Annotated in this window: 50 protein-coding genes (2 of these 50 cut by a window edge); 18 read left to right on the top strand and 32 right to left on the bottom strand. The window is 63.6% G+C overall.

The window, feature by feature from the left end:
* The 3 genes from BLU15_RS07455 to BLU15_RS07465 all read right to left on the bottom strand — a co-directional run.
* A protein-coding gene (locus BLU15_RS07455; protein ID WP_051659571.1) for a LuxR family transcriptional regulator crosses the window boundary here: on the bottom strand, positions 1 to 728 show its 5' portion. It extends 46 nt beyond the left edge of the window; only the first 728 of its 774 coding nucleotides appear in the window; its start codon is at positions 726 to 728; the stop codon falls past the left edge of the window.
* Positions 729 to 870: 142 nt separating this feature from the next.
* A complete protein-coding gene (locus BLU15_RS07460; protein ID WP_090294858.1) occupies positions 871 to 1,611 on the bottom strand; it encodes a LuxR family transcriptional regulator in 741 nt (246 codons plus the stop codon).
* Between the two features lie 195 nt (positions 1,612 to 1,806).
* On the bottom strand, positions 1,807 to 2,625 hold the full coding sequence (locus tag BLU15_RS07465) for an IclR family transcriptional regulator (protein ID WP_176960276.1): 819 nt from the start codon (positions 2,623 to 2,625) through the stop codon (positions 1,807 to 1,809).
* Positions 2,626 to 2,779: 154 nt separating this feature from the next.
* Here BLU15_RS07465 and BLU15_RS07470 point away from each other — a divergent pair, with 154 nt between their 5' ends.
* The 5 genes from BLU15_RS07470 (at position 2,780) to BLU15_RS07490 (ending at position 7,823) form a co-directional block, all read left to right on the top strand.
* Positions 2,780 to 3,550 carry an SDR family NAD(P)-dependent oxidoreductase gene (locus tag BLU15_RS07470; protein WP_090294861.1) on the top strand — a complete coding sequence of 257 codons (771 nt, stop codon included), beginning with the start codon at positions 2,780 to 2,782 and terminating at the stop codon, positions 3,548 to 3,550.
* A complete protein-coding gene (locus BLU15_RS07475) occupies positions 3,547 to 4,467 on the top strand; it encodes a 2-dehydro-3-deoxygalactonokinase (protein ID WP_176960277.1) in 921 nt (306 codons plus the stop codon). The genes BLU15_RS07470 and BLU15_RS07475 overlap by 4 nt, the downstream gene beginning before the upstream one ends.
* Before the next feature lie 15 nt (positions 4,468 to 4,482).
* On the top strand, positions 4,483 to 5,118 hold the full coding sequence (locus tag BLU15_RS07480) for a 2-dehydro-3-deoxy-6-phosphogalactonate aldolase (RefSeq protein ID WP_060602126.1): 636 nt from the start codon (positions 4,483 to 4,485) through the stop codon (positions 5,116 to 5,118).
* A complete protein-coding gene (locus BLU15_RS07485) occupies positions 5,118 to 6,002 on the top strand; it encodes an SMP-30/gluconolactonase/LRE family protein (RefSeq protein WP_090294864.1) in 885 nt (294 codons plus the stop codon). Before BLU15_RS07480 ends, BLU15_RS07485 begins: the two co-directional genes overlap by 1 nt.
* Before the next feature lie 96 nt (positions 6,003 to 6,098).
* Entirely contained in the window at positions 6,099 to 7,823 is a 1,725-nt protein-coding gene (locus BLU15_RS07490; protein WP_090294865.1) for an IlvD/Edd family dehydratase, read from the top strand.
* 64 nt (positions 7,824 to 7,887) lie between these two features.
* Here BLU15_RS07490 and BLU15_RS07495 read toward each other — a convergent pair whose 3' ends face one another.
* Entirely contained in the window at positions 7,888 to 8,982 is a 1,095-nt protein-coding gene (locus BLU15_RS07495) for a YfhO family protein (protein WP_143034206.1), read from the bottom strand.
* 357 nt (positions 8,983 to 9,339) lie between these two features.
* Here BLU15_RS07495 and BLU15_RS07500 point away from each other — a divergent pair, with 357 nt between their 5' ends.
* Positions 9,340 to 9,978 carry a PRC-barrel domain-containing protein gene (locus tag BLU15_RS07500; RefSeq protein ID WP_060516403.1) on the top strand — a complete coding sequence of 213 codons (639 nt, stop codon included), beginning with the start codon at positions 9,340 to 9,342 and terminating at the stop codon, positions 9,976 to 9,978.
* Between the two features lie 75 nt (positions 9,979 to 10,053).
* Here the strand turns inward: BLU15_RS07500 and BLU15_RS07505 are convergent, their stop codons facing one another.
* On the bottom strand, positions 10,054 to 10,605 hold the full coding sequence (locus BLU15_RS07505) for a hypothetical protein (protein WP_060602107.1): 552 nt from the start codon (positions 10,603 to 10,605) through the stop codon (positions 10,054 to 10,056).
* Between the two features lie 97 nt (positions 10,606 to 10,702).
* Positions 10,703 to 12,253: a trimethylamine methyltransferase family protein gene (locus BLU15_RS07510; RefSeq protein WP_090295113.1), complete on the bottom strand. Its 1,551-nt coding sequence runs from the start codon at positions 12,251 to 12,253 to the stop codon at positions 10,703 to 10,705.
* 92 nt (positions 12,254 to 12,345) lie between these two features.
* Here BLU15_RS07510 and BLU15_RS07515 point away from each other — a divergent pair, with 92 nt between their 5' ends.
* A complete protein-coding gene (locus BLU15_RS07515) occupies positions 12,346 to 13,284 on the top strand; it encodes a LysR substrate-binding domain-containing protein (protein WP_060584079.1) in 939 nt (312 codons plus the stop codon).
* Between the two features lie 6 nt (positions 13,285 to 13,290).
* Here the strand turns inward: BLU15_RS07515 and BLU15_RS07520 are convergent, their stop codons facing one another.
* Both BLU15_RS07520 and BLU15_RS07525 read right to left on the bottom strand, forming a co-directional pair.
* Positions 13,291 to 14,637: a putative bifunctional diguanylate cyclase/phosphodiesterase gene (locus BLU15_RS07520; RefSeq protein ID WP_051659581.1), complete on the bottom strand. Its 1,347-nt coding sequence runs from the start codon at positions 14,635 to 14,637 to the stop codon at positions 13,291 to 13,293.
* A gap of 263 nt (positions 14,638 to 14,900) precedes the next feature.
* On the bottom strand, positions 14,901 to 16,619 hold the full coding sequence (locus tag BLU15_RS07525; RefSeq protein ID WP_090294869.1) for a response regulator: 1,719 nt from the start codon (positions 16,617 to 16,619) through the stop codon (positions 14,901 to 14,903).
* A gap of 381 nt (positions 16,620 to 17,000) precedes the next feature.
* Here BLU15_RS07525 and mutL point away from each other — a divergent pair, with 381 nt between their 5' ends.
* Entirely contained in the window at positions 17,001 to 18,818 is a 1,818-nt protein-coding gene (mutL, locus tag BLU15_RS07530; protein WP_090294870.1) for a DNA mismatch repair endonuclease MutL, read from the top strand.
* A 90-nt stretch (positions 18,819 to 18,908) separates the two neighbouring features.
* Positions 18,909 to 19,142, top strand: coding sequence for a DUF2093 domain-containing protein (locus BLU15_RS07535; protein ID WP_034801006.1), 234 nt, complete (start codon positions 18,909 to 18,911; stop codon positions 19,140 to 19,142).
* 53 nt (positions 19,143 to 19,195) lie between these two features.
* Here the strand turns inward: BLU15_RS07535 and lpxK are convergent, their stop codons facing one another.
* From lpxK to BLU15_RS07565, 6 genes are all read right to left on the bottom strand, one after another.
* Positions 19,196 to 20,236 carry a tetraacyldisaccharide 4'-kinase gene (gene lpxK, locus BLU15_RS07540; RefSeq protein ID WP_090294872.1) on the bottom strand — a complete coding sequence of 347 codons (1,041 nt, stop codon included), beginning with the start codon at positions 20,234 to 20,236 and terminating at the stop codon, positions 19,196 to 19,198.
* A 214-nt stretch (positions 20,237 to 20,450) separates the two neighbouring features.
* Entirely contained in the window at positions 20,451 to 21,155 is a 705-nt protein-coding gene (locus BLU15_RS07545; RefSeq protein ID WP_090294873.1) for an HAD family hydrolase, read from the bottom strand.
* Between the two features lie 24 nt (positions 21,156 to 21,179).
* Positions 21,180 to 22,493 carry a lipid IV(A) 3-deoxy-D-manno-octulosonic acid transferase gene (gene waaA, locus BLU15_RS07550; protein WP_090294875.1) on the bottom strand — a complete coding sequence of 438 codons (1,314 nt, stop codon included), beginning with the start codon at positions 22,491 to 22,493 and terminating at the stop codon, positions 21,180 to 21,182.
* Between the two features lie 91 nt (positions 22,494 to 22,584).
* On the bottom strand, positions 22,585 to 22,821 hold the full coding sequence (locus BLU15_RS07555; RefSeq protein WP_043620984.1) for a DUF4170 domain-containing protein: 237 nt from the start codon (positions 22,819 to 22,821) through the stop codon (positions 22,585 to 22,587).
* A 60-nt stretch (positions 22,822 to 22,881) separates the two neighbouring features.
* On the bottom strand, positions 22,882 to 23,697 hold the full coding sequence (locus BLU15_RS07560) for a 3'(2'),5'-bisphosphate nucleotidase CysQ (RefSeq protein WP_034800994.1): 816 nt from the start codon (positions 23,695 to 23,697) through the stop codon (positions 22,882 to 22,884).
* 84 nt (positions 23,698 to 23,781) lie between these two features.
* Positions 23,782 to 25,128: a TldD/PmbA family protein gene (locus BLU15_RS07565; protein WP_034800992.1), complete on the bottom strand. Its 1,347-nt coding sequence runs from the start codon at positions 25,126 to 25,128 to the stop codon at positions 23,782 to 23,784.
* Between the two features lie 147 nt (positions 25,129 to 25,275).
* Here BLU15_RS07565 and BLU15_RS07570 point away from each other — a divergent pair, with 147 nt between their 5' ends.
* A complete protein-coding gene (locus BLU15_RS07570) occupies positions 25,276 to 27,111 on the top strand; it encodes a monovalent cation:proton antiporter-2 (CPA2) family protein (RefSeq protein ID WP_090294877.1) in 1,836 nt (611 codons plus the stop codon).
* Between the two features lie 70 nt (positions 27,112 to 27,181).
* Here BLU15_RS07570 and BLU15_RS07575 read toward each other — a convergent pair whose 3' ends face one another.
* The 3 genes from BLU15_RS07575 to BLU15_RS07585 all read right to left on the bottom strand — a co-directional run bounded on the left by BLU15_RS07575 (position 27,182) and on the right by BLU15_RS07585 (position 30,789).
* A complete protein-coding gene (locus tag BLU15_RS07575; protein WP_090295114.1) occupies positions 27,182 to 28,063 on the bottom strand; it encodes a patatin-like phospholipase family protein in 882 nt (293 codons plus the stop codon).
* Positions 28,064 to 28,146: 83 nt separating this feature from the next.
* On the bottom strand, positions 28,147 to 28,707 hold the full coding sequence (rsmD, locus tag BLU15_RS07580; RefSeq protein WP_090294880.1) for a 16S rRNA (guanine(966)-N(2))-methyltransferase RsmD: 561 nt from the start codon (positions 28,705 to 28,707) through the stop codon (positions 28,147 to 28,149).
* A 6-nt stretch (positions 28,708 to 28,713) separates the two neighbouring features.
* Positions 28,714 to 30,789, bottom strand: a complete 2,076-nt coding sequence (locus BLU15_RS07585) for a pseudouridine synthase (protein WP_090294882.1) — start codon at positions 30,787 to 30,789, stop codon at positions 28,714 to 28,716.
* A 73-nt stretch (positions 30,790 to 30,862) separates the two neighbouring features.
* Here BLU15_RS07585 and BLU15_RS07590 point away from each other — a divergent pair, with 73 nt between their 5' ends.
* Positions 30,863 to 31,312, top strand: a complete 450-nt coding sequence (locus BLU15_RS07590) for a nucleoside deaminase (protein WP_089044722.1) — start codon at positions 30,863 to 30,865, stop codon at positions 31,310 to 31,312.
* 15 nt (positions 31,313 to 31,327) lie between these two features.
* Here the strand turns inward: BLU15_RS07590 and BLU15_RS07595 are convergent, their stop codons facing one another.
* The 5 genes from BLU15_RS07595 to BLU15_RS07615 form a co-directional block, all read right to left on the bottom strand.
* The gene (locus BLU15_RS07595; RefSeq protein ID WP_090294884.1) at positions 31,328 to 31,807 is read right to left on the bottom strand and encodes a GNAT family N-acetyltransferase; all 480 of its coding nucleotides are present in this window, start codon (positions 31,805 to 31,807) and stop codon (positions 31,328 to 31,330) included.
* A gap of 115 nt (positions 31,808 to 31,922) precedes the next feature.
* The gene (locus tag BLU15_RS07600) at positions 31,923 to 32,543 is read right to left on the bottom strand and encodes a hypothetical protein (protein ID WP_060516427.1); all 621 of its coding nucleotides are present in this window, start codon (positions 32,541 to 32,543) and stop codon (positions 31,923 to 31,925) included.
* Positions 32,544 to 32,670: 127 nt separating this feature from the next.
* On the bottom strand, positions 32,671 to 35,580 hold the full coding sequence (gene ileS / locus BLU15_RS07605; protein WP_090295116.1) for an isoleucine--tRNA ligase: 2,910 nt from the start codon (positions 35,578 to 35,580) through the stop codon (positions 32,671 to 32,673).
* A 244-nt stretch (positions 35,581 to 35,824) separates the two neighbouring features.
* On the bottom strand, positions 35,825 to 36,811 hold the full coding sequence (locus tag BLU15_RS07610) for a bifunctional riboflavin kinase/FAD synthetase (protein WP_034800973.1): 987 nt from the start codon (positions 36,809 to 36,811) through the stop codon (positions 35,825 to 35,827).
* 13 nt (positions 36,812 to 36,824) lie between these two features.
* Positions 36,825 to 37,673: a TIGR01459 family HAD-type hydrolase gene (locus tag BLU15_RS07615; protein ID WP_034800971.1), complete on the bottom strand. Its 849-nt coding sequence runs from the start codon at positions 37,671 to 37,673 to the stop codon at positions 36,825 to 36,827.
* Positions 37,674 to 38,106: 433 nt separating this feature from the next.
* On the opposite strand from BLU15_RS07615, the gene groES reads away from it, so the two are divergent.
* The 3 genes from groES (at position 38,107) to BLU15_RS07630 (ending at position 41,186) form a co-directional block, all read left to right on the top strand.
* Complete coding sequence (gene groES / locus BLU15_RS07620; protein ID WP_004675403.1) at positions 38,107 to 38,403, top strand: co-chaperone GroES; 297 nt, start codon at positions 38,107 to 38,109, stop codon at positions 38,401 to 38,403.
* A 62-nt stretch (positions 38,404 to 38,465) separates the two neighbouring features.
* On the top strand, positions 38,466 to 40,106 hold the full coding sequence (groL, locus tag BLU15_RS07625; RefSeq protein ID WP_034800965.1) for a chaperonin GroEL: 1,641 nt from the start codon (positions 38,466 to 38,468) through the stop codon (positions 40,104 to 40,106).
* A gap of 630 nt (positions 40,107 to 40,736) precedes the next feature.
* Positions 40,737 to 41,186 (top strand): hypothetical protein, encoded by a 450-nt coding sequence (locus BLU15_RS07630; protein ID WP_034800963.1) that lies wholly within the window; start codon positions 40,737 to 40,739, stop codon positions 41,184 to 41,186.
* Positions 41,187 to 41,304: 118 nt separating this feature from the next.
* On the opposite strand, the gene BLU15_RS07635 is transcribed toward BLU15_RS07630, so the two are convergent.
* From BLU15_RS07635 to hisS, 6 genes are all read right to left on the bottom strand, one after another.
* Positions 41,305 to 44,103, bottom strand: coding sequence for a bifunctional diguanylate cyclase/phosphodiesterase (locus BLU15_RS07635; protein WP_090294885.1), 2,799 nt, complete (start codon positions 44,101 to 44,103; stop codon positions 41,305 to 41,307).
* A 216-nt stretch (positions 44,104 to 44,319) separates the two neighbouring features.
* The gene (locus tag BLU15_RS07640; RefSeq protein ID WP_090295118.1) at positions 44,320 to 45,543 is read right to left on the bottom strand and encodes an NAD(P)/FAD-dependent oxidoreductase; all 1,224 of its coding nucleotides are present in this window, start codon (positions 45,541 to 45,543) and stop codon (positions 44,320 to 44,322) included.
* Positions 45,544 to 45,630: 87 nt separating this feature from the next.
* Complete coding sequence (locus BLU15_RS07645) at positions 45,631 to 46,338, bottom strand: glutathione binding-like protein (protein WP_060584061.1); 708 nt, start codon at positions 46,336 to 46,338, stop codon at positions 45,631 to 45,633.
* Between the two features lie 146 nt (positions 46,339 to 46,484).
* Entirely contained in the window at positions 46,485 to 47,180 is a 696-nt protein-coding gene (hisG, locus tag BLU15_RS07650) for an ATP phosphoribosyltransferase (protein WP_043618363.1), read from the bottom strand.
* Complete coding sequence (locus BLU15_RS07655) at positions 47,177 to 48,319, bottom strand: ATP phosphoribosyltransferase regulatory subunit (RefSeq protein ID WP_060602074.1); 1,143 nt, start codon at positions 48,317 to 48,319, stop codon at positions 47,177 to 47,179. Before BLU15_RS07655 ends, hisG begins: the two co-directional genes overlap by 4 nt.
* A 5-nt stretch (positions 48,320 to 48,324) precedes the next feature.
* Positions 48,325 to 49,836, bottom strand: a complete 1,512-nt coding sequence (gene hisS, locus BLU15_RS07660) for a histidine--tRNA ligase (RefSeq protein ID WP_034800953.1) — start codon at positions 49,834 to 49,836, stop codon at positions 48,325 to 48,327.
* A gap of 440 nt (positions 49,837 to 50,276) precedes the next feature.
* On the opposite strand from hisS, the gene BLU15_RS07665 reads away from it, so the two are divergent.
* Both BLU15_RS07665 and BLU15_RS07670 read left to right on the top strand, forming a co-directional pair.
* A complete protein-coding gene (locus BLU15_RS07665) occupies positions 50,277 to 50,705 on the top strand; it encodes a hypothetical protein (RefSeq protein ID WP_034801425.1) in 429 nt (142 codons plus the stop codon).
* Between the two features lie 108 nt (positions 50,706 to 50,813).
* Positions 50,814 to 51,200, top strand: coding sequence for a CopM family metallochaperone (locus BLU15_RS07670; protein WP_090294887.1), 387 nt, complete (start codon positions 50,814 to 50,816; stop codon positions 51,198 to 51,200).
* 60 nt (positions 51,201 to 51,260) lie between these two features.
* Here the strand turns inward: BLU15_RS07670 and BLU15_RS07675 are convergent, their stop codons facing one another.
* Positions 51,261 to 51,905: a DNA-3-methyladenine glycosylase I gene (locus BLU15_RS07675; protein WP_090294889.1), complete on the bottom strand. Its 645-nt coding sequence runs from the start codon at positions 51,903 to 51,905 to the stop codon at positions 51,261 to 51,263.
* Between the two features lie 256 nt (positions 51,906 to 52,161).
* On the opposite strand from BLU15_RS07675, the gene BLU15_RS07680 reads away from it, so the two are divergent.
* Both BLU15_RS07680 and BLU15_RS07685 read left to right on the top strand, forming a co-directional pair.
* Complete coding sequence (locus BLU15_RS07680) at positions 52,162 to 52,935, top strand: L,D-transpeptidase (protein WP_090294891.1); 774 nt, start codon at positions 52,162 to 52,164, stop codon at positions 52,933 to 52,935.
* Positions 52,936 to 53,126: 191 nt separating this feature from the next.
* On the top strand, positions 53,127 to 53,822 hold the full coding sequence (locus BLU15_RS07685; RefSeq protein ID WP_034800943.1) for a L,D-transpeptidase: 696 nt from the start codon (positions 53,127 to 53,129) through the stop codon (positions 53,820 to 53,822).
* A gap of 66 nt (positions 53,823 to 53,888) precedes the next feature.
* On the opposite strand, the gene glcF is transcribed toward BLU15_RS07685, so the two are convergent.
* The 3 genes from glcF to glcE form a co-directional block, all read right to left on the bottom strand.
* The gene (glcF, locus tag BLU15_RS07690) at positions 53,889 to 55,184 is read right to left on the bottom strand and encodes a glycolate oxidase subunit GlcF (protein ID WP_090294893.1); all 1,296 of its coding nucleotides are present in this window, start codon (positions 55,182 to 55,184) and stop codon (positions 53,889 to 53,891) included.
* Positions 55,185 to 55,295: 111 nt separating this feature from the next.
* On the bottom strand, positions 55,296 to 55,676 hold the full coding sequence (locus tag BLU15_RS07695) for a DUF4870 family protein (RefSeq protein WP_034800937.1): 381 nt from the start codon (positions 55,674 to 55,676) through the stop codon (positions 55,296 to 55,298).
* 31 nt (positions 55,677 to 55,707) lie between these two features.
* Positions 55,708 to 56,684, bottom strand: partial view of a glycolate oxidase subunit GlcE gene (gene glcE, locus BLU15_RS07700; protein WP_089044717.1) — the 3' portion only. 235 nt of this gene lie beyond the right edge of the window; 977 of the gene's 1,212 nt are visible here — the last part of the coding sequence; its start codon lies off the right edge, out of view; its stop codon occupies positions 55,708 to 55,710.

The following is a 56,684-nucleotide window of genomic DNA, read 5'->3' on the forward strand; positions in this document are numbered from 1 at the left end:
CGGTTGACGGCGTCGAGCTTCTTGGTCACGTGGTTGAGGTAGTGGTTGACCGTATGCTCGGAGAGCCCGAGGATGCCGGCGATCTCGGCGCTGGTCTTTCCGGCAGCCGTCCAGCTCAAACACTGGATCTCGCGCTCCGAAAGTGCTGCGCCGCTGCTCTTCCACACGGAGCCTATTTCGGCGAGGCGGTTATAGACATGGATTGCAATCATCTGCAGTTCCATGGTGACGGTCATCGGCAGCTCGACCAGCGGGCCCATCAGGATGACCGCGCCGCGGCCGCCCTCGGCGTCATGAACCGGGAAGTAGCTTGCCTGGAAGATACCGTTTTCGCGCAGCATCTCGATGTATTCGGCCGCCGATTCCGGTTTGCCGCCCTCTCCCTCCCAGGCTGCAAGCGTCACCTGGAACGGCGTCGTCGTCTCGCGCAGGCGGCGCACGCCGGTACTGAAGCGCAGCATCGACAGGCTGTCATACTTATTCAGCAGCTCGGCCGGCATGTTGGAGATGACGGTGCTCGCGGCGAGGCGCTCCACGTCGATCGAGGGGATCGAGCAGATCAGAAACGTCTTGAAGCCAAAAACCTGCGTGATCCGCCGCATATAGCGGATGATATCGAACTGGGTCTCAAGCTTTGCGATCTCGGACGCGAAATCGCCGCCCCGGGGCAGATCTGCGTCAGTCATCCCGGTCGTCATCGTATCCTGCATTCGCGCGTTCCATGGCATTCATCACGTATCAAATAGACCGAGCCGCCTGCCAATGCCAACAGATGATCGAAAATCCCTGCCGCTTCGACCCAAAAGTCTGTGTATTTCCCCTCGTGAAGGCCGATATTGCCATCAGCTCGCGCACGACGCGTGCCGGCGATCAGTTGATCAACCCGGCGCGCACGGCCTTTGCAACGGTCTGAACGCGATTGACCGAATCCAGCTTGCGCGTTGCCCGGTTGAGGTAGTGGTTGACGGTATATTCGGACAGCGCCAGAATTTTCGCCATTTCACTGGTGGTCTTGCCGGCGGCCGCCCAGCGCAGGCACTCGACCTCGCGGCGTGAAAGGCTTCCCGCACCGCGCTTGTCGCGATCGCGCACCTCCGTGTATTTGCTGTAGAGCACGCCGGCCCAAAGGTTGAGCTCCTGAAGCTCGTCATTTGAAACCACGGGGCGGTCGCCGCCAAAGGCGATCGCGGCGCGGTGGCCGCTCGCATCGTGCACCGGCAGATAGAGGCCGCGCGGCATGTTCGCCTGCTCGAAGACGCAGACCGCCGCATCGCCCTTGCCGTCGGCTCGGCGGCGCGCAAGCTGGTGCGCGTCGTAGGTAAAGGGGATGGTGCTGCGCCGAAGCCGCTGGATCACCGGGCTGCCATTGATCAAGCCGGCACTGTCATAGCCTTTGAGAAAGGCGGCCGGGTAGTTCGTCATCAAGGCGTTGACGGACAGGCTGTTGCTTTCCGTTTCCGGAATGGCAAGCACCAGGAAACCACGGAAACCGTAGGAATCCGCAACCTGGGCGATCACGCGCCTGATATCCTCTTCGCAACAAATCGGCCCACGGATGGTTCGCCCATCAGGAAGCGCCAACGCTGACAAATTCGCGCTGAAATCAATCATCTTCCGCCCTTCTCCACATCCGGTTCCATGCGGGAACCGGCCGCTGACGCCGCATGAAGATCACGTCAAAAATTTATACCAATACCAAAAACGAACCAGACTAAGACCATCCACGAACCTGAGTCTGATATATTAAAGCTATCGAGCGAGACGCGCCACGTCCAGTCGATGTTTCTAATTTACCGTAAAGTGAATTCAAGGTCCACCACGGCCGGGCCCAAGACGGATCGCCGCGTCCTCGCCAACCGCTTGCGCCGCTGCCCGAACCGCGGCCGCCCAGGCCGACAATTGCTCCATGGTCACCCGATAGGCGGGCCCGGTTACCGACAGGCCGGCCGCAAGTTCGCTGCCGGGAATGAGGATAGGTGCTGCAACGCAGCGGATCTCCGTCTCATGTTCCTCGCGGTCGAAAGCGTGGCCGTCGCGCCGGATTTCCTCGATCTCCGCCAGCAAGGTGGCAGCCGAGCGATGGGTGTGCGGCGTGAAGGCGTGAAACTCGGTTCGGGCCAAAATACCTTCCAACTCCGGCTGTCCAAGCAAGGACAGCGCCGCCTTGCCGATGCCGGTGCAATAGGCCGGCGACGCCTTGCCGATCTGCGAAGTCATGCGCACCGTCTGGCGGCTCTCCACCTTGTCGACATAGACGATCTCGGTCTCGCGCAGGATGCCGAGATGCACGGTCTCGCCGGTCAGTTCGTGCAATCGCTGCAGGTGCGGCTCGGCAACATCGCGAAAGCGATTGGCGGACCAGGAGCGATAGGCCAGCGTCAGCAGCCGAAGGCCAGGCTCATAGGAGAGGTCGCGGCGCTGGATCAGCAGCCCTTCCTCGACCAGATGGCTGAGCAGCCGGTACAACGTGCCGCGCGGCTGGCCGGACCGGGCGAGAATATCGGTAAAACGCTGCGGGCCATCGGCGGTGACCACCGCTTCCAGGACGGTGATTGCCTTGCCGAGCGTGCCCGTGCCAGCCTCCGCACGCACTTCGTCCCCTCCGCCTGCCGCTTCACCCGTCATCGTCGCTCGCTTGTTTGTTTCCGATTGCAGTCGCGCGATCGGGCGCGCGACCTTGACAAGGTAGACCCTTCGACGTGATAATTCCATATGATAAAATCAAGTTCCAAATAATGGAACAACTCTTCACCATCGGACTGATCGGGGATACAGGAATATGCCGGTGCCGAAGGCACAATTTCATGATCTCAAAGACCGCGCGGTGCTGGTCACCGGTGGCGGTTCCGGCATTGGCGCAGCGCTTGTCGAGGGTTTCGTCGACCAGGGTGCACGGGTGGCCTTCGTCGATATCGACGAGAGGGCAAGCCTCGACCTCGTCGAAAGGCTCGCCATCAAGGCAAGCACGGCACCGGTCTATATTCCCGCCGATTTGCGCGACATCGAAGCGGTAAAAAAGGCCGCGCAGACTGCGGCGGCCGCTCTCGGCGCGATCCACGTGCTCGTCAACAATGCGGCGCGCGACGATCGCGAGCCACTGGAAAGCGTGACCGAAGAGAGCTGGGACGAGAGCCAGGCGGTTAACCTCAGGCACCTCTTCTTCATGAGCCAGGCGGTTGCACCGCATATGCGCGAAGCCGGCGGCGGGTCGATCGTCAATTTCTCGTCGATCGCCTATCTGCTCAACATGGGCGAAATCCCGGCCTATGCGACGGCGAAAGCCGCGATTGTCGGCCTGACCAAATCGCTCGCCGGAAAGCTCGGCCAGGACAACATCCGCGTCAACGCGATCCTGCCCGGCATGATCGTCACCGAGCGCCAGAAACGACTGTGGCTGAGCGACGCGGCAATCGCCGGCATGCAGGAACGGCAGTGCCTGAAGCGCAGCCTCACCGCCGACGATCTCGTCGACCCTTGCCTTTTTCTCGCGTCGGCGTGCTCGTCGGGCATGACCGCGCAAACAATGATCATCGATGGAGGCGCACTTTGATGACGGCAGCCTATTATGCCGCAGTCGACTGGGGAACCACGAGTTTCCGGCTGTGGATCATCGGCGAGGATGGCTCGGTGCTCGCCGAGCGCCGAAGCGGCGAAGGCATGACCACGGCCAACAAGGCCGGGTTCCATGCGATCCTCGAAAAGCACCTGGCCGCCGTCGATGCGCCAGGCCACCTGCCGGCGATCATCTGCGGCATGGCCGGCGCCAAGCAGGGCTGGGTCGAGGCCGGCTATCTCGATACGCCGGCCGCGCTCGCCGATATCGCCTCCCATGCCGTGGCAGTGCCGGATCTCGATCGCGACATCCGTATCCTGCCGGGTCTGGCGCAGCGTGATCGGCGGCACCCGGATGTGATGCGCGGCGAGGAGACGCAATTGCTCGGCGCGGCAAGCGACCTCGGTCGCGGCCGGCATCTCGTCTGCATGCCGGGCACACACAGCAAATGGGTGCGGCTCGAAGACGGCGCCGTCAGCGGCTTTTCCACCTTCATGACCGGCGAATTGTTCGACGTGATCTCCAAGCACTCGATCCTCAGCCACTCGATCGCCGACGCGCACGCGTTTACCGGCGATCATCCCGCCTTTGCGGCGGCGGTGGCCGAGGCACGCACAAATCCGGCGCTCGCCACCAGCCTGATCTTCGGCGCGCGCTCAGGCCAATTGCTGCACGGCGCAAGCGCGACCGACGCCAAGGCATTGCTGTCGGGCACGCTGATCGGCCTGGAGATCGCCGGCGCGCTGGCTTCAGCCAAGACGATCGACAGCATCTGCCTCGTCGCCTCCGGATCCCTTGGCACGCTTTATCAGGCCGCGCTCGAAAGCCTCGACTGCCCTCTTCAGGTGGTCGATGCCGACACGGCCGTCCGCTCCGGCCTTTCGACCGCCGCCCTGGCGATCTGGCCCCTCTGAACGAAAGACACGCTCATGACCCGAATTCCCTTTCCGTCGATGAAGTATCCGCTGATCGCGATCCTGCGCGGCCTCAAGCCCGAGGAAACCGCAGGCGTCGTCGGTGCCCTGATCGAGACCGGCTTCTCCGCGATCGAGATCCCGCTGAATTCGCCCGATCCGTTCCGCTCGATCGAGACGGCCGTGAAGATGGCGCCCGAGGGATGCCTGATCGGCGCCGGCACGGTGCTGACGACGGCACAGGTGGAACAACTCGCCGATGTCGGCGGCCGCCTGATGGTGAGCCCCAATGTCGAGCCGGCGGTGATTTCTCTCGCCGCCAAAAAGGGCATGGTGACCATGCCAGGCGTGCTCACCCCGACCGAGGCGCTTTCGGCCGCGGCGGCGGGCGCCACCGGCCTCAAGTTCTTCCCGGCAAGCGTGCTCGGCCCGTCCGGCATCACCGCGATCCGCGCGATCCTGCCGCCGGAGCTAGAAATCGCTGCCGTCGGTGGCGTTTCGGACGCGAATTTCGGCGACTATGCCAAGGCCGGTATCCGCAGCTTCGGTCTTGGTTCCAGCCTCTACAAGCCCGGCATGAGCGCGGCTGAAGTGCGCGAGCGCGCCGTTGCCACCATCAAGGCCTACAACGCCGTCTACGGAGCGCGCTGATGAGCGACACCATCCCCTTTTCCGGCAGCATTCTCTGCGAAGCGACGTCGATCCTCGGCGAAGGTCCGACCTATGACCCGGCCACCGGCACCGCTTGGTGGTTCAACATCAAGGGCCAGGAACTGCATGAACTGCACCTCGAAAGCGGGCGCAAGACCGTGCACGCCCTACCCTTCCTCGGCAGCGTGCTCGCCGTCATCGATCCGACCCGGCAGCTGATCGCCTCCGACCAGGGCCTCTTCATCAGGGATACGCGGACCGGTGCCTTCAGCCTGCTGACCACGCTTGAGGACGAACCCATCAATCGCTCGAACGACGGCCGGGTTCATGCGTCCGGTTCGCTCTGGATCGGCACCATGGGCCGCAGCGCCGAAAAGGGCTCCGGCGCGATCTATCACGTCGCCGGCAGCAAGGTGACGAAGCTCTATGCCGCCATCACCATTCCCAACAGCATCTGCTTCTCGCCGGATGGAACCGTCGCCTATTTCGTCGATACCGACATCAATCACCTGATGCGCGTCGATATCGACGCCGCGACCGGGCTGCCGAAAGGCGAACCTAGCCTGCTCGTCGACGGCAGTGGCGAAGCCGGCGGCATCGACGGCTCCGTGTGCGATGCCGACGGCCTGATCTGGAACGCCCGCTGGGGCAGCGGCACGGTCGATGTCTACCGCCCCGACGGCGCGCGCATCGCGCGCTACGCCGTGCCGACGGGCCAGCCGAGCTGCACCGCCTTCATCGGAGCGAAGGCCGACCGCATACTGGTCACATCCGCCTGGCAGGACATGGACGAGGCAACGCGTGCGGCGGACCCGCATGCCGGCAAGACCTTCGATCTCGGCGTCAGCGTCAAGGGCCGGTTCGAACCGTCTTTCCGTCTCTGACCGGAAATTCTTGGCCGAGTAACTCTTGGCGAAGCGCCAATAAAAAGTCATACAATTCAGCCACGCGTTTGATCGCATGGTGAGGAGGAAGCTCGCATGAGCGACAAGAAGAAAGAACTGCGCAGCCGTCACTGGTACGGTGGCACCGACAAGGATGGGTTTATCCATCGCTCCTGGATGAAGAACCAGGGATTTCCGGACCACGTTTTCGACGGCCGCCCGATTATCGGCATTTGCAACACCTGGTCGGAACTTACGCCCTGCAACAGCCATCTGCGCATTCTGGCAGAGGGCGTGAAGCGTGGCGTGTGGGAGGCCGGCGGTTTCCCGGTCGAGTTCCCGGTGTCTTCGCTCGGCGAGACGCAGATGCGCCCGACCGCGATGCTCTTTCGCAATCTGCTCGCCATGGATGTCGAAGAGGCGATCCGCGCCTATGGCATCGACGGCGTGGTGCTGCTCGGCGGCTGCGACAAGACAACCCCCGGCCAGTTGATGGGTGCGGCGTCGGTCGACCTGCCGACGATCGTCGTCTCCTCCGGCCCGATGCTGAACGGCAAATGGAAGGGCAAGGACATCGGCTCCGGCACGGATGTCTGGAAGTTCTCTGAGGCCGTACGCGCCGGTGATATGAGCATGCAGGAATTCATGGCGGCAGAAAGCGGCATGTCGCGCTCACCGGGTGTGTGCATGACCATGGGCACGGCCACCACCATGGCGTCGATCGTCGAGGCTATGGGCCTGTCGCTGCCGACAAATGCGGCGCTGCCGGCCGTCGACGCCCGCCGCATGGCGCTGTCGCACATGACCGGCAAACGCATCGTCGAGATGGTGCATGAAGACCTGCGCCTGTCGAAGGTGCTGACCAAGAAGAATTTCGAGAACGGCATCATTGCCAACGCCGCCGTCGGCGGCTCGACCAATGCCGTCGTGCACATGCTGGCGATCGCCGGCCGCGCCGGCGTTGATCTCTGTCTTGAGGATTTCGACCGCGTCGGCAGCCAGGTGCCGTGCATCGTCAACTGCATGCCGTCCGGCAAGTATCTGATCGAAGACCTCGCCTATGCAGGCGGCCTGCCGGCGGTGATGAACCGCATACAGCATCTGCTGCATGCCGACGCGCCGACAGTCTTCGGCGTGCCGATCAGCAAATACTGGGAAGATGCCGAAGTCTACAACGACGACGTCATCCGCCCGCTCGACAATCCGCTGCGGGCTGCCGCCGGCATTCGCGTGCTCAAGGGCAACCTTGCCCCGAACGGCGCCGTCATCAAGCCGTCGGCCGCAAGCGAGCATCTCCTCGTCCATGAAGGTCCGGCCTATGTCTTTGAGACGATCGAGGAGCTGAAGGCGAAGATTGACGATCCCGACCTGCCGGTGACCGAAGACACGATCCTTGTGCTCAAGGGCTGCGGACCCAAGGGCTATCCGGGAATGGCCGAGGTCGGCAACATGCCGATCCCGCGGCGCCTCGTCGAAAAGGGCGTGCGCGACATGGTGCGCGTGTCCGACGCCCGCATGTCCGGTACCGCCTTCGGCACCGTGGTCCTGCATGTCAGCCCGGAATCGAATGCCGGCGGGCCGCTCGCCATCGTCAAGACCGGCGACCGCATCCGCCTCGACGCGATGAAGGGCGAGCTCAACCTGATGATCAGCGAGGAAGAGTTTGCGACGCGCATGGCCGCCTGGCAGGCGCCGCCGCCGAAATGGACCCGCGGCTACTACAAGCTCTACCAGGACACGGTGCTACAGGCCGACAAGGGTGCGGACCTCGACTTCCTCGTCGGCGGCAGCGGCAGCGAAGTGCTGCGCGAAAGCCACTGACGGCTTCGGACGCAGTTCGAGGCAGACGCGTTTCAAAATACCCCGCCCGTCAGGCGGGGTATTTTTATCCGGCCAGGGAACGGGAGCCCAACGGCGAAAGCCTTGCGGCCGGCGAACGCAGTCGCGACCAGGTTTCAAAGCCGTAGATGGCGAGCCCGAGCGCAATGAAAAACTCCTTGTACTCGGTCGGGTCCCAAAGGCGCACGAGCGTGGAAGCCTGGAGAATGAACAGCTCCTGGATCGCGACGATCAGAATGGCGCCTGCCGTCAGCACGATGAACTCGCGCCAGTGCCCCGCCCTCAGCGCGATATCGGCGATCACCAGCAGTATGATCACGGTCATCATCACCATCATCTGCGTCGGCAGCATGCTCCAGTTGTCGCTGTTGAAGGCGGCCATCGGGGCGCTTGCCGCCAGCACCAGCACGCTCGGGGCGAAAGCATCGAGCCGGTCAAGGCTGATGCTCTTGCGCAGATAGAGCCAGACGAAGGGCGCCAGCGTCAAAAGGAAGAAGCTGCCGGTGTAGTAGAGCAGTTCCGAGAAGCCGGTGGAAATGTTGTGCAGGTTCAATTCCTGCTGCTTGTTGAGCGCGAGCAGGCCCTCCGGCGTGGCGATACCGAAGACGCGCTGCATCCAGGATATCTCCTCCATGCCGACCACGAAGAAGCAAAGCGCCAGAAGCGCTGCAAAAGCCGCGGCCATCCAGGCGCGACGTCCCATTCCTGAACGGACCACGCGCAGTTGCCCGACGGCAGCAAACGCAAAGAAACCGCTGGCGATGAAGATCAGCAGGGCAGAGGCCCATTCGACCAGGCCGTCTTCACGCGCCAGAAGGCTGAAACCGAGGGGATCGGCAACGAACACCAGCGCCATCAGCACGGCGAGCATCCAGCCGGCGACACAAAGCCCAAGCTCGCGGCCGGACGCCAGCCGCAGCTCCGGCGCGCCCAGCCAGGCGGCATCGCGGGTAAAGCCCTGAACCGCCGCGAGTGACAGGCTCAGCGCCACCCAGGCATGCCAGAGATTGTAGGGCTCGACGCCAGGAACCCGTTCCGAAAAATAGCGCAGCCCAAAAAGATTGCGCTCGATCAGAACGAGGCCGGCCATCGCCAGAACGGAGAGCAAGGAAACAGAAAGAAAGCGGCGCGGCAAAAACATCGTGAAAACCATCCCGGGATAACAGGATGACGACGCTGCGCGCTATTTCCTGCCATCTGCCAAGTATCGACAAGAACGCTCAAGAATTCATGAATGGCCCAAAGTACATAATTGATCACTAAAATACATATATTCGAAAAACAAAATACATGTCCGCGCGAGATTGCCGACAATCCTTGGAAAATCGCGGCGGAGGGTCACGTTCAGCGGCAACGGACCTTTCGACCTGAAACTTTGACTATTTTTTCCGGAACCGTTCGGGCTCCCGGGCGTTGACACCATATCACCGGCGCGGTCGACCTGGCGGCAGAAGCCAGGCCGCGCCCTGATCGAAACGTCAAGGAAAGGCAGTTTGAGATGATCAAGAAACTCGTAACAACCGTCGCAGCCGGCGCGCTCTTCGCGGGTCTTACTGTCGCCCCGGTGGCTTTCGCGCAGGACGCAACCAAGCCGATGGAACAGCCGCAGACGATGCAGCCGGCGCAGCCCGCCCCGGACGCCATGGCTCCGGCCGATCAGGCTGAAACGAAGCCGCCGATCACGGAAACCAAGCCCGCGGATATGGCGCAATCGGACGCCACCTATCTGACCGAGCAGGCAAGCGACCAGATCGCAGCCAGCACCTATATCGGCCAGAGCGTCTACAATGCCGGTGACGAAAGCATCGGCGAGATCAACGACCTGATCATGAAGAAGGATGGCGGCGTGGAAGCGGCCGTAATCGGTGTCGGCGGCTTCCTGGGTCTCGGTGAAAAGGACGTAGCGGTTCCGTTTGATCGCATCACGATCGCCGAGCAGCCCAACACGGACAAGCTGAAGCTGACGACCACCGAAACCGCCGATACGCTGAAGGCGGCTCCGGAGTTCAAGACGAAGGCGCAGCAGGTTGCCGAACAGAACGCCAACCAGCCGGTTGACACGTCGACGACCTCTTCGACCACGACTACTGCACCGGCGCAGCCGATGCAGCAGGGTACCGAACAGCCGCAGCAGTAACGTCGTAGCATTCCAAGCTGTTCAGTACGCCTTCCAACGGGCGGCGGTGCCAGGCACCGCCGCCTTGGCTTTGCGTCAGACGAGCACTCCGTCGCGTAGGGCATCGTAAATGCCCCCGTGGATGTTGCGGCTGGCGACGGCATCGCCGATGCGGAACATGTCGAAGCGGGCATCGAGGTTTTTCTGCGGGGTGGGGGTCTCACCGCGAAGCAGCGCCTTGTAATCGACGCCCCCCAGCTTGCGTGAAAGCGGCTTCAGTTCACGATAGAGGTCCATCGGCACCGTGCCATGCTCGACCAGCAGTGGCGCGACGCGCCCCTTGATCGTTGCCTTTTCCGAAAAATCGGAACCGAGCGTCGCAACAAGGCCATTGCACTCCCGCCGAACGGATTTTAGCCGCGTTTTGATCGTCACCCGGACATTGTGTTCGGCAAAGGCGGTCGCATGGGGCACATGGTTCATGCCCCCGACCTCGGGCGCGAACATGCGCTCGGGCGAGACGATCTCGAGCTCGCCGCCGCCGCGCGCGATCAGCTCGGCCGCCATCATGCCGCTATAGGCGCCGTTGTCGTCATAGAGCGGCCCCTCCGGCTTCACCGTCCCGGCGATGATATCCCAGCTCGACACGACGAGGTCGTCGGCTCAGGCGGTAAGACTGCAGCAGCGGATCTTTCGACGATGTCGTTTCCTGTTCCTTGAAAGGCGACCGAGAATGCCGGCTTCGTCAGTACCAAGCATCCGCCATGCTCTCCTTGCGGCGCGTGACATAATCGATCAGCGCCTCGTCGAGCGCCACATCCAGCGGCGGCGCTTCATATTCGGCAAGCGTCTTCTTCCAGGCGCGGTTGGCACGCGTCGCCATGTCGGTCTCGCCCTCCTCAACCCATTTCTCGAAGGGCTCGTTGTCCGAAAGGGCCGAATCCCAGAAGGCGGTCTGGTAGTTGCGCATGGTGTGGTCGCAGCCGAGGAAATGGCTGCCGGGACCGACCTGCAGGAAGGCGTCCATGGCCAGCGTGTTGTCGTCGACGACCACGCCGGCAAGATAGGAATGCAGCGCGCCGCAGAAGTCGGTGTCCATAACGAACTTCTCGTAGGACATGGCGAGCAGCCCATCGACGAAGCCGGCGGAATGCAGGATGAAATTCGCGCCGCAATGCACCGCCGAGAGCATCGACATCGCGCCTTCCTGCATCGCCTGTGCATCCGGCAGCTTCGAATTGGAGAAATTGCCGGCACAGCGCAGCGGCAGGCCGAGCCGGCGCGCAAGCTGGCCGACGACCATGCTGCCGATCGCCGGTTCAGGCGTGCCGAAGGTGGGCGAGCCCGAGCGCAGCGACATGGACGACAGGAAATTGCCGAAAATGACCGGGGCGCCCTTGCGCTCCAGCTGGGTCAGTGCACAGCCGGCAAGCGTCTCGGCATAGGACTGGGCGATGGCGCCGGCATTGGTGACCGGCCCCATGGCGCCGCCGAGGATGAAGGGCACAATGACCGCGGCCTGGTTTGCCCGCGCATAGGCGCGCAACGACTTCGTCATCGTCCCGTCCCAGACGAGCGGCGAATTGACGTTGACGTTGCCGAGGATGACGCAGTTGCGATCGACGAAATCGCGACCAAAGAGAATGCGCGCCATCTCGATCGAATCTTCGGCACGGTCTTCCGCCGTGATCGAACCCATGAAGGCGCGGTCGGAATATTTGATATGGCTGTAGACCATGTCGAGGTGGCGCTTGTTGACCGGCACGTCGACCGGCTCGCAGATCGTGCCGCCGGAATGGTGCAGCCAGGGGCTCGACTGCGCCAGCTTGATCAGGTTGCGGAAGTCCTCGATCGTGCCGTAGCGCCGGCCCTTGTCGAGGTCCATGACGAAGGGCGAGCCATAGGCCGGCGAGAAGACGACGTTGTTGCCGCCGATCTCGACATTGCGCGCCGGATTGCGGGCATGCTGGGTAAACTGGTGCGGCGCCGAGGCGACGATTTCCTTCAGCATGCCCGGTTCGAAGGTCACCCGGACGCCGTCGACCTTCGCGCCGGCCCTTCGCCAGTGATCGAGAGAAACCGGGTCGTCGCGAAACTCGATGCCGACTTCGGCAAGGATTCGATCGGCAATCGCTTCGATCCGAAGCAGGCTTTCCTCGCCGAGGATATCGTAGGTGGGAATGTTTCTGGTGATGTAGGGAACACCGAGGCTGCGTCCTGCGCCCTCGCGCCGGTTCGGCCGTGTGCCGCGTGTCCGTCTCGGTGCCGCCGCGTCCGTTGCCAGTGCCGTATCCATGCCCATATCCTCCCATCATCTCAGGTGATGCTATGGGCGAAAAATTCCACTGTAACGCTGGAAAAATTCGATTCATGCTATAAGCGTGATTTATGGAAAACCTTCGCCGCCTGCTCCCGTCCGCCGCAAGCCTCATCGTGTTCGAGGCAGCCGGCCGCCACCAGAACTTCACCCGTGCTGCCAACGAGCTCGGCATGACCCAGGCTGCAGTCTCCTACGCCGTGCGCGGTCTTGAGGAACAGCTGGGCGTGCCGCTGTTTCATCGCGTGCACCGCGCGGTCGAGCTGACGGAAGCGGGCGAGAAGTTTCATGCCGACGTCTCCGTCGGCCTGTCGCGCATCCAGAAGTCGGCCGAAGACATTCGCGCAAAGGGCCGCGAGACCAACGTGACGCTCGCGGCCTCCACCGCCTTTGCCTCGATGTGGATGCTGCCCCGCCTCAACCGCATGCGGGAGGACCTGCCGGAAATCGATCTCCGGATCCAGACCAGCGTGCGCGACCTCGATCTGGAAGAAGAGCCGATCCCGCTCGGCATCCGCGGCGGCGACCCAAGCCATTGGCCGCGTTACCATGCCGCCCTGCTCGCCGACGAGGTGGTCAACGCGGTCGCCACACCCGCCTATATTGAGCGGCACGGCCTGCCGAAAACGGCCGCCGACCTGCCACGCCACAATCTCATCCACCTGGAAGAGCCGGTCCGACGCGCCTGCGACTGGACCGAGTGGTTTGCGAGCGCCGGTCTTGCCTATCCCAAACAGGCCCGCCGGCTTTCGATCAACGACTATGTCCTGGTGATCCAGGCGGTGCTATCCGGCGAAGGCGTGGCGCTCGGCTGGGAACACTTGATCTATCCGCAGATCCGCTCGGGCGCGCTGGTTCCGGTCGCTGGACACGTCCTGAAGACGGGCCTTGCCTTCTACGTCGTCTGGCCGCGATCGCGCGAACTGAATGCGCAGGCCAAAAGGGTGCGTGACTGGCTGCTGGATGAGGGGCGGCGCGACCGCGCAGCGATGTCCGGCGCCGAGGACTAACCCGGATCAGGCCTGGGCGGGAAGATCGCGGTAGCGATCGGCAAGATAGCGCATCGTCGCCACCGCATCGGCGGGCTTTCCGTAGAAGTAGCCCTGCCCCAGTCCGCAGCCGAGCGCCTTCAGTTTCAGGGCTTCGGAAAAATCCTCGATGCCTTCGGCGACGACTTCGAGCTCAAGCCCCTCGCACATCGACACGATCGCCTTGATGATATGCTCCGAGGCACGATCGGCAGAAATGCGCGAAACGAAGGCCCGGTCGATCTTGACCTTGTCGAAGGAGAAGTCGCGTAGCCGGCCAAGGCTCGACTGGCCCGTGCCGAAGTCGTCGAGCGAGACGCGGACGCCGGCGGCGCGCAGTTCCGCAACGATCTTCTGGGCGATATCCGCATCGGCCATGACGGCCGTTTCGGTGATCTCCAGCTCCAGGCGCCGCGGGTCGAGGCCGATCTGGCTGATGATCGACAGCAGGCGCCGGCTGGTGGTCGGATCCGTGAGCTGCGCCGAGGAGAGATTGAAGGAGAGGAAGAGCTCCTTCGGCCAGGAAAGCGCGGCATGGGCTGCCTTGCGCAGCAGGACCTCGGCGAGCGAATCGATGAAACCACGCTCTTCGGCGAGCGGCACGAACACCGCCGGCGAGACATAGCCGAGATCGGCATCGCACCAGCGCGCCAAGGCCTCGAAGCCGACAACCGCGTCGTTGCGCAGATCGACGATCGGCTGGAAGTGCACGTCAACCTCGTTGGCGATGATGGCGTTGCGCAGCGCTTGCTCAAGCTGCGTCGCGCGCTTCATCTCCTGGGCGATCTCCTGCGAGTAGACGGTGATCTGCCCGCGGCCGCGGCGCTTCGAGCGATAAAGCGCGGTATCGGCGCTTTTCAGGAGGTCCTCGAATACCTCTCCGGCAAAGGGATAAACGGCGAAACCGAAGGAGGCGGACAGACGAACGTGACGGTCGCCGAGATCGAAGGGGGCCGACAGCACCTCCTTCAGCATCTGTCCGATCTTCTCGGCGCCCTTGCGCTCGAAGATCAGCGGCAACACGAAGGCAAATTCATCGCTGTCGAAACGGATGATCGTGGCACCCTCGGGCGCGCAGGCCTTCAGGCGATAGGCCACCTGGCAGAGGATCTCGTCGCCCGCTTCCGGTCCGAACAGGTCATTGATCGGCTTGAAACCATCGATATTGGCAAGGCCGATGGTGAACGGAGCCGGGTCACTGGCACGCTCCTCGGCGAGATCAAGGACACACTGGCGCAGGCAACGGGCGTTGCCGAGCCCGGTCAGTTGATCGACATCACCCCGGGCCGCAGGCGCCTCGCGGCCAACACGGTGGTAAGGTGTTTCCGCTGTCATCATCGCCGTCCCCCACTCATCTGGCAGGGATGGCGTGCGATCGAGCCCGCCGCCAGCGTGCGCCACGACGCAAACCGGCTGTGTCTTTCCGACACGACCGGGGCTTGGGCAACGAGGTGGATGCGAGGCATACGGATGGGGCTCTACACTTTAGCGGCAATTCGGGGCAGACGATCGCAATCGGCGGTTAACAATCCGATATCGTGCCGCTCCAAGATTTGCCATTGGCCTCCCCAATTCTAGCGAGTTGACACGCCTTTTACTCAACCTGCCGTTCGTACTGCCTTCAACGGCATGAATTTTCTCAACACCGCCTCGATCATATCGGGGCTCACCGGCTTCATGATGTGGTCGTCCATGCCGCATGCCTTGCATTGCTGCAGGTCGATATCCAAGGCCTGGGCGGTAACCCCGATGATCGGAGTTTTCTGTGCGCGTCCCTTTTCAGCCGACCGGATTGCGACGGTTGCGTCGAAGCCGTTCATGACCGGCATCGACACATCCATCAGCACAAGGGCCGGTTGCAGTTCGTGCCAGAGTTCGACGGCCTCGCGACCGTTGGCGGCGATCCGATGCGAAACGCCGAGCCCCTCGAGGATCTGGGTGAAGACGAACTGGTTGATCTGATTGTCCTCGGCAACGAGCACGTCGACCTGCGGAGCCGGCGGCGGCGGCGCGATCTCTTCGGCCTCGAACGACAGCGACCATTCCGGTTGCAGCGCGGCACCCGCGCGCTCGGAACAAACACGGAAGACTTCCGCAAGCACCGCCGCCCCGTCCTGATCGGCGGACACCGGGAGGATCGGGCTGTCGCGCCAGCCGGCAGCGATCTTCTGCCGCTCGGGGAAAGCCGCGTCGAGCAGCAGGATGTCGAGTTTCAGCCCCGCCTCGTCGACAGCAGCGCAGAAGGCGTGCAATTCGTCGACATCGCGAACGGCGCAGGCGTCGAGCCCTGAGCCGCGCAGCCGGGCGACAAGCCGCTCCTCCAGCGCTCGGTCGTCGGTCGCCAGGAGCACCCGCAGGCCGCGCGCCGGCAAGGTCTCGATCATCGACCCCGCCTCGACGAGCTGCTGGACATTCAGCGCCCGGAAAGGATCGTAGAAATTCTGCGCCGCGACAAAAATGCTGTAGTCGCGGATCTGCAGGGTCACCTCGCCCGAGGGTTCCTCGCCGCCCTGATACCAGACGGCAATATCGGTCACGTCGTTCATGCAGGTGACGACGAAATGGCGGCCGGGCATGCCGACGCGGTACTTGCGGGTCAGCACCCAGAGGTCGCTGCCGTCGGCACGCACGATGTGCTCGGCCTGCGAAAACGGCTTGCCGGTTTCAAGCACCGTGCGATCGGACTGTTCGAAGCGCTCCGCCAGGTCGCTCTCGACCAGGTCCCAGGCTGAGCGGCCGAGGATGGCGTCCTGCGCCAGGTCATGGATCAGGCAGAAGGCCTTGTTGACTGCGATGTAATTGAGATTGCGATCCTTGACGCAGATGGGATTGGGCTGCGCGTCGAGGATCTGCTCGGTCAGCTCCACCCGCTCCAGGTCGGTCTGAAGCTGTTCGTCGCGCTTCTTCTGGTCAGAGACGTCGCTGATCGACAGGATGCCCATGCCGCTCGACAGGCGGCGCTTGCGCATCGAAACCCAGCGGGTGCGGCCGGCACGCTCTACGCTCTCGTAGCGCTCGCGCCAATGCAGCGCCATGTGCTCGGCAATCCATTCCTCGCGGTTGGTGCGTCGGCGGCTGTTTTCCGGGACGGTGCCCGGACGGACACCGGTGTCATAGACGGCACCGAGGAAATCCCTGAGCCGTGCGCCCGGCATCAGGGCTTCCGCCGGCACCGGGAAAAATTGCAGCATCGTGCGGCTGGCAAAGAGAATGGTATCGTCCCGGCTGCAGACAAGCACAGCGATGCCGAGTGCGTCGCAACTCGACTCAAGAATGACCCTGTTGATGTCCGCGCCGTTCGGCGCCCCATCGCTCATCGCACTGTCCTCACTCGCCTACCGCATGTGTCCCTGGATCGTCAGATCAGGGGGAACAGGCGGCCATCCAAAGTGCCACAACGGCCTGCCGCGTCTTCATAATGACGCGCGGCGCTGCAACGGCGGTTTCATTTCGGGACATGCTGGGGTGGCCTTGGCAGGCGTCTCTTCGAGCGGCGGGAGTGCGGCGTCCAGCTACGCCGCAAGGCTCAAAAGACAAAACCCGTGATCATTCAGGTTGTTGTGGAAAATCGCAGCAGAGTGTTAAGGGCCGATTAAACCCTCGATCATTTTTCAAGGGTGTCGGCACCAAGCGCTCGCGACCGGGGACGAGATACCGTCCCCTCTTCCGTTTCCGCGGCGAATCCCGGAAAATGGGCCATGGCCATCAAGCAGCTTTCAGAAACCCTCATCAACCAGATCGCCGCCGGCGAAGTGATCGAACGTCCGGCCAGCGCCGCCAAGGAGCTGATCGAGAATGCGCTCGACGCCGGCGCGACCCGCATCGAGATCGCGACCGCCGGCGGCGGCAAGACGCTGCTGCGGGTCACCGACAACGGCTCGGGCATGGCACCTGGCGACCTCGAACTTGCGGTCCGAAGGCACTGCACGTCGAAGCTCGACGACAGCCTCTTCGACATCCGCACCCTCGGCTTTCGCGGCGAGGCCCTGCCTTCGATCGGCTCGGTCGCCCGGCTGTCGATCACGACGCGCACGGCCGGCGCCAGCGAAGGCGCGGTCATTGCGGTTACCGGCGGCAAAACCGAGGCGGTCCGCCCCTCGCCGGCCAATACCGGCACCGTCGTCGAAGTGCGCGATTTGTTCTTCGCCACCCCGGCCCGACTGAAGTTCATGAAGACCGAGAAGGCGGAAGCGGCGGCCATTTCGGAAGTGGTGCGCCGCATGGCGATCGCGTTTCCGGCGGTCCGTTTCGTGCTCTCCGGCAGCGACCGCTCGACACTCGAATTCCCGGCAACCGGCGACGACCGGCTGGCGCGCATGGCGCAAGTGCTCGGCAAGGATTTTCGCGACAATGCGATCGAGATCGATGCGGCGCGGGAAGACGTCGAACTGACCGGCTTTGCCGGCGTGCCGACTTACAATCGCGGCAACTCGCTGCAGCAATATGTCTTCGTCAATGGCCGCCCGGTGCAGGACAAGTTGCTGCTGTCGGCGATCCGTGCCGCCTATTCCGAGACGATCCCGAGCGGCCGCTATCCGGTCGCCGTGCTGTCGATCACGCTCGACCCGGCGCTCGTCGACGTCAACGTGCATCCGGCGAAGTCTGACGTGCGCTTCCGCGACCCCGGCCTGATCCGCGGGCTGATCATCGGCGCGATCCGTCAAGCGCTGACGCGCGACGGCGACCGCGCCGCAACGACGGGCGCACGCGGCATGATGCACGCGTTCCGCTCTGGCGATTACCGCCCGCAGCCCTGGAGCGCCGAGACGTCGCCTTCCCGGCCGACACAATTCGACGCCATGCTGCGCCACCTCGGCGAGCAGCCGCAGGCAAGCTTTGCGGCATTTTCCGCCCCTTCCGCGCGTGTCGCCACCCCGTTCGAGCGAGAAATGCCCGTGCCGGCGCCGGAGGCCCAGCAACCGCCGCCGCCGCAATCGTTCCCGCTCGGCGCCGTGCGCGCCCAGCTGCACGAAAACTACATCGTCGCCCAGACCGATGACGGCCTCGTCATCGTCGACCAGCATGCGGCGCACGAGCGGCTGGTGTTCGAGGCGATGCGTACGGCGCTGCATTCGCGGCCGGTCGCCGCCCAGGCGCTGCTGATCCCGGAGATCGTCGACCTGCCCGAAGACGATTGCGACCGGTTGATGGCCCATGCGGAGGAGTTCTCCCGCCTGGGTCTCGCGATCGAGCGCTTCGGCCCGGGCGCGATTGCGGTGCGCGAAACGCCGGCCATGCTCGGCGAAATGGATGCCGTCGGTCTCGTGCGCCAGCTCGCCGACGAGCTTGCCGAATGGGATACGGCAAGCGGGCTGACGAGCCGGCTCGAATATCTCGCCGCGACCATGGCCTGCCACGGATCGGTGCGCTCGGGACGACGCATGCGCACCGAGGAGATGAACGCGCTTTTGAGGCAAATGGAGGCGACACCCGGCTCCGGCCAGTGCAATCACGGCCGGCCGACCTATATCGAACTCAAGCTCTCCGATATCGAACGGCTGTTCGGCCGGAGCTGATCTTCACGCCTGGCGAAATGCGACTGGCATTTTTCCGGACGGCGAGCTAGACCAGAGAACCAATAACGAAGACGGAAACAGGCGCCGAGCATGATGAACCGGTTTGAAGGAAGCGCTTCGCGCGAAGCGAAGATCCGTTATCTCGACGGCGACTTTCAGATCGTGCTCGCGGGTTCGCACGTGGTCTGCGCGATGACCGGCAAGATCATCCCCGTCGACGAACTGCGTTACTGGAGCGTCGCCCGGCAGGAGCCCTATGTCGACGCGGAAGCCTCGCTCGAGGCGGAAAAGCGCGCAGGCGCGCTGCCCAACCAGCGCCGCTAATCAAGCCCGGACACCAACAACGGCACTCCGGCGCCACGACCCGCTGGGCGCCGTTACTTAGCCGCGCCTTCGCGCAGCTTGCGGGCACGCGCCGCGGCAAGCGCCGTCTCGATGATCTTCTTCGGCGCCATCGGGTCGTCGAAGCGCACATCGATCTCGATCACCCTGCTCGCTGCGGCGAGTTCGGCGGCGCGGCCGTGGCCGGGCTCGAGGCGCACCAGATCCTTGGCGGTGGTAACGAGCTGGCAGCCGAGCGTTGCAGCCTGGTCGAGCAGATCGGCGATTTCGTCCTCGGAGAAATGGTGGTGGTCGGGAAAACTGCGGGTTTCCTCGATGACGGCGCCCGTCTCCCGAACGGTGCGGTAAAACTTCTCCGGATCGGCAATGCCCGCCCAGGCAAGCACCTTGACGCCATTTAGCGATCCGTCGTCGTGCCTTATGACGTCGGCTTCGTAGATCTGCTTGCCGGCGCGGGCGGCGCGACGGATCAGGGCGTCGGCCTCGGTGCCGTCACCGATCTTGAGCAGGGCCGTGGCGTGGCGGAGTTGGTTCGACAGTGGCGCCCGCACCGGGCCCGCCGGCACCAGATAGCCGTTGCCGATGCCGCGGCGGGAATCGATCACCAAAAGCGCGAAGTCGAAGGCCAGCCGCGCGCTCTGGAAACCGTCGTCCATGATGATGATGTCGACGCCTTCCTTCACCAGCCGACGAGCCCCATCGACGCGGCGGCGGCAGACGACGGTCAAGGCCTCCTTCGCCAGAAGCAACGGTTCGTCGCCGACGTCGCGGGCGCGATGATGTTCCAGATCGACGACGGTCGTCACGTCGAGCGAGCCGCCATAACCGCGGCTGAGGAATCCGGGCTTCAGCCCCTTTTCGCGGATGACGCGCGCAAGCGCGATGGAGGTCGGCGTCTTGCCGGCGCCGCCGACGGTGAAATTGCCGATGCAGATGACCGGGACCGGCACGGAGGCGCGCTGCGCGCGATCCATGCGCATGCCGGCAATCCGTCCGTAAACCCATGAGAACGGCCACAACGCGCGCGCACGCCAATCCGCCTTGGTCCACCAGAATGGCGGCGCTTCCGATACCATCTTTGTTCCGTGGCCTCCCGGCCGCTCAGGTCCTTCCGTTTCCGGGAGGGACGGTTTGTTCGCCGGTCGAAACCGGCGGATTGCGACAAAAAACGTCAGAACGGGAAAAAACGCAAGCTATGGAGACCGATACGGCCACGGCAGGGGCGCTGAACCGGGCCGATCACGATGCACAACTAAAGGCAATCGCGGCAAGCCGCTGCCGCAACTCGATCTAGAGGACAGCTTCGAGTTCGGTGATATCCGAGAGGCAATGGTCGGAAGCCGCCGCAAGCGACTGGCGCGAGCCGGTACCCGTCAGGACGGCGACCGTCATGCCGACGCCGGCGCTGCGGCCCATGTGCATGTCGTGATTGTTGTCACCGACGACGACCACCTGCCGCGGCTCAAGGCCGGTCGCAGCACAAAAGCCAAGCACCATGCCCGGCTCCGGCTTGACGCCGTAGCCGCTGTCATAGCCCGCCACATAGTGCAGGTAATCCTCGAAGCCGAAGCGCTTTGCCGTTTCGCGGATCGAACGCTCGTTGTCGCTCGAGGCGACACCGAGGCGGTAACCTTTGGCGTGCAGCCCGGCGAAGAAGGCGCCGAGATCGGTCACCGGCACCGCATATTCCGCCGAGCGCGCAAACAGGCCGTCAAGCAGGGTCGTCAGTTCGGCAATCGTGAAGGGCGCGCCCGCGCCGACGAAGCCGGTCGCGATCTCGACCGTGTTGCCGGCGGCAAGCAGGCTGTCGGGCAGCACGTGGCCGGTGTCGGCGTCCATGCCGCCGGCTGCAAGCAGCGTGCGCGCCAGAGCCTCATCACCCTTTGCCGCGATCCGCGCCAGTTCGTAGTTCACCGGTACCCAGCTCTTTGCGTAGTCGAGCAGGGTTCCATCCTTGTCGAACAGGATGCCGGCTATGGCTTTGGCTGCGGTCATGACGAGGCTTCGTCTCCTGCTGGATCAGTTGTCGGTCGGCGGGTTGAGACGCGCCTTGACGACGAGCGGATTGATATAGGGCTCAAGTCCCTTCATCGTCGCCGACAGGGCACCGCGCATCTCTTGCACGGTTTCGAGGCCGGCATCGATCATCGAGCGACGCATGTCGTCGTTGGCGAGCAGATAGTTAACGCCCTTGGCCAGCATCTCGACGTCGCGCACGATCTTGGCGCTGCCGTTCTTGGCCAGCGTCTGATAGGTCTCGCGAAAGTTCTGGACGTTGCCGCCGGAAAGAATGGCGCAGCCGAGCATCGCCGGCTCCAGCGGGTTCTGACCACCCTCGGCAAACAGCGACCGGCCGACGAAGGCGACCTCGGTCAGGCGAAGATAGAGGCCCATTTCGCCGATCGTGTCGCCGAGGAAGATATCGACGTCGGACGTCAGCGGATCGCGGCGCGTGCGCCGGGCGACCTTCAGCCCCTTGGCCGTCAGCGCCGCCTCGATGGCGTCGCTGCGATCGGGATGACGCGGAACGATGATCGTCAGAAGGCCGGTTCGCTCCTTGAGCGCACGGTGCACGACGCCGGCGGCCGCCTCCTCGCCGTCGAAGGTCGAGATCGCCGCCCAGGTCTTGCGGGCGCCGATCTGCTGGCGATACTCCTTCAGCGCCTGCGGATCGTGTGGCGGCGCGTCGGTGTCGACCTTGAGATTGCCCGACACCATGACCGGCAGCGCACCGAGCGTGCGGAAGCGCTCCGCATCGACATCGGACTGGGCAATGACGAGCGCGAGATTCTCGAACAGCGCATCGGCGAGCGCCGGTCGGCGCTTCCAGCGCGCGAAGGTCCGGTCGGACATGCGCCCATTGACCAGAACCTGCGGAATATGGCGACGGCCGAGTTCCAGGATCGTCATCGGCCAGATCTCGGATTCGGCGATGATCGCCAGATCCGGCTCCCAATAGTTGAGAAACCGGCTGACGGCCGGCTTGAAATCGAGCGGGACATACTGGTGGATCACCGTCGACCCCAGGCGCTCGGCCACGACACGCGCCGAGGTCATCGTCCCGGTCGTCAGCACGACGTGGATGCCGCGCCGCCTGATTTCCTTGATCATCGGGATGACGGCGTTGGTTTCGCCGACGCTTGCCGCGTGGAACCAGACGAGAGGGCCTTGCGGCCGCGGCTCGCTGGCATGGCCATAGCGCTCACGGCGGCGCGCCGGATCCTCCTTGCCCTTCGCCGCGCGAATGGCAAGGTAGGACCAGACGAGAGGATAGATGGCCGAGCCGATCCAGCGGTAGCTGGACAGCGCCAGGCGCGCGCGAAAGCTGCTCATGACAGGCCACCTTCCCCGGCCGTTCCGGCCCGGAGAGACTTAAGGGCGACTGGCATGCGGGTAAACACCGCGCATCCCGACCTCATCGGCATCAGCCGTTTTCCGGGTCGAGCAGACGGTGCATGTGGACGATGAAGTAACGCATGTGAGCGTTGTCGACGGTCATCTGCGCCTTGGATTTCCAAGCAGTCAGGGCGCTGTCGTAGTCCGGGTAGATGCCGACGATATCGAGCTTGTCCAGGTCGCGGAAATGTACGTCAGTCAGCGTGGTGAGTTCGCCGCCGAAGACGAGGTGCAGACGTTGTTTTTTCTCGGTGTCGTGAGCCATCGGACTTCCATTTATTCTTGTTGGGTGTGGGCGTTGATTTGAGGCATTCAGCCTCAAAGGTCAATGGGGCTCCATGGACCGCGATGCGGCGATCAGGCCCGGCAAGAGCGGCTTTGCCGCCGCGCAGAGAACCCCGTGAACGACAGTGGATCGATTGTAAGAGAGCGGCTGCGCATCGAGATCGGCCAGCGCGCCGCCGGCGCTCGCTAGAATGAGATCTGCTGCAGCCAGGTCCCAGTCGTGGGAGTTCTTCTTCACCAGCGTTCCGTCGATCCGCCCGTCGGCAACCATGGCCAACCGATAGGCAAGCGACGGCACATGCGGGATACGGGTAACGGCGCTGCGATAGGGCGCCGGAAGCTTGCCGATCGTGTCCTCGGCAGCCGCCAGATGCAGTGTTTCCCCGGGTTTTGCCTCGCGCACCGAGATTTGGGCACCGTTTTTCAGCGCACTGCCGCCTGCGACCGCCTCGAAGAGTTCATCGAGCGCCGGGGCATAGAGCACGCCGGCAACGGGCTGGCCGCGATGCACGACGGCGACGCTGACGCACCAGAGTTCCTTGCCGGCGATGAAAGCCCGCGTGCCGTCGATCGGATCGACGACGAAGACCGTTTCGCGCGACAGCCGGCTCAGATCGTCGTCCGTCTCCTCCGACAGCCAGCCGTAATCGGGCCGGGCCGCAAGCAAGCGCGTCTTCAGCACATCGTTTGCGGCAAGATCCGCCTCGCTTACCGGCGAGCGGCCTTCGTTCTTCCAGCGGACGTCGGGCGCCTTGCGGAAATAGCCGAGCGCGGTTTCGCCGGCGACAACCGCCGCGGCACGGATCACGTCGAGATCCGGCTTCCAGTCCGCGCCCGGTGGTGCTGTGTCAGACATTCAAAACCCCGTCAGCCCGCCTCTCCCTTGTCCGGAAGGCGGGATCGGCGCGGGCTTCCCGCGCCTGCTTTTCCAGCGGCCTTGTCAGAGGCCGGCGAGCGTCATGCCCTCGATGGCGAGCGTCGGCGCCGCGACGCCGAACTTGCGGTCGATGTCGTCTGCCGGCGTCAGCGCCATGAACATGTCTTTGAGATTGGACGCGATCGTGACTTCAGAGACGGCAAAGGTCAGCTCGCCGTTCTCGATCCAGAAGCCGGAGGCGCCGCGGCTGTATTCGCCGGTCACCATATTGACGCCCTGGCCGATCAGTTCGGTGACGTAGAAGCCGGTGCCAACCCCGCGGATGAGATCGTCCCGCGAGATCGATCCCGGCTCGAGCGCCAGATTGGTCGAGGACGGATTGACGGTCGGACCGCCGCGCACGCCGCGGCCGTTGGTCTGAAGCCCGAGTTCGAGCGCTGCCGATGTGGACAGGAACCAGTGGTTCAGCACACCATCTTCGACCATCGCCAGTTTCTCGCCGCTGACCCCTTCGCCGTCAAAGGGACGCGAAGAGGAGCCACGCACGATCAGCGGGTCGTCGGTCACGGAAAGACCCGACTTCAGGATCTGCTTGCCCATCATGTCGCGCAGGAAACTCGTCTTGCGGGCGACAGCCGCGCCATTGATTGCGCCGGCCAGATGGCCGACGAAGCCGCGGGCTATGCGTGGATCGAAGACGACGGTGACATTCTTGGCGGTCGGCACCTGGCGCGGATTGATGCGGGCGACCGCGCGCTCGCCGGCCAGGCGGCCGATTTCGTCGGCGTCGCGCAGGTCGGCAAAGAAGAGGCGGCTATCATAATCGTAGTCGCGCTCCATCTTGGTGCCCTCGCCGGCAATCGCGCTGACGGAGCGGCCAAAGCGGGTGGCCATGTAGGAGCCGGAAAAGCCATGCGAGGTGACAAGTACCAGCCCGCCCATGCCGGCCGATGCCCCAGCGCCGCTGGAATTGGTAACGCCCGAGACCGCGAGTGCCGCCTCTTCGGCGGCAAGCGCTGCCTCGGTCAGGGTTTCAGTGGAAACCGCCGTGGCGTCGAAAAGGTCGAGGTCCGGATAGGACTTCGCCAGCCGGTCGGCGTCCGCCAGCGCGGCGAAGGGATCCTCCGGCGAAGCCTTGGCCATGGCAACCGCGCGCTCCGCGAGCAGCTTCAGGTCAAAACCCGGATTGGCCGAAACGCTGGCGACACGCCGTCCGACAAAAACACGGAGCGAAAAGTCGTCGCTTTCGGAGGCTTCCGTCGCTTCAACCTTGCCGAGGCGGACGGAGACGGAGCGGGAGCGCCCGCGCACCACCACCGCGTCCGCCGCATCGGCGCCGGCCTTGCGGGCGAGGTCCACGAGTTCGGATGCGCGTTTTTCGAGGTCGGCAGAATCGATCGTGTCTGACATGGTGTGGCCTTTCATTCCTGCCCCATTTATTGTGCGGCGAAGCAGGCATCAAGGGCATCGACCCGATTCCCGCTCAAACACCGCAAATGAAGCGCTCTCGAAAGCTCCGCTTGGGGGCCGGGTTCAGCAACAGTGAAAGCCTGAGGCATGGCAACGACACCGATCATCTATTCCCAGGCCCTGATGCTGCTCGGTGGCGCAGTGATCGCCGCTCCCATCTTCAAGCGGCTCGGGCTCGGCACGATCCTCGGCTACCTTTCGGCCGGCGTGCTGATCGGACCTGTCGCCCAAAGCATCACCGAAGGCGAGCAGATCCTGCACGTCTCGGAACTCGGCGTCGTCTTCCTGCTCTTCATCATCGGGCTCGAACTCAAGCCTTCGCGCCTCTGGCAGATGCGGCGCGACATCTTCGGCCTCGGCACGGCGCAGGTGCTGATCTCCGGCATCCTGCTTTCCTACGCCATCTATGCGCTGGGGCTTCTCGGGCACGGCGGCAGCATCATCGCCGGCTTCGGCCTGTCGCTGTCCTCCACGGCTTTTGCCATGCAGATCCTCGACGAGAGCAACGACCGCAACACGCGCTACGGGCAGAGGGCCTTTTCGATCCTCCTGCTTCAGGATCTCGCCATCGTGCCGCTGCTGGCCCTCATCCCGCTGATGGCCCTGCAGGCGCCGGAGGACACCACGCCGCCGCTCGAAGACTTCGCCATCGCCACCACCGCGATCGTCGTGCTCTTTGCGGCGGGCCGCTACCTTGTGAACCCGCTGTTCCAGATCATCGCCCGCACCGGCGCCCGCGACGTGATGATAGCTGCGGCACTGCTCATCGTCATGGGAGCGGCGACCATGATGCAGCTCGCCGGCCTGTCCATGGCGATGGGCGCTTTCCTGGCCGGCGTTCTGCTGGCGGAATCGTCCTACCGGCACGAGCTCGAAGCGGATATCGAGCCTTTCCGCGGCATCCTGCAGGCGCTGTTTTTCATGGCCGTCGGCCTGTCGTTGGAGCTTGGCGTCATCGTCGAGCGCTACCAGCTGATCATCGTTGCGGTGCCGTTGCTGATGGCCCTGAAGAGCCTGGTTCTCTATTGGCTCTGCCGCTTCACCGGATCACATCACAATGATGCCGTGCGCATCAGCCTGCTTTTGCCGCAGGGCGGCGAGTTCGGCTTCGTGCTGTTCACGGCGGCGGCAAGCGCCGGCGTCTTCTCGGACGGCAACGCCTCGCTGCTGGTCGCGATCGTGACCCTGTCGATGGCGCTGACGCCCCTTGCCTCAATGCTCGCGCCGAAATTGATGCGCGAGCAGGACGAGATGGACGAAGAGATCGAAGAAGACTTCGACGGCGCCAATGCCGATGTGCTGATGATCGGCTTCTCCCGCTTCGGCCAGATCGCCGCCCAGATCCTGCTTGCCGGCGGTCGCGATGTGACGATCATCGATCATTCCGCCGCGCGCGTGCGCCAGGCCGCGACCTTCGGCTTCCGGATTTACTTCGGCGACGGCAACCGTCTCGACGTGCTGCGCGCCGCCGGCATCGAACGGGCCAAGATCGTCGCCGTCTGCACCCAGAAGAAGGAAACGACCGACCACATCATCGATCTCGTGCAATCCGAATATCCGAATGCACGCATCTACGCCCGCTCCTACGATCGTCTGCACACGCTGGAACTGCGCGCCAAGGGTGTCGACTACGAGCTGCGCGAGACCTTCGAGTCCGGCCTGCTCTTCGGCCGCAAGACGCTGGAGGCACTTGGGGTCGGCGACGACGAGGCGATCGCGATCATGGACGACATCCGCAAGCGCGACGAGGCGCGCCTCGTGCTGCAGGAGGCCGAGGGCATCACCGCCGGCCGCGACATGCTGCACTCGCGGCCTGTGCGTCCGGAGCCGCTGGTCAAGCCGAAGCGCGAGGTCGACCATTCGCAAGAGACCGGCGAACGGATCCTCCCGGGCCTTCCCGCGGACGAGCGCGAAAGCGCCTAACCGCTCACGCTGCGACGGCACGCGCCGTCATTGCCAAGGTTGTTCAGGCGCGAAGCTTCAACGCCAAGGTTCAGGTGAGCCTTGGCGCTGTCATCCGCTCTTCGAGTGCGCGCTTGAGTTCGTCCTTGATCGCAGCCGTTGCGTTCAGCACGTCCTGGGCGCGCAGGAAATCCATCACGCGGTAGCGGCCGACATCGGGACGCAACAGGATGTCCGGCGCCCCCTCCTTCAGCTTCATGGCGATGATCGACTGCATCATCAGCTGGCTCGCGCCGAACAGGCTGTCGATCCGGCTCGGGATCGCCTTGCCGTCGCCATCCGGCCCGCCGACGACATCGACCGCAATGACGATATCGGCAAGGCCGCGCAGGTGATCGAAGGGAATGGGATTATAGATGCCGCCGTCGATCATGACCCGCCCGTCGATCCGGACCGGCGTGAAGATCGCCGGCAGCGCCGCAGACGCAGCCAGGGCCTTGCGGAGGTCGCCCTTCTCGCAGATCTTCTCCGTCTGACCGTAATAGTCGGTGGCGACTACTTTCAGCGGGATTTCGAGGTCGGAGAATTTTTGCGGGATGGCCTCGGGCAGGAAGGCCTTGAGCACCCGCTCGACATTGAACTGGCCGAAGCGGAAGCCGCTCGCCATCGCTTCGGAAAGGCTCGACGGCCGCAATTGCCACAGGCGGTTGACCACTTCGCGCCGGTGGCCGACGGTGGAAAGCGTATGGGCCCGGATCTCTTCGCCGCGCAAACCCGCCGCCATGCCTGCGCCCATGATCGCGCCGATCGACGAGCCCGCGATCGCGACCGGCCGAATGCCGAGTTCATCCAGCGCCTCGATGACGTGGATATGCGCAAGACCGCGGGCGCCGCCACCGCCAAGCGCCAGCGCGACGGTGCGCCGCGCCGAGGCTTCCGCCGATCCATGCGTCATCGAAAGATCCTGCTTCATCGGCATGCCTCCGCGCTGGGCGGGTTGAGAAAATGGCGTTGTCCGGCTGAGCCTATCCCGTCAACTCAACCGAAATTACGGCATCAGGCTCCGCGAAACCGATAGAAATGCATGCGCGTGTCGCCGAACACCCTGACGTCGAGGTTTTCGAAGACGGCGACCGGCGCCGGCTGGACATCTGCCCGCTCTTCGAGGATCACCAGGGCGCCGGGCACCAGCCAGTTGCCGATGGCAGCCGACTCCAAGGCCTTTTCGCCCAGCCCCTTGGCGTAGGGCGGATCGGCGAAGACGAGATGAAACGGCTCCATCGTACCGACGCCGCCAAGGCTGGTGGCGTCGCGCCGGAAGACCTTGGCCCGGCCCTGCAGGCCGAGCGTCTCGACGTTGGTCTGGATCAGGCCCCTGCCCTCGACGCCCTGCTCGACAAAGAGCGCATGCCGGCACCCGCGCGACAGCGCCTCGAAGCCGACGGCGCCGGTGCCCGCGAAAAGGTCGAGCACACGCGTGCCGTCGAGCGCGTCCGGATAGGAATGGCTCAAAATGTTGAACAGGCTTTCGCGCGTCCGGTCCGTGGTCGGCCGGATATCGTTGGACTTGGGGTTCGCCAGGCTGCGACCCCGAAACTCTCCGCCGACGATCCGCACGACCGCTTAGTTTCCTCTGCCGCGCGGCTTGCCGCCGCCAGCCGGGCGCCCGCCGCCGGAGCGACCAGGACCGCCGGGGCGTCCACCGCCGGGCTTGCCGCCACCAGGCTTACCGCCGCGCGGACCGCCGGAGCGTTCACCGAAGGATTTTCCGCCCGAGGGCTTGCCGCCGAACGACTTGCCGCGAGGCTTGTCGCCAAACGGACGGTCGCCACCTTCGCGACGCGGCGGACGGTCACCGTCAGCGCGTGGAGCCCGCGGCTTGTCGAACCGGCGATCACCGCCGTCGCTGCGAGCCGGACGGTCACTGAACGAACGCTCACCGCCTTCGCGACGCTGCGGACGATCACCGTCGGCGCGTGGCGCCCTCGGCTTGTCGGAATAGCTGCGCGGTCCGCCTTCAGAACGGGGACGGTCGCCGCCGTCACGGCGCGCAGGACGGTCACCGTGATCGCGCGACCTGCGGTCACCCGCGTCGCCCGACTTGCGCCGGCCAAAGCCGCCATCGCGGCCCTCGTCCTTGCCGCGACGGGCAGGCTCGCTGGCGCTGATCCATTCACCCTCGTCGTCGCGACGCTTGACCGGCGCGGCAGACGCCGGACGATCGGCGCGGTCGAAGTCTCTGTGCGGGCCACCCTTGCGGTCCGGGTCGAACTTGCCGGTCGTCTTCGTCGCCAGACCATCCTTGTTGCGGCCGTAGCGCTTGGACTTCGGCGCGCTTTCCGGACGCTCGCGACGGGCGGACTTCTCGGTGGCATCGCCATCAACGGACTTCGGCTTCTTTTCGGCGAGCGGGCGGGCGCCCGGCGCCATCCAGACATTGGCCGTGCGGGCGCGCTGAGCCGGCGCGCGCTTCGGCCGATCCTCGAACTTGGCGTCGCGGTCTTCGCGCGGGCCACCCTTGCCGCGGGCACCATCCTTGCCACGACCACCACCGTCGCGGCGGTCGTCACGACGGGTGTCCAGACGAGAAAGGGCACGCTCGCGCTTGTCCTCCGGCTTTTCCCAGCGGTTGTTGCGCTCCGGCCTGCGCGTGTCGGCGGCGTCGTCTTCAGCCTCACCGGCAACGGTCGCCGCCTGATCATTGTAAAGCGGCGCGTCGAAGTTCGCCTTGGCGTCCTCAATCAGGCGCGGTCCCAATTGGTCGCGCAGCGTGCGTCCGCGAATTTCCTGGACGTGTCCCTCCGGCAGTTCGCCGAGCTGGAACGGGCCGTAGGAGATGCGGATCAGGCGGTTGACGTCGAGGCCGAGCGCGCCAAGCACGTTCTTGATTTCGCGGTTCTTGCCTTCGCGAAGCCCCATCGTGATCCAGACGTTCGAGCCCTGGACGCGGTCGAGCGTCGCTTCGATGGCGCCGTACAGCACGCCGTCGACGGCGATGCCGTCCTTCAGCTTGTCGAGCGCTTCCTGATCGATCTCGCCATGGGCGCGCACGCGGTAACGGCGCAGCCAGCCGGTCGACGGCAGTTCGAGCACGCGGGCAAGGCCGCCGTCATTGGTGAGGAGCAGCAGGCCCTCGGTGTTGATGTCGAGGCGGCCGATCGACAGAACCCGCGGCAGCTCGTCCGGCAGGTTCTCGAATACGGTCGGACGGCCCTCCGGGTCGGCATTGGTGGTCACCAGACCGGCCGGCTTGTGATAGAGCCAGAGGCGCGTGCGCTCGATACCGCGGATCGGCTGGCCATCGACCTCGATCGCATCGGCGAGCGTCGCGTTGACCACGGGCGTGTCGAGGATGACACCGTTGAGCCTGATGCGGCCTTCCATGATCATGCGCTCGACGTCGCGACGCGAGGCAACGCCGGCGCGCGCCAGGATCTTCGAGATACGCTTCGGCTCGTCGGCGGCCGCTGCAGCCGCTGCCGGGCGCTCCCGGGCCGGACGCGAAGCGCCGGCCTTGGGATCAGACGTCTTTGCGTCGAAGCTCCTGCCGGGGCCCTTGGCACCGAAAGACTTCGGGCCGGAAGCCTTGGCTCCTGCAGCCTTTTTCGGCGCAGCGCCCTTCTTGTCGGCGAAATGCGGTTTCTTGTCCCGGCCAGCGGACTTGCCGCCAGGCCGCGTGGGCTTGTCTTTGGATGTCATTTGTGTTGCCTGCCTTTTGCGGCTGTCCTATCAGGTCGCGGCCCGTGGGTTAAGAGAAATTATTGTTTGAGCGATGGCTGAGACGACACGCTTCATGGATGCGGCCCTTGAAGAGGCCCGCAAGGCTGCCGAACGCGGCGAAGTGCCGATCGGCGCCGTGGTGGTTTTCGACGGCCGTATCATCTCGCGCGCCGGCAATCGCACCCGCGAGCTCAACGACGTGACCGCCCATGCGGAGATCGTCGCCATCCGCGAGGCTGCCGCCGTCCTCGAGGACGAAAGGCTGACCGGCGCCGATCTCTACGTCACGCTCGAACCCTGCACCATGTGCGCGGCGGCGATTTCATTCGCGCGCATCCGTCGCCTCTATTACGGCGCCGACGACCCGAAGGGCGGCGCGGTCGACAGCGGTGTGCGCTTCTTCGGCTCGCCCACCTGCCACCATGCGCCCGATGTCTATTCGGGCCTCGCCGAGCGGGAAGCCGCCGATATCCTCAGGGATTTCTTTGCCGGCAAGCGGTGAGCCCCCTTAACGTCTTCAGTCGGCGGCGAAGCTTTCGAGCGCGACACCCGAAAGGCGGTAGCGCGTCCACTCGGACATCGCCTCTGCGCCGACCGATTCGTAGACGCGGATCGCCGGTTCGTTCCAGTCGAGCACACTCCATTCGAAGCGGCCGCAGCCCTCCTCGACGGCAATCTTTGCCAGATGCTTCAAGAGCATCTTGCCGGCGCCCGAGCCGCGGCAATCCGGCGTGACGTAAAGATCCTCGAGGTAAAGACCCTTGCGCGCCTGCCAGGTGGAATAGTTGTAGAACCACATGGCAAAACCAGCCGGCTTGCCATCCTTCTCGCAGATCACCGCGCGGGTGATCGCACCGGGACCGAAGAGCGAGGCCTGCAGCATCTCGACCGTCGCCTCGACGGCGTCGGGCTCCTTCTCGTAGATGGCAAGTTCGGTGATGAAGCGCAGAATGGTTTCGGCGTCTTCCGGGCGCGCGTCGCGAATGCTGATGGTCATGGCTCAGGCGCTTCTCAAGCAGTTCCAGCAGCCAAGCAAACGCGCTTTCGACCGGAACTGCATAGATCCAAGGGAGAGAGGCATTTCGCCGTTCAAGGGAACGGCGAAAACGGGTTTAGAAGGGCCAATACCACTTGGAGCCGGTATTCTTGATCTGCGCCTCCTTCTTGCGGCGGCGCTCCTTGTCCTTCTCCGGCTCGCCGAGATCGGTCTCGGTACCCTCGGGCAGGCGGCGGTAATCGAGCGGCGGATCGCTCAGGAAGCGGCGCTTGTCGGAATAGGCGCCCATCTCGATCTTGCGCCCTTCACGATAGGCCTCCTGCTGCTCCTTTGCAGAGAGCCGGCGACCGTTGGCGCTTGCCTTGGCAAGCGGCGAGACATAGTTCGGGTTGTTCTTGTTGGCGTCGGCCTCTTCACGCAGGCGGTTGCGCACCTCTTCCGGAGACTCGACCCATTCCGGGTTCCCCTCGCGGCTGGCGAGCGACTTCTGCGGCTCGACGAGCGAGGCCTGCTGGGCCGACGGCGGCAGGACGAGACCCGGACGCGGCTGGTACTTGACCGGATCCCGCTTCGGCGGGCCGAAGCTTGCGACGCTGCCGAGGTCGTCCATGAGCTGTTCGCCGGCGGTCTTGTCCGTGCCGTAGGTCGGGCCGCCGATGCAGCCCGTAAGCACCAGGCCGCTCGTCAAAATGGCGGCCACGCTGGCAAACACTCGCAACTCTCGCGTCATTTCCATGAGATTCCTTCCAGCCGGCCACCAGTCAGCGCGGCCACTCAAGCGCCCATGGCGGAGAAATCCGCCAAATTTCGGGCAGGTTTTACCGGATGAACGCAAGGAGTGCAATTCATCCGGTAACAATGCGTTAAGCCTTGAAACCAAGCTCGCGCAAGGCAGCGGCATCCCGGGCGGACACGTCCGGGTAGAGTGCGTCAGAACCGACATCGGTCGTGATCCGCCAGGAGCGAGCGCATTTCTGGCCTTCGGCAAGCTTCGGCACGACGCTGACCTTGGCCACGTCAGCCAGCCGGAACGCGTCGGCCGGACCTTCGGTGGTCTCGACAGTGATCCCCGAGGTGATGCAGATCTCGGCGAAGTCCTGGCCTTCCAGCGCCTTCAACAGCTCCGGATCGGCGACGTGGACGACCGGTGCGGCTTCCAGCGACGAGCCGATGCGCTTGTCCTTGCGTTCGATCTCGAGCGCGCCGGTGACGACGGTGCGGACCGCACGGATCTTCTCCCACTTGGCTTCGAGCGCATCGTTCTTCCATTCCGCCGGGATCGCCGGGAACTGTTCGAGGTGCACCGAGACCGCATCGGGCTTGCGCGACAGCCAGGCCTCTTCGGTCGTAAACGGCAGCATCGGCGCCAGCCACAGCACGAGGCAATCGAAGAGCTTGCGGATAACGGCGAGTGCCGCACGGCGGCGCAGGCTCGACGGCGCGTCGCAGTAGAGCGCATCCTTGCGAACGTCGAAATAGAAGGCCGAGAGCTCGACGTTCGAGAAATCGATCAGCGAACGGGCGATCTTCTTGAAGTCGAAGGCGTCGTAGCCTTCGCGCACGACCTGGTCGAGTTCGGCCAGGCGATGCAGCATCAGCTTTTCGAGTTCCGGCATCTCGGCATAGGCAATTTCCTCGCCGTTGTCGTGGGCGAGCGTGCCGAGCATCCAGCGGATCGTGTTGCGCAGCTTGCGATAGGCGTCGATGTTTGTCTGGATGATCGTCTTGCCGAGGCGCTGATCTTCCCAATAATCCGTCGTCATCACCCACAGGCGCAGGATGTCGGCGCCGGCATCCTTCATCACCTCTTGCGGGGTGACGGTGTTGCCCTTCGACTTCGACATCTTCTCGCCCTTCTCATCCATGGTGAAACCATGGGTGACAACGGCGTTGTAGGGTGCGCGGCCGCGCGTGGCGCAGGCCTCGAGCAGCGAGGAATGGAACCAGCCGCGATGCTGGTCCGAACCTTCGAGATAGACGTCGGCCGGCCACTTCAGGTCCGGACGGTCTTCGAGCGTGAAGGTATGGGTCGAACCGCTGTCGAACCACACGTCGAGGATGTCCATGACCTGATGCCACTTGGCATGATCGTGGTCGTTGCCGAGGAAGCGATCCTTGGCGCCTTCGGTGAACCAGGCATCGGCACCTTCCTGTTCGAAAGCGTCGAGGATGCGAGCGTTGACGGCCTCGTCGATCAGGATCTCGCCCTGATCGTCGGCAAAGATCGCGATCGGAACGCCCCAGGCACGCTGGCGCGAGAGCACCCAGTCCGGACGGCCTTCGATCATCGCACGCAGGCGGTTCTGGCCGGCGCCCGGAACGAAGCGGGTGTCGTCGATGGCAGACAGCGCGCGCGATCGCAGGGTCGTGCCATCACCGAAGGCCTTGTCCATGTAGACGAACCATTGCGGCGTGTTGCGGAAGATCACCGGCTTCTTCGAGCGCCAGGAATGCGGATAGGAATGCTTGAGGCGACCGCGAGCGAAGAGCGCGTGACGGGCGATCAGCGCCTTGATGACGCGATCGTTGGCGTCGCCCTTCTTGCCCTTGTCGTCGATGACGCGGCCGGCGCCACCTTCGGCGTCCGGGCCGAAACCATGGGCGTCAGCGGTGAAGTATCCGGCGTCGTCGACCGTGAACGGGATCGCCGAGGAGATGCCGCGGGCTTCGAGCGCGCGGGCATTGTCCATCCAGGCATCAAAGTCCTCGCGGCCGTGGCTCGGGGCCGTGTGCACGAAGCCGGTGCCGGCATCGTCGGTCACGTGGTCGCCGTCGAGCAGCGGCACCTTGAAGGCGTAGCCGCCGCCCAGACCGTGCAGCGGATGGGCGCAGGTCACGGACGACAGTTCATCGGCCTCGAGGTCGCGAACGAAGTTGAAGGTGAGCTTCGCCTTGGCGGCAGACTCATCGGCCAGGCGCTTGGCAAAGATCAGCTTCTCGCCCGGCTGGGGGCCGAAATCGTTCTCGGCGGTCGCCACTTCGTAGAGGCCATAGGCATAACGCGACGAGTAGGCGATGGCGCGGTTGCCGGGGATGGTCCAGGGCGTGGTCGTCCAGATCACGACGAAGGTGCCGGCAAGGCTGTCGGGACCTTCGGTGACCGGGAACTTCACCCAGATCATGTCGCTTTCGACATCGGCGTATTCGACTTCGGCTTCGGCAAGTGCCGTGCGCTCGACGACCGACCACATGACAGGCTTCGAGCCCCGATAGAGCTGGCCGAGCTTGGCGATCTTCATCAGCTCACCGGCGATGCGCGCTTCGGCGTGGAAGTTCATCGTCGTGTAGGGATTGTCGAAGTCGCCCTCGATGCCGAGACGTTTGAACTCCTCGGCCTGGACCTGGATCCAGCCGGCGGCGAAATCGCGGCATTCCCGACGGAATTCGTTGACCGGAACCTCGTCCTTGTTCTGGCCCTTCTCGCGGTACTTCTCCTCGATCTTCCACTCGATCGGCAGACCGTGGCAGTCCCAGCCGGGCACGTAGTTGGCGTCGAAACCGCGCATCTGGAACGAGCGGTTGATGACGTCCTTGAGGATCTTGTTCAGCGCGTGGCCGATGTGGATGTTGCCGTTGGCATAGGGCGGGCCGTCGTGCAGCACGAACTTGTCGCGGCCGGCAGCCGATGCGCGCAGCTTCTTGTAGAGGCCCATCTTCTGCCAGCGGGCCACCGTTTCCGGCTCCTTCTGCGGCAGGCCCGCGCGCATCGGAAATTCCGTCTGCGGCAGGTAGAGGGTCGAGGAGTAGTCGATCTTTTCAGCGGTGTCGGTCATGGTTTTTGCAATCGCTTCTTCGCGCGAACGGCCGCGCATACGAAATAGGCTCGGTATCGAGAGATGACTGGGGCGTCGGAAACGCCGAAATCCCGGACCTTCCGGCTGATCACAGCACGCGGAAGGCCGGGCCAATAATTCGCTGATCGATGATCAATCGACGGTGCCGGGTCATGGTGGCCGGTTGTTTAAGGCGTTTTCGGCCTTTTGAAAAGGTCCGCCGCCGCGCGAAGACCGAAATCTTTTATCGGGCGAAGTTGAGCTTGCGGTCGATGTCACCGAGTGGCGTGACGCCGGAAAGCAGCGCGCGGGCCTCGGCCTCGTCCTGCCGGATCTGCGCCACCAGCGGATCGAGGCCATCGAATTTCAATTCGTCGCGCAGGTGACCGAAGAAAGTCACGGCGCAGACTTCGCCATAGAGATCGCCGGAGAAGTCGAAGACGAAGGTCTCGAGCAGCGGTTCGCCGTCGCTGTCGACCGTCGGCCGGCGCCCGAAACTGGCGACCCCGTCGTAAAGCGAGCCGTCGGGACGACGGAAGCGCACGGCGTAGATGCCGGGTCGGAGTTCCACCTCGGGTGCAAGCCGCATGTTGGCGGTGGGGAAACCGAGTTCGCGACCGAGCTTCTTGCCGCCGATCACCTCGGCTTCGACGAGATAACGGTAGCCGAGCATGCCCGCGGCCTGGGCGACATCGCCTTCGCCGAGCAGCGCGCGGACATAGCTCGACGAGATGACGGATGCATTTTCATCACGGAAGGCATCGACCAGCGTCACACCAAACCCGTTGTCGCCGCCTGCCGCCATCAGAAAGGCAGGCCCGCCTTCGCGGCCCTTGCCGAAATGAAAGTCGAAACCGGTCACCACATGCGAGGCATGCAGCCATTCAAGCAGGATGCGGTGGATGAAATCCGAGGCGGAAAGCTGAGAGAAGGTACGGTCGAAGGGATATTCGATGACGGCGCCGAAGCCCATGCCTTCGAGGATGCGGGCCTTCAGCGGCGCCGGCGTCAGCCGGAAGACTGGAGTGTCCGGGCGAAAAACGGTTCGCGGATGCGGCTCGAAGGTGAGCACGAGCGCCGGCACGCCGCGCGACTTGGCCTCCTCCAGCGCCCGGTTAAGGACCGACTGGTGGCCGCGGTGAACGCCATCGAAATTGCCGATGGCGACGACACCGCCGCGCAAGTGCTCCGGAAGCGGATCACGGGTCTCGTTGCGATGAAAAACCGTCATCTCCGTCTTCCCGTCAGGCGAGCCGTGGCATCCAGTATTTCGGCGAGGCGCCCTCCTTCTTGAGGAAGGCGGCAAGCTTCGCCTCGTCGGTCCGGCTTTCGTTCATGTATTCCTGGGCGTGGATACCGGCGCTGATATAGAGCAGATCCAGGCCCGCGTCCTGCGCGCCCTTGACGTCAGTCGGCATGCCGTCGCCGACGGCGATGACACGGGTCAGGTCAATCGCTCCGCGTGCGGCCTTCGCCTCGCCCAGGGCGGCGCGATAGATCGCGATATAGGGTTTGCCGGCGATGCGCGCCTCGCCACCCAGCTCTTCGTAAAGCTTGGCAATCGCACCGGCGCAGGGGATCAGCCGGTGACCACGCTCGACGACGAGGTCCGGGTTGGCGCAGATGAACGGGATCTTGCGCTTGGCAAGGCCCGTCAGGGTCGCGCGGTAATGCTCGGGCGTTTCGGTCTCGTCGTCATAGAAGCCGGCGCAGACGACCGTCTCGGCATCTTCCGAGGAAACGATCTGCGTCCCCAGCCCCTCGAGCAGGGGCAGGTCGCGCTCGGCGCCGATGAAGAAGATCTTCTTGTCGGCGGCAGCGATCAGCGCCCGGGTCACGTCGCCCGAAGTGACGATCCGGTCATAGGCTTCGTCGGGCACGCCGAGACTGCGGATCTGCACCTTCACCATCGGGCTCGGGCGCGGCGAATTGGTGATGAGCACGACGGTCAGTCCGGCGGCGCGCGCCTCGGCCAATGCTTCACAGGCGGAGGCGAAAGCCTGCACGCCGTTGTGAAGCACGCCCCAGACGTCACATAAAACGACATCGTAGCGCTTGGCGATTTCGCGAAAACTGTTGATCCTTGCGGCCATCCTGGCTTCCTGCAAACACGGTTTCCGGCTTGCATGGCAAGGAAGGCAGGAGATTACAAGTCTCGTCTCCCGAAAAAGGCGCACCCTCCCAAGGATTCCGGCGGTCTCGAGAACCAGGAAAAATGCACTGCAGGTGCGGCCCGCCGCGCAGAAGCACATTGTCGTGGTTATCAACCGTCAAAATCCCGCCCATGCCACTCATCGACGCGATCGCCCACATTTCGCCAAGAATGGGGCTAGGCTGCCTGTGCCCGCGCCTGCCGCGCCCGTCCAGGGCACCTGCCGTCAGCAAAAAATCTAGGCGCCGATCCTTGACTCACCCCATACCCAAGCTTATCTCGGCATCGCTAGCACTCGATAAATGAGAGTGCTAACACCCATCCATCGGGTCGATCAGCGATCCGTAATGTCATTTGATCGAGGGATTAGACTAATGGCAAGCACCAACTTCCGCCCGCTGCACGACCGCGTCGTCGTTCGCCGCGTTGAGTCTGAAGAGAAGACCAAGGGCGGCATCATCATTCCGGACACCGCCAAGGAAAAGCCGCAGGAAGGCGAAATCGTCGCCGTCGGTTCGGGCGCCCGTGACGAAAGCGGCAAGGTCGTTGCCCTCGACGTCAAGGCTGGCGACCGCGTTCTGTTCGGCAAGTGGTCGGGCACCGAAGTCAAGATCAACGGCGAAGACCTTCTGATCATGAAGGAAGCCGACATCATGGGCATCATCGGCTGATCAGCCGGCGTCCACCCCTTTTTATGACAACCAATGGGCAATGAGCCCGGGAGTTTTCTCTAATGGCTGCAAAAGAAATCAAGTTCGGCCGCACCGCGCGCGAAAAGATGCTGCGTGGCGTCGACATCCTCGCTGACGCCGTAAAGGTCACGCTCGGCCCGAAGGGTCGTAACGTCATCATCGACAAGTCCTTCGGCGCTCCGCGCATCACCAAGGACGGCGTATCGGTCGCCAAGGAAATCGAACTCGAAGACAAGTTCGAAAACATGGGCGCCCAGATGGTCCGCGAAGTTGCTTCGAAGACCAACGACATCGCCGGCGACGGCACCACGACTGCAACCGTTCTTGCCCAGGCGATCGTTCGCGAAGGCGCAAAGGCTGTTGCTGCCGGCATGAACCCGATGGACCTGAAGCGTGGTATCGACCTCGCTGTCACCGAAGTCGTCAAGGATCTCCAGGCCAAGGCCAAGAAGATCAACACTTCGGAAGAAGTTGCACAGGTCGGCACGATCTCGGCCAACGGCGAGCGTCAGATCGGCCTCGACATCGCTGAAGCGATGCAGAAGGTCGGCAACGAAGGCGTCATCACGGTTGAAGAAGCCAAGACCGCCGAAACGGAACTCGAAGTCGTCGAAGGCATGCAGTTCGACCGCGGCTACCTGTCGCCCTACTTCGTCACCAACCCGGAAAAGATGGTCGCTGACCTCGACGACGTCTTCGTTCTCCTTCACGAGAAGAAGCTCTCGAACCTCCAGGCCATGCTCCCGGTTCTCGAAGCTGTCGTTCAGACCGGCAAGCCGCTCCTCATCATCGCTGAAGACGTCGAAGGCGAAGCTCTTGCAACGCTCGTCGTCAACAAGCTGCGTGGCGGCCTGAAGATCGCTGCCGTCAAGGCTCCGGGCTTCGGCGATCGCCGCAAGGCCATGCTCGAAGACATCGCCATCCTGACGGGCGGCACCGTGATCTCCGAAGACCTCGGCATCAAGCTCGAAAACGTGACGCTCGACATGCTCGGCCGTGCGAAGAAGGTTTCGATCTCCAAGGAAAACACGACGATCGTCGACGGCGCCGGCCAGAAGGCCGACATCGAAGGCCGCGTTGCCCAGATCAAGGCCCAGATCGAAGACACCACCTCCGACTACGACCGCGAAAAGCTGCAGGAACGTCTTGCCAAGCTCGCTGGCGGCGTTGCCGTGATCCGCGTTGGCGGCTCGACGGAAGTCGAAGTGAAGGAAAAGAAGGACCGCATCGACGACGCTCTCAACGCGACGCGCGCTGCTGTTCAGGAAGGCATCGTACCGGGCGGCGGCGTTGCCCTGCTGCGTTCTTCCGTCAAGATCACCGTCAAGGGTGCAAACGACGACCAGGAAGCCGGCATCAACATCGTTCGTCGCGCTCTGCAGGCTCCGGCCCGCCAGATCGCTGAGAACGCTGGTGACGAAGCCTCCATCGTTGTCGGCAAGATCCTCGACAAGGACCAGGACAACTTCGGCTACAACGCCCAGACCGGCGAATACGGCGACATGATCTCGATGGGCATCATCGACCCGGTCAAGGTCGTTCGCACCGCCCTTCAGGACGCTGCTTCGGTTGCCGGCCTCCTCGTCACGACGGAAGCCATGATCGCCGAACTGCCGAAGAAGGACGCCCCGGCTGGCATGCCTGGCGGCATGGGCGGCATGGGCGGCATGGACATGATGTGATAATGGCGACAGCCTTATCGCAGCATCGTCCATAAAGCTTCGCCCATGCACTTAAAGTGGTTCAGCGCGTCAAGCGCGCTGAACGGGCGGCATGGACATGATGTGATAATGGCGAAAGCCTTATTGCAAGGATCCATCCGGATCGGAAAGGCGGCCTTCGGGTCGCCTTTCTTGTTTTTTATCAATGCCACTCATCGCCGGAGAGCATCTGCCGAACAGTCGGCAGGAAAAAACCCATCGGTTGTAGTCAGGCTTCAAAAAACCGTTGAAGTCGAAAAAAAACGAACTATAACAGCGCCCCAAGTGAGCGAAGATTGAGGGGAGACTGGGCGGCACACTTAAGGCAGACAGGCAATCGCCGGGGCTTTTTCGTATTCGCTGCCCATCCGGTAATTCTTCGAGACTATACCTAAAGAATAAAAGCATTTAATCGCAAATTAAGCCGACACTCTCCTTCGAAATAAGTTCGCCGGCGAGATCCACTACTATCTATAGACCTTTCTACTTGAGAAAACACCCACATCACGTGGCGTGCGCTCTCGTATTGGTCATGTCGGACGCAGTTTGCACATTGGGACGCGTTTCCCTGGAGCGCCAAAGGCAGCTCCGGGAACTCTGCTGGGGTAGACCGTGTTTAAGATCACCAGAGCAAATTCCGCTCCCCTCGGCTCTTCGGGACATCTGCATCCGGGCCTACCGCATCATGAATTCATGGAGCAGTTTTGCGTCTCGGAGGGGTGGTCCGGCGACCTGTCGACGGGCCTGTTCCGGCTCGGCGAGAAGGCGGCCGCGATCCATGGCCTGCGTGACGGCGAGTGCGGCCTTCTGAACTTCGTTCGCTGCTACGATCCGGCCGATCGCAATCACGTGCTCGAACTGTTCGAACAGGCGGCAACGAGCTGCTCGTCTTTCTGCTTTTCGACGACGATCGCGCTGGAGGAGTCCGGCCAGAAGCAGCCGCTGTTCTGCATCGGAGAATCCTCCGGCCTCGAACAGCGCTATTCCGGCATGATCACCGGCATCTTTTTCTTTCCACGCTTTCTCGTGGAAGTCGCGGGTCGCGCACTGCTGCGCCAGTAAGCCCGCCCCTGCCCGCGCACGGGCCCGAGTGTAGAGAACCCTCGATCACATATGGCCGCCGCAATCGCCCCATGGGCGATTGCGGTGAAGGTGTGCGGCAGAGACGCGGACGTACGGCTCAGGCTGCCGCCGCGTCGTCCTTGTCCGTGAAGAGCACCGTGATCGGCGCCGGGCGACCAAGCAGATAGCCCTGCGCCTCGTCGCAGCCCTCGGCTTGCAGGATATCGAGCTGCTTCTGCGTTTCGACGCCTTCGGCAAGGACAGGCACGGACAGGCTCTGGCCGAGCGCAAGAATGGCGCGCACGATCGCCTTGGCCTGCGGACTGCCTTCCACTTCCCACATGAAGCTCCGGTCGAGCTTGATCTTGTCGAAGGGGAAGGAGCGCAGCGTCTCGAGCGACGAATAGCCGGTCCCGAAGTCGTCGATCGCGATGGTGACGCCCAGTTCCTTGATCTGGCGCAGCGTCAGCAGCGCCCGCTCCTTGTCGTCGATGATCGTCGATTCCGTGATTTCGAGCTCCAGCCGGTTCGGGTCGAGACCCGTGTCGGCAAGCACGTCCTGAACCAGGCTGACGATGTCGCCGTTGGCAAGCTGGACCGGCGAAAGGTTGACGGCAATCTTATGACTGCTCTCCCAGCCCGCCGCCTCGCGGCAGGCCTCGCGCAGCACCCATTCGCCGATCGGCAGGATCGCGCCGCATTCCTCGGCAAGCGGGATGAATTCGCTCGGAGGCACCATGCCGCGTTCCGGATGGCTCCAGCGCAGGAGCACCTCGTAGCCGATGACGGCGCCGCTCATCACAGACTTCTGCACCTGGTAGTGCAAGGCAAGCTGCTTCTTCTCGACCGCGTCCCAGAGATCGTTGGCAAGCGCGCGCCGCTGGCGGGCAGCTTCATCCATCGACACCTCGTAGAAGCAGACGGTCTGGTTGAGGGCGGCCTTCGCCCGGTACATCGCAAGGTCGGCATTGTTGATCAGCGTGTCGGCCGTCTCGGCATCCTGCGGATAGATCGCGACACCCATGCTGCCGCCGGACTTGAGCTCGAAATCGCCAAAGCGCATTTCCTCATGCAGGCTCTTTTCGATCCGGCGCAGGAAGTCGTTAAGCTCGGAGAGTTCCTCGAAGCGCTTGACCGCCGCGAACTCGTCGCCGCCGAAGCGTGCCACGAACTCGCCTTCCTGCAGGAGGCCCTTCATGCGCTGGGCGATCGTCACCAGCACGAAGTCTCCGGCGGCGTGGCCGTGCAGATCGTTGACTTCCTTGAACTTGTTGAGGTCGATGCCGATGACGGCGACCTTGCGGTTGAACCAGGCGGCCGCGTCCAGCTCCTCTTCGAGATAGCTGCTGAACTGCAGCCGGTTCGGCAGCCCCGTGAGACTGTCGTGGCGGGCAAGGAAGGTAATCTGCTCCTCGGTGTCGAGCCGCTCGGTGATGTCCTCATAGGTGCTCACCCAGCCGCCATCGGGCAGCGTGCGATGCTTGGTCAGGATCGAGCGGCCGTTGACGAGCTTTTCGACGATATCGCCGCCGCCATTGCCGACCATTTCGATCCGGTGCTTCTGGTAGAGCTCCTCGGCCTTGGTCCGGGCCATCTCGGGATCTGTGTAGATGCGGGCAAAGACGATGTCGAGGATTTCGCGGAAGGTCAGCCCCTTGCCGGCGAGTGTCTCGGAGAAGCCGAAGATCTCTCGGCAGCGACGGTTGGAGAGCAACAGCCGGTCGCTGCTGTCGAACAGGCAGATGCCCTGCGACATGTTTTCGAGCGCGACATCGAGATTGTTGCTGACTTCGGCGATACGGTCGGCGTCAAGCTTCGCCTTGGTGATGTCCTTGACGATCTTGATGAAGCCGGCGTGCTTGCCGTCGTCGTCCATGAAGGGGTCGAGCACCACGTGAGCCCAGAACCGGGATCCGTCCTTGCGATAGCGCCAGCCTTCGTTCTCGTACTTACCATCGGCCAGTGCGACCTCGAGCGCCCGCTGCGGTACGCCGTCGCGCTGATCCTCCTGCGAGTAGAAGCAGGCGAAATTCTTGCCGACGATTTCCTCGCCCTTATAGCCCTTGTTGGCCTCGGCGCCGGCGTTCCAGCTGGCGACGCGGCCGTCGGTGTCGAGCATATAGATCGCGTAGTCCTTCACGCTGCGCACGAAGCGGGCGAATTCCCGTTCGGCAGCAGCGGCGGAAAGCTCGGCATGATGGGCGAAGCCGGCGGCGATCAGCACCATCGACAGCAGGAAGAAGGCGGTGCCGGCGATGACGAAGGCAAGCAGATGCGGCTGGATCATGCCCGCATGGGTCGGCGTCAGCAGATCGGCCTCGATCGTGACCGCACCCATGGCGGTGAAATGCAACGCGACGATCCCGAGCGTCATCAGCAGGGTGGCAAGGATCTTCGCCTTCAGCGGCTTGCCGACACTGGCGATCGTGCGCAGAGCGGCGATGTCAAACAGCGAGCCGACGACCACGGAGGCGACGACCAGTGCCGCATTCCAGCGGATGCTGCCCGGCACGTCGAGCGCCGCCATGCCAAGAAAATGCATGCAGGCGACGCCGCCGCCGAGAACGAAGCCGCCAGCAATCCAGCCGAGGCGGTCCTGAACATGGGTCGCGATCAATAGGGCCGTCGTGGTGAGGATGATGGCAACGGCCAGCGACAGGCCGGTGAGATCCATCTGGTAACCGAGGACGACGCCGGGATCATAAGCGAGCATGGCGATGAAGTGGGTCGCCCAGATGCCGAAGCCGCTGGCGATGCCGGCGGCCGTCGCCCAGATCGCTTTTGCCTTGCCCGAGGAGCCGCGGGCGCGCTGCAGCAGCGTTACTGCTCCGTAACTCGCGAGAAAGCACACAAGTGCGGCCAAAACGACCAGTCTGGGATTATGCTCTACCACCAGGCATGTAAGAACCTTGAACATCGCCAATCGCCTAAATCAAATTCTGTCGGGAAACGAGACCTCTCGCCTCCACTTAAGCTGCCTGTGTTGGCGTCAGGTGATTTAAGGAAGTGATAAATCGAGGCTCTGCCGGGCAATTGCCCAGCAAGACAATAGTTTCGTCGTTAACGAATTTTGAAACCACGCCGCCTTCAAGTTGCAGCCTGCCAAAAAGCGCCGCCTGGCGTGGTTCGTCGCCTATGCTTGCGACAGCAGCGCCTTGAGGTCGGATTGGGGATCGGCGATGACGGCTCGGTCAGGATTGATGCCGCTCTCCAGCAGCTTCTTGCCGGTCACATAGGCCTTGGCGTCGTTGATCGCATCGACGGCCACCAGGCGCCCCTGCCGGAAATACCAGACCGACACGCTGCCTTCACGCTGGCCGGGCCTGACGATGGTTTCGTCGTGGCCGAGCCCGAAGCCGGCGATCTGCAGCTTGACGTCGTACTGGTCCGACCAGAACCAGGGCTTGGGATCGTAAGGGGCATCACTGCCGGCAAGGATCGCCGCGACCGCTTCGGCCTGATCGACGGCATTCTGCACCGACTCCAGCCGGATGCGCAGATCCTCGAAGGGAAGAACGGCGCAATCACCCATCGCGAAGATCGCCGGATCGGAGGTGCGGCCATGCGCGTCGACGACGATGCCGTTTGCGGTTTCGAGCCCGGCGTCGTGGGCCAGGCGATCATTGGCGGTCACGCCAATGCCGACGATGACGACATCGACCGGCAGGGTCGAGCCGTCGGAAAGCTCTGCCGCCGTGACACGGCCGTCGTCTCCGACGAGACGATTGAGGCCAGTGCCTTCGCGGATATCGACGCCGCGGCCACGGTGAATTTCCCGTACAAGGCCCGACGTCGCCGAGGAGGCAACACGCTGCAGGATGCGGTCGGCCATTTCGATGACCGTGACGTCCAGGCCGCAGGTGCGCGCGACGGCTGCCGCTTCAAGACCGATGTAACCACCACCGATGACGAGCGCGCGACGGCCGGGCTTCATCTCCTCGGCAAGGCGGTCGGCATCCCTGAAGTCGCGAACGACGAAGACACCCTCGAGATCGCCGCCGACCGAGGCCGGCAGCCGGCGCGGCGTGGCGCCGGTTGCAAAGGCCAGCACTTCATAGTCGAGCGATGTGCCATCGCTGAGCATCACGTGTTTGCCGGCCCGGTCGAGCCCGATCACGGTCGTTTCGAGGCGCACGTCGACAGCGTGCTCGCCGTACCAGGCTTCCGGCCGGTAGAGCAGGCGGTCGAGGCTCATCTCGCGCAGGAGATACTTTTTGGAGAGCGGCGGGCGCTGATAGGGCAGGCTTGCTTCGGAGGCGACGATGGTGATCGGCCGCTCGTCCTTGAGCGCACGGAGCTTCGCAACCAGAGCAAAGGCGGCCTGACCGCCACCGACAACAACAAGCCTTCCGGACACGCTTCCCACCTGCCTTTATTCATCTGTACAACAAGGCCTAGCCTTCCGCCCGAGCTTCGTCAACTCTGGCACAGGCCACGCCGTTTGCTATTCCTTGCGCGGCACGTCCATGCCCTTTTGAGCCGCCGGGCGCGACAGGCCGCGCTCGACCCAAGCCATCACCTTGGGGAAGCTCTTGTAATCCAGGACCTCGGCACCGCCATAGAATCTGCGCGCGCCTTCGACCCAGGGATAGGTGGCGATGTCGGCGATCGTGTAATCGTCGCCCATCAGCCATTGCCGCCCTTCAAGGCGGGTTTCAAGCACGCCGAGCAGCCGCTTGGCTTCGTCACGGTAGCGCTCGACGGGGTAGGAATTGTTGGCGACCTTGTCGGCGGCGAACTTGAAGAAGTGACCGAACTGGCCGAACATCGGACCGACGCCGCCCATCTGGAACATAACCCAGGCGATCGTTTCGTAGCGGCCGGCCGCGTCGGCAGGCAGCAGCTTGCCGGTCTTTTCAGCGAGATAGATGAGGATCGCGCCGGACTCGAACAGCCCGATTGGCTTTCCATCCGGGCCGTTGGGATCGATGATCGCCGGGATGCGGCCGTTGGGGTTGAGCGAGACGAACTCCGGCGACTTCTGGTCATTGGTATCGAAGGCGATGCGGTGCGGTTCGTAGGGCAGGCCCAGCTCTTCGAGCGCGATCGAAACCTTCACGCCGTTCGGCGTCGGCAGCGAATAGAGCTGGATGATATCAGGGTTTTTCGCCGGCCAGCGCTTGGTGATCGGAAAGGCGGACAGATCGGCCATGAAGGTCTCCTGGAACGGAACAGCGGGAAGCGGCAGAGACGCCGCACGCACACTTACATAGGAGCGGAGGGCGCGCCTTTTGAGGGCCCTACTTTATTTTTGTAACCGGCGGGATCGTCAAGACCGCGCCTGCTCCGTTCGCAGCGTCAAAGGACGCTACGAACGGCCGCGATAATCCGTGCCACGACCGGATCGCCGTCGTGAGCCGCCTTGCGCGCCCGAACCAGGCAAGCTTCGGAACGCAGGATCACGCCATCGGTGAGTATCTTCAGGTGGTTTGCCTTCAACGTCGAACCGGTCGAGGTGATGTCGACGATGATGTCGGCGGAACCAGAGGCCGGCGCGCCTTCGGTCGCCCCGAGGCTTTCGACGATGCGGTAAAGCTGGATGCCGTGGCTGCCCGAGAAATGGTTCTGCGTCAGCCGCCAGTACTTGGTGGCGATCGCCAGACGGCGACCATGGCGGGCACGGAAATCGGCGGCAACGTCGCCAAGGTCGGCCATGGTGTCGACGTCGTACCAGACCTCAGGCACCGCGACGACGACGTCGGCATGACCGAAGCCGAGACGGGCGCAGAACTCGACGCGCGCATCGGCGTTGGCAAGCCCCTCGCGCACCAGGTCTTCGCCGGTTACGCCGAAATCGATTGAGCCGTTGCCGAGCTCTCGCGAGATTTCCGACGCCGAAAGGAACGCAATCTCCACATCATCAGCACCTTCGACGCGGCCGCGATAGGAGCGGTCGTTGCCGACGGCAACGATCTTCAGGCCGGCGCGTTCGAAGATCGCCGAAGCGTCATCCTTCATCCGCCCCTTGGACGGCAAGGCGATAGTGATGGTCATTGGGCGCCTCCTTCAGAGGCAATCGCCTTTTCGATGCGGTCGAGCCAGAGCGAGAAGCCGACGGCCGGGATATGCTCGCGGGCGCCGAGCAGAGTCAGCAGCCGATCGAAGCGGCCGCCGCCGGCAAGGACGGCATGCGTTCCGGCAAGCTCAACCTCGAAAACCAGGCCGGTATAATAGTCGAGAGGACGACCAAAGGCCGCTCGATAACGAATGGCGCCGATGTCGGAACCGGTCTTGCCAAGGGCGGCAACGCGGGCATCGAAACGGGCGAGCGCATCATCGATTTTGAGGCCGGATTTCTGCGCGAAAGCGAAGAGTGCGGCCGGCGCATCGGCAAGCGGCACGTCGAGCGCCAGGAACGCGGCGACCTGATCCAGCGTTCTGCGGTCGAGCCGCGTGTTCGCCAGTTCCATCTTCTCCTTCAGCCGGCGCGCAATATCCTGCGGCGAACGGCTAGCGTTGGTCGAATAGCCGGTCGCTTCCATCGTTGCGGCGACATGCGCGACGAGACGGTCCTCGTCTTCGAGCAGGCCGTCCATCGACAGCCGCACGACTTCAGGACCGAAGACGCCGACCGTGCGCGGATGGGCGAGCTCGGTCAGAAGCTTCTGCAAGTGCTTCTGGTCGCCGAAGGCGTGGATCAGCCGCTTCTGCCAGCCAGCCGGCAGGCCACAGGCACCGACGACGGCTTCAAACACGGCCTGGTCGCCAAGCGTCACGCTGAGAGACCGGCCCGGCACCCGGTTGGCGACGATGCGCATCGCGTCAGAGACGGCGCGCGCATCGGCTGCCGCCGTATCGGTGTCGCCAAGATCCTCGATGCCGGCCTGGTAGAATTCGTTGCCGCCTTCGCGGCGCTGGCGGAAGACCTCGCCGAGATAGGCATAGCGCTTCGGCGTTCCGGTCACCGCCTCGATATGGCGGAGACAGACGGGAATGGTGAATTCCGGCCGCAGGCACAGGCTCTCGCCGGTCTCGCTCTCGGTCATGAAGATGCGGCGGCGCAGATCCTCACCAGCCATGGCGAGGAAAGGCTCGGCCGGCTGGATCACCGGAGTGTCGACACGCAGCGCGCCGAGGCTTTCGAAGTCGGCAAGCAGCGCATCGGCAAAGGCGGGCAGATTGATGAGGGCCATGGTCGTCAGCCCCTTGCCCGATCCTCGGCCTGTGCCGCCAGCATCTCGCGTACCTTTTCGACCAGTTCGGCCGTCGGCACGGAAACCTGGGCCACGCGCGCCTCGCGCCAGGCCGCATTGTCCTCGATCTCACCCGACAGGCGCTTGCCCTCGATCAGATCCTTGATCTGCACGACACCGGCGGCGCGCTCGTCGCCACCCTGGATGATGGCGAGCGGCGAGCCACGGCGGTCGGCATATTTCAGCTGATCGCCAAAGTTCTTCTTGTTGCCCTGGTACATTTCGGCGCGGATGCCGGCATGGCGGAGCTGCTGCACGAAACGCTGGTAATGGCCCATCGCCTCGATGTCGCGGTCCATGACGCAGACGACAACAGGCGCGAGCACGTCAGATGCACCGAGCTTGCCGAGGTTCTTCAGCGCCGTCATAAGGCGGGAAACGCCGATCGAGAAACCGGTCGCCGGGACCGGCTGACCCATGAAACGCGACACGAGACCGTCGTAGCGACCACCACCGCCGACCGAACCGAAGACGACCTTTTCGCCCTTCTCGTTGGTGACGGCAAACTGCAGCTCGGCCTCGAAGACGGGGCCGGTATAATATTCGAGACCACGCACGACCGAGGGGTCGATCTTGATGCGGTCAGCCTCGTAGCCGGCGCTCAGGACCAGGCTGCGGATGGTGTTGAGTTCCTCGACACCTTCGCCGCCCTTGGCGGTGCCTGAAACGAGCACTGCCAGTTCGTCGGCACTTTCGGCATAATTCTGGATGCCGACGAAGAACAGGACCTTGTCGATCTGCTCGCCATTGAGGCCCGCACCCTTGGTGAAGTCGCCGCTTTCGTCCTTGCGGCCTTCGCCGAGCAGGAGCCTGACGCCTTCGGGGCCGAACTTGTCGAGCTTGTCGATGGCGCGCAGCACCGTCAGGCGGGCATTGACCTTGTCGTCGCCGCCAAGACCGATCGCCTCCATGACGCCGTCGAGCACCTTTCGGTTGTTGACGCGGATCACGTAGTCGCCGCGCGCAATGCCAAGGGCTTCCATGGTGTCGGCCATCATCATGCACATTTCGGCGTCCGCCTGGACGCCGGCGGCACCGACGGTGTCGGCATCGAACTGCATGAACTGGCGGAAGCGGCCCGGGCCAGGCTTCTCGTTGCGGAAGACGTAGCCGGCGCGATAGGTGCGGAACGGCAGCTGGATCTCGTTGAAGTTCTCGGCGACGTGACGGGCGAGCGGCGCCGTCAGGTCGTAGCGCAGCGACATCCACTGATCGTCGTCATCGGTCAGCGAGAAGACGCCTTCGTTCGGCCGGTCGCTGTCGGGCAGGAACTTACCGAGCGCATCGGTGTATTCGAACAGCGGTGTTTCGACCGGGTCGAAACCATAATGCTCGTAGACCGCCCGGATCTTGCCGATCATTTCGTCCGTCGCGCGGATATCGGCAGCGGAGCGATCGACGAAGCCGCGCGGAAGACGCGCCTTGAGCTTCTGCGGTTTCTTCTGTTTCTCGGTCATGGGAGCATTCCGGACTGTCTCTTGTTGGCTGCTTTCCCTATCGGATCAAGTGGGGGGCGGCAAGGGTTTGCACCGCGCAAAGCGTTTGCCCGGGCCATGCGCCGGCGCTTTGCGTCAAAGCCTAGCACGGGTGAGCTTCGCGTCATCGGGATTGACACGCACCATCGCGACGCGTCGGGGAGGACTTGACCTCAACCACAAGGCGCATTAGACGATATGCAATCACTAAAAGTTTATCGCCTGACAGATCGACGACGTTCCGGCTGCACCGATGATCGTCTATCTTCGCGGCCATGGGCCGAGTACCTACAAACGAGTTTTCGATGCAATGACTGCATCGGGAAAACACTTCAATGGCAAACAACGCATCGAAGCGCCTTGCGGCAGTGGCGGTCTCCGGTAACGAGACATCACGTCCGCGCGGCGAGAAGAAGGGCATCATGTTGAGGTTCATGACACCTGGCTCGGGAGCCATCCAACCCGGGCACCTCGGGGCGCATTCGGCCTGGATGGACCACCTCGATGAAAGCGACTATTTCGTGGAGACATGGCGCTGCGATCTGGCCAGCGGCGTCTTTCATCTGGGCGAGCGAACCGCCGCCCTGCTTGGCGCTTCCAACCGCTCCTGCGGCATCGTCGATCTGGTGCGTGCCTATGACAGCCGGGATCGCGTGACAGTGCTCAACATCCTCGAGCAGGCAACCGCGTCGCCGTCTTCATTCTGCTTCACGGCGCTCGTGCGCTTGCCAAGTTTGAAGGCGGCACAGCTTTTCTGCGTCGGCCGGTCGTCGCTCGACGCGTCCACCGGCGAAAACATGCTGCAGGGCATTTTCGCCTTTCCGCGCGAGCGTCCGGCGCTTGACGCCTGAACGGACGGGTTGAATCCGCAGCCAGCCCTTCCCTAGATTGATGGAGTGCCAAGAAGCCGGCCACGGCCGGCCTCTTGGCACGAGACATCAGATAAGGAAGGAAACACCATGTCGCTGAAACCGCTGATCGCCGCCCTCGCGCTTTCCGCCTGCCTCGGCTTTCCTGCGTTGGCAGAGGAGTCGGGACACGGCAGCATGCACCATGGAGCGACCGAAACCGCGATGCCGAAGGGCGACAATTCGCCTTCGAGCAAAGCCTTCGCCGAAGCCAATGCCCGCATGCACAAGGACATGGACATCACCTACACCGGCAAGGCGGACATCGACTTCGTGCGCGGCATGATCGCCCACCATCAGGGCGCGATCGACATGGCGAAGGTGGAGCTCGAATACGGTGAGGACGAAACGCTGCGCAAGCTGGCCGAAGAGGTCATCAAGGCGCAGGAAGGCGAGATCAGGACGATGAAGGCGTGGCTCGCCAAGAACGGCGGCTGAACCCGCAGTCCCAACGCCACCGGCAAACACCCGTCGTCAGGCAGACGACGGGCGCACTCATCAGGCGACGCGGGCCTGGGGCCTTGCAAGCTTGCCACGCAACTCCTCGACGACCGTGCGGCAGTGGCAGCCTTCGATGTGATCGTTGACGAGGCCCATGGCCTGCATGAAGGCGTAGATCGTCGTCGGGCCGACGAAGGTCCAGCCGCGCTTCTTCAAATCCTTGGAAATGCGGGTCGAGGTCGGGGTCGTCGGATTGGCGACGATCGCTTCATAGGTCACCACCTGCGGACGCTCGGCTGCCTGCGGCTCATAGGACCAGAAATAGGCCGCCAGCGAACCGAACTCTCGCCTCAGTTCCTGGGCGCGGCGCGCGTTGTTGATCGTCGAGACGATCTTGCCGCGATGACGCACGATGCCTGTATCGGCAAGGCAACGCTCGATTTCCGCGTCGCCGAACTTTGCGACCGCGTCGAAATCGAAACCGGCGAAGGCGGCGCGAAACGCCTCGCGCTTGCGCAGGATCGTTAGCCAGGACAGGCCGGACTGGAAACCTTCCAGGCAGATCTTCTCGAAAAGCCGGCGGTCGTCGGTGACCGGGCGCCCCCATTCCTCGTCATGGTAGCGACGATAATCGTCGAGATTGCCCTGCCAGGCGCAACGCAAAAATCCGTCCTCACCGATCACAATGCCCTTGGCCGTCATCGCCCTCTTTGCTCCATCCTGCTCATTTTCCTGCCTTTACCATTTGCAAACCAGATTCCTAAAGCAGCGGATAACCCTACCCAAAGCTTTATCGGCGCCATCGGCTTTTAACGAGGCACCGTTTACCATTCGGTCGCCCTCCAAATGACACGATTGCCCCCATTGCCAAGGCGCAACCCGTCCGTTCGAGCATTCCGCTCACCGGCAGACTGCGCCCCCTTCAGTGATTTTCGGCGAAAGGTAGCGAGTCCGTCCGATGTTGAAAAAGTCTCTTCTTATAGCCGCCTCTCTTCTGACCCTCGTGGCTGGCCCGGCCGGAGCACAGGACCGGTATCAGAACAGGCCGCCCGTCGTCGTCAGTCCCGACCTCACCGCCCCCTGGGTGATGCAGCTCGGCGGACAGCAGGCGCGCACGCGGCAGGTTATCTACCGGCAGCAGATTCCGCGGGCCACCCGAAAACAGTTCTATCAGCAGGGACAGGTCGCGAAACCTCAGGTCAAGCGCCGCGCCGTCAATCCGCTGATCCAGCCGGCCAATGCCATGCGCGCCCAGCGGCCGGTGAAATCGAAATTCGACCCGCAGTACCTGCCGCAGACGGTCGCCTATGAGAGCAAGGAAAAGCCGGGCACGATCGTCATCGATACCAACAACCGCTTCCTCTATCTGGTGACCGGCAACGGTGAGGCACGGCGCTATGGCGTCGGTGTCGGCAAGCCGGGCTTCGAATGGGCCGGCGCCCACAAGGTCACCCGCAAGGCGGAATGGCCGAGCTGGACGCCGCCGCAGGAGATGATCACCCGCGAGGCGGCCAAGGGCCATTACCTGCCGGCCCGCATGGACGGCGGCCCGGAAAATCCGCTCGGCGCACGCGCCATGTATCTCGGCTCGACGCTGTACCGCATCCACGGCACCAACGCCCCCTGGACGATCGGCTATGCCGTTTCCTCCGGCTGCATCCGCATGCGCAACGAAGACGTTGTCGATCTTTACGAGCGCGTGAAAGTGGGCACGAAGGTTATCGTCATCTAATTGCAGCACTGCATAGAATATTCCCCTCTCCTCACCCGTGTTGCTGTTGCCTATGCGTGATTTTCAGGCAACAGCAGCGTAAGGACAGGCAAGTTTTGTGATCACGTTTGATCTACCGGATGTATCGCGGGCTTGAACTTCGATGCGTTTTGCATAGCCTGCCTGCAACGAGGGTTTAGAGGGAATCGTAAATGAAGCGTCATGCCAGCAAAGTGGTCGCAATCGCGATTGCGACCAGCACTATTCTTGTGGCCGCCAGCGCCTCGGCTTTCACGCCGGCGCCCGTAGCAGGCCCCAAGATCCAGTCGTCAGACATTGTACTCGTGGCCACTCCGAAGAAGCCGGCAAAACAATACTGGCGCACCAAGGTTCGCTTCCGCACCGACGAAGCCCCCGGCACGATCATCGTCGATACCAACAACAAGTTTCTCTACTACATCGACGGCCCGAACCGCGCGACGCGCTACGGCATCGGCGTCGGCCGGGACGGCTTCGGCTGGTCGGGTGTCGTGAAGGTTGGCCGCAAGGCCGAATGGCCGACCTGGACGCCGCCGGCCGAAATGCGCCGCCGCGAGGCCGCCAAGGGCCGCATCCTGCCGATCACCCAGGAAGGCGGCATCGACAACCCGCTCGGCGCCCGCGCCATGTATCTCTACAAGGGCGGCCGCGACACGATCTTCCGTATCCACGGTACCAACCAGCCCTGGACCATCGGCCAGAACATGTCGTCCGGCTGCATCCGCATGATGAACGAGGACGTGGAGCATCTCTACGACCGCGCTGACGTCGGCACGAAGGTCATCGTCATCGGCCCCGGCAGCAAGGCCGGCGACACCTATTTCGACGATCGCGGCGTCGACATCTTCCGCCAGATCTTTGGCGGCTGAGGACTCCGAAACTTCCACCCACCAAAAAGGCCGGCTCCCGAAAGGTGGCCGGCCTTTTGCTTTGCCTCAGAGCCCCTCAGGCTTTGCCCCGCCATAGGCCCAGTCGAGCAATTCGACCGTATGCAGGATGGGGATTTTGGTGCCGCTGGCGATCTGGGTGATGCAGCCGATGTTGCCGGTCGCAATCGCATCCGGCTTCGTTGCCTCGATGTTCCTGACCTTGCGCGCCTTCAGCTTGGCCGAGATTTCCGGCTGCAGGATGTTGTAGGTACCGGCCGAACCGCAGCAGAGATGGCCCTCGGCCGGATCGCGCACGACGAAGCCGGCGCGCTTCAGAAGCTGCTTCGGCGCAAGCGTGATCTTCTGGCCGTGCTGCATCGAACAGGCGGAATGGTAGGCGAGCGTCATGCCGCGCGCCTCCTGTTCCGGCAGGTCGAGGGTCGCCAGATACTCGGTGATGTCCTTGGCCAGCGCCGAGACCCGTGCGGCCTTTTCCGCATAGGCGGGATCGAGCCTGAGCATGTGGCCGTAGTCCTTGATCGTCGTTCCGCAGCCCGAAGCGGTGATGACGATGGCGTCGAGTCCACCTTCGTCGGCGACCTTGAGCCAGGCATCGACGTTGCGGCGCGCGGCTTCGAGCGCCTGGTTCTCGCGGCCCATGTGATGCACCAGCGCGCCGCAGCAGCCCTCGCCAGCCGAAACGACCACCTCCACACCAAATCGTGTCAGAAGCCGGATCGTCGCCTCGTTGATTTCCGGCTTCAGCACGGGCTGGGCGCAGCCGCTGAGCAGCGCAACGCGGCCGACACGCTTGTCCTTGGGCGCATGAACGCCGGGTGTGGCCGAAGCCGAGGGCTCCGCCACGACGGCGGGCGCCAGATCGAGCATCACGCCAAAGGTTTTCAGGAAGGCGACGCGCTTCATCAGTCCGGCGAGCGGTCGGGCAAGGCCGGCTGCCTTCAGCGACAGGCGGAAGCGCTGCGGATAGGGCAGCACGGCTGCGAGCACGGAACGCGCCAGCCGGTCCTTGAACGGGCGGCGATAGGTGTTTTCGATATGCACGCGGGCATGGTCGACGAGATGCATGTAGTCGACGCCGGAGGGACAGGTGGTGGTGCAGGCGAGGCACGACAGACAGCGGTCGATATGGGTGACCGTTTCCTTGTCAGCCGCCCGGCCGTTCTCCAGCATGTCCTTGATGAGATAGATACGCCCACGCGGGCTATCGAGCTCGTCGCCGAGCGTAACATAGGTCGGACAGGTCGCGGTGCAGAAGCCGCAATGCACGCACTTGCGCAGAATGGCCTCGGATTCGGCCACGTGCGGATCGGCGAGCTGCTCGGCGGTAAAATTGGTCTGCAAGTGCGAACTCCACTCTTCGTCCTGCGGAACCGGGCGCTTCGCGCCGCGGTCGATTGCAACATTCTGTTTTCAGCTTCCTTCGACCTTGCCGGTCTCCGGTTGCATACCGGCCTAAACCATCCAGCCCTCGGGATTGGTAATCGGCTCTTCGCGCGCGGCCCTTTGCAGGCCGACGACGCAGCGCACGACGATCCAGACGGCGGTGGCGATGAAGCCGAGGATGCCGACAAGCACCACCGTCAGCAACAGCGAGATCAACAGGAACAGCAGCGATATCCAGAAGGTCCGGATCGCCCAGACATAGTGCGTCTGGACCCACGGCGCGCCCTTGCCACGATTGAGATAGGCCATGACGACGCCGATGATCGGCGTAATGCCCACCGCAAACCCGACGAGATAAAGGACATAGATCACCTGCACATTGATCTTGCCCGGCTCCAGCCAGCGATCGGTCTCCCGGGAGAACGGTGTCTGCGGACCCTTATCGCTCATGCTTGTCTCTCCTGTTCCCTTGCGAATGCGCTCAGGAAATCGCGGCCATGCGGCCGGGATTGAAGATCCGGTGCGGGTCGAACTTCGCGCGCACGCGCTCGCTCAACTGTGCCACGGGCAAGGGTTGCGGTTCAAACGATGAAACGGCCTGACGGTAGCTGTCATCGGCCCTGACGAGGGTCGCGTGGCCGCCACCGAGAACCTTGATGTAACGGCGCACCAGTTCCGCCTCCGGATCGGCCTCCATGCGCAACCATACGAGACCGCCCTGCCAGTCGTAGAAAGCGTCGACGCCGGTCTGCAGCCGCAGTGCTGCTACCAGTTGATGGCCAAGCGACGGGGCGACGGACGCGCGCCAGAGCGGCTTCCTGGTACCGTCGGCATAGGGTTTGACGTCGCGGATCTCCGTCCAAAGCCTTGCTGTTTGCGATGCATCAAGCCGCGTCACCGCGCCGAAGCGGCCGACTGCCTTTGTCAGCTTTTCAGCCCTGATCGCAACGGATGCCTCCAGCCCTTCGAGCCTGAGCACGGTGGCTGCACCATCCGGAAGGTTGCCATCCAGGAACCGTCCGCGCACGCTCTCCGGCAGATGCGCCGCGCCGGAAACCTCAGTTGTCTGCGCCATTGCCTCGGCCATGACCGCCGCCGCCTCGGCATCATTGAGCCCGGAGACGACGATGGTCTCCGACGCCGGCGGCAGCGGCAGGACGCGGAAGGTGACTTCGGTGAGGATGCCGAGCGTGCCATGCGAGCCAGCCAAAAGCTTGACCAGATCGAGACCGGTGACGTTCTTCATCACACGCCCGCCGGCCTTGATTGCCTCGCCCTCGCCGTTGACGAAACGCACACCGAGCAGGCTGTCGCGGGCGGCACCGGCGACATAGCGCCTGGGGCCGGATACATTGGCGGCAAAGACCCCGCCGATCGTCGGCTCACCCGAGGAGGCGAAGATCGGCCGGTGATCCATCGGCTCGAAGGCGAGCATTTGCCGGTTTTCGGCCAATGCCT

It is taken from the genome of Ensifer sp. YR511 (assembly GCF_900103045.1).
GTDB classification, from domain to species: Bacteria; Pseudomonadota; Alphaproteobacteria; order Rhizobiales; family Rhizobiaceae; genus Ensifer; species Ensifer adhaerens.

What these genes read in the sequence shown, in the direction of transcription:
- mutL (WP_090294870.1), top strand. Translation starts at nt 17,001, where the DNA reads ATGGCCATCAAGCAGCTTTCAGAAACCCTCATCAACCAGATCGCCGCC.
- BLU15_RS07485 (WP_090294864.1), top strand. Translation starts at nt 5,118, where the DNA reads ATGAGCGACACCATCCCCTTTTCCGGCAGCATTCTCTGCGAAGCGACG.
- groES (WP_004675403.1), top strand. Translation starts at nt 38,107, where the DNA reads ATGGCAAGCACCAACTTCCGCCCGCTGCACGACCGCGTCGTCGTTCGC.
- BLU15_RS07585 (WP_090294882.1), bottom strand. Translation starts at nt 30,789, where the DNA reads ATGACATCCAAAGACAAGCCCACGCGGCCTGGCGGCAAGTCCGCTGGC.
- BLU15_RS07610 (WP_034800973.1), bottom strand. Translation starts at nt 36,811, where the DNA reads ATGACGGTTTTTCATCGCAACGAGACCCGTGATCCGCTTCCGGAGCAC.
- BLU15_RS07670 (WP_090294887.1), top strand. Translation starts at nt 50,814, where the DNA reads ATGTCGCTGAAACCGCTGATCGCCGCCCTCGCGCTTTCCGCCTGCCTC.
- BLU15_RS07695 (WP_034800937.1), bottom strand. Translation starts at nt 55,676, where the DNA reads ATGAGCGATAAGGGTCCGCAGACACCGTTCTCCCGGGAGACCGATCGC.
- BLU15_RS07470 (WP_090294861.1), top strand. Translation starts at nt 2,780, where the DNA reads ATGCCGGTGCCGAAGGCACAATTTCATGATCTCAAAGACCGCGCGGTG.
- BLU15_RS07600 (WP_060516427.1), bottom strand. Translation starts at nt 32,543, where the DNA reads ATGGAAATGACGCGAGAGTTGCGAGTGTTTGCCAGCGTGGCCGCCATT.
- hisS (WP_034800953.1), bottom strand. Translation starts at nt 49,836, where the DNA reads ATGACCGAGAAACAGAAGAAACCGCAGAAGCTCAAGGCGCGTCTTCCG.
- BLU15_RS07525 (WP_090294869.1), bottom strand. Translation starts at nt 16,619, where the DNA reads ATGAGCGATGGGGCGCCGAACGGCGCGGACATCAACAGGGTCATTCTT.
- BLU15_RS07560 (WP_034800994.1), bottom strand. Translation starts at nt 23,697, where the DNA reads ATGTCTGACACAGCACCACCGGGCGCGGACTGGAAGCCGGATCTCGAC.
- BLU15_RS07500 (WP_060516403.1), top strand. Translation starts at nt 9,340, where the DNA reads ATGATCAAGAAACTCGTAACAACCGTCGCAGCCGGCGCGCTCTTCGCG.
- BLU15_RS07555 (WP_043620984.1), bottom strand. Translation starts at nt 22,821, where the DNA reads ATGGCTCACGACACCGAGAAAAAACAACGTCTGCACCTCGTCTTCGGC.
- waaA (WP_090294875.1), bottom strand. Translation starts at nt 22,493, where the DNA reads ATGAGCAGCTTTCGCGCGCGCCTGGCGCTGTCCAGCTACCGCTGGATC.
- BLU15_RS07480 (WP_060602126.1), top strand. Translation starts at nt 4,483, where the DNA reads ATGACCCGAATTCCCTTTCCGTCGATGAAGTATCCGCTGATCGCGATC.
- BLU15_RS07645 (WP_060584061.1), bottom strand. Translation starts at nt 46,338, where the DNA reads ATGGCCGATCTGTCCGCCTTTCCGATCACCAAGCGCTGGCCGGCGAAA.
- hisG (WP_043618363.1), bottom strand. Translation starts at nt 47,180, where the DNA reads ATGACCATCACTATCGCCTTGCCGTCCAAGGGGCGGATGAAGGATGAC.
- BLU15_RS07635 (WP_090294885.1), bottom strand. Translation starts at nt 44,103, where the DNA reads ATGTTCAAGGTTCTTACATGCCTGGTGGTAGAGCATAATCCCAGACTG.
- BLU15_RS07515 (WP_060584079.1), top strand. Translation starts at nt 12,346, where the DNA reads ATGGAAAACCTTCGCCGCCTGCTCCCGTCCGCCGCAAGCCTCATCGTG.
- BLU15_RS07465 (WP_176960276.1), bottom strand. Translation starts at nt 2,625, where the DNA reads ATGACGGGTGAAGCGGCAGGCGGAGGGGACGAAGTGCGTGCGGAGGCT.
- BLU15_RS07570 (WP_090294877.1), top strand. Translation starts at nt 25,276, where the DNA reads ATGGCAACGACACCGATCATCTATTCCCAGGCCCTGATGCTGCTCGGT.
- BLU15_RS07460 (WP_090294858.1), bottom strand. Translation starts at nt 1,611, where the DNA reads ATGATTGATTTCAGCGCGAATTTGTCAGCGTTGGCGCTTCCTGATGGG.
- groL (WP_034800965.1), top strand. Translation starts at nt 38,466, where the DNA reads ATGGCTGCAAAAGAAATCAAGTTCGGCCGCACCGCGCGCGAAAAGATG.
- BLU15_RS07680 (WP_090294891.1), top strand. Translation starts at nt 52,162, where the DNA reads ATGTTGAAAAAGTCTCTTCTTATAGCCGCCTCTCTTCTGACCCTCGTG.
- BLU15_RS07685 (WP_034800943.1), top strand. Translation starts at nt 53,127, where the DNA reads ATGAAGCGTCATGCCAGCAAAGTGGTCGCAATCGCGATTGCGACCAGC.
- ileS (WP_090295116.1), bottom strand. Translation starts at nt 35,580, where the DNA reads ATGACCGACACCGCTGAAAAGATCGACTACTCCTCGACCCTCTACCTG.
- BLU15_RS07490 (WP_090294865.1), top strand. Translation starts at nt 6,099, where the DNA reads ATGAGCGACAAGAAGAAAGAACTGCGCAGCCGTCACTGGTACGGTGGC.
- BLU15_RS07510 (WP_090295113.1), bottom strand. Translation starts at nt 12,253, where the DNA reads ATGGATACGGCACTGGCAACGGACGCGGCGGCACCGAGACGGACACGC.
- BLU15_RS07545 (WP_090294873.1), bottom strand. Translation starts at nt 21,155, where the DNA reads ATGACCGCAGCCAAAGCCATAGCCGGCATCCTGTTCGACAAGGATGGA.
- BLU15_RS07575 (WP_090295114.1), bottom strand. Translation starts at nt 28,063, where the DNA reads ATGAAGCAGGATCTTTCGATGACGCATGGATCGGCGGAAGCCTCGGCG.
- BLU15_RS07595 (WP_090294884.1), bottom strand. Translation starts at nt 31,807, where the DNA reads ATGACCATCAGCATTCGCGACGCGCGCCCGGAAGACGCCGAAACCATT.
- BLU15_RS07615 (WP_034800971.1), bottom strand. Translation starts at nt 37,673, where the DNA reads ATGGCCGCAAGGATCAACAGTTTTCGCGAAATCGCCAAGCGCTACGAT.
- BLU15_RS07590 (WP_089044722.1), top strand. Translation starts at nt 30,863, where the DNA reads ATGGCTGAGACGACACGCTTCATGGATGCGGCCCTTGAAGAGGCCCGC.
- BLU15_RS07655 (WP_060602074.1), bottom strand. Translation starts at nt 48,319, where the DNA reads ATGGCCCTCATCAATCTGCCCGCCTTTGCCGATGCGCTGCTTGCCGAC.
- BLU15_RS07520 (WP_051659581.1), bottom strand. Translation starts at nt 14,637, where the DNA reads ATGACAGCGGAAACACCTTACCACCGTGTTGGCCGCGAGGCGCCTGCG.
- BLU15_RS07495 (WP_143034206.1), bottom strand. Translation starts at nt 8,982, where the DNA reads ATGTTTTTGCCGCGCCGCTTTCTTTCTGTTTCCTTGCTCTCCGTTCTG.
- BLU15_RS07675 (WP_090294889.1), bottom strand. Translation starts at nt 51,905, where the DNA reads ATGACGGCCAAGGGCATTGTGATCGGTGAGGACGGATTTTTGCGTTGC.
- lpxK (WP_090294872.1), bottom strand. Translation starts at nt 20,236, where the DNA reads ATGGTATCGGAAGCGCCGCCATTCTGGTGGACCAAGGCGGATTGGCGT.
- BLU15_RS07565 (WP_034800992.1), bottom strand. Translation starts at nt 25,128, where the DNA reads ATGTCAGACACGATCGATTCTGCCGACCTCGAAAAACGCGCATCCGAA.
- BLU15_RS07535 (WP_034801006.1), top strand. Translation starts at nt 18,909, where the DNA reads ATGATGAACCGGTTTGAAGGAAGCGCTTCGCGCGAAGCGAAGATCCGT.
- BLU15_RS07665 (WP_034801425.1), top strand. Translation starts at nt 50,277, where the DNA reads ATGTTGAGGTTCATGACACCTGGCTCGGGAGCCATCCAACCCGGGCAC.